Origin of the sequence: Erwinia oleae (assembly GCF_000770305.1) — a bacterium.
Lineage (GTDB): Bacteria > Pseudomonadota > Gammaproteobacteria > Enterobacterales > Enterobacteriaceae > Erwinia > Erwinia oleae.
In genome coordinates this window covers 1-57,671 of record NZ_JNVB01000006.1, presented here as the reverse complement: position 1 = coordinate 57,671, position 57,671 = coordinate 1, and the positions used below count along the sequence as shown (strand labels likewise).

General features: G+C 54.0%; 51 protein-coding genes and 1 pseudogene (1 of these 52 running past the window's edge). 29 read left to right on the top strand and 23 right to left on the bottom strand.

The features are described 5' to 3' along the window. The 4 genes from GS12_RS03400 to GS12_RS24220 all read left to right on the top strand — a co-directional run. Window positions 1-392, top strand: the 3' portion of a protein-coding gene (locus tag GS12_RS03400; RefSeq protein WP_034943888.1) for a peptidoglycan recognition protein family protein. The gene continues 220 nt to the left of window position 1, outside the view; 392 of the gene's 612 nt are visible here — the last part of the coding sequence; its start codon lies off the left edge, out of view; its stop codon occupies window positions 390-392. Continuing rightward, complete coding sequence (locus tag GS12_RS03395) at window positions 386-811, top strand: hypothetical protein (protein WP_034943885.1); 426 nt, start codon at window positions 386-388, stop codon at window positions 809-811. The genes GS12_RS03400 and GS12_RS03395 overlap by 7 nt, the downstream gene beginning before the upstream one ends. A 118-nt stretch (window positions 812-929) precedes the next feature. Then, window positions 930-1,079 carry a hypothetical protein gene (locus GS12_RS24575; RefSeq protein ID WP_160279902.1) on the top strand — a complete coding sequence of 50 codons (150 nt, stop codon included), beginning with the start codon at window positions 930-932 and terminating at the stop codon, window positions 1,077-1,079. 103 nt (window positions 1,080-1,182) lie between these two features. Then, a complete protein-coding gene (locus GS12_RS24220; RefSeq protein ID WP_152601342.1) occupies window positions 1,183-1,617 on the top strand; it encodes a hypothetical protein in 435 nt (144 codons plus the stop codon). Window positions 1,618-1,823: 206 nt separating this feature from the next. Here the strand turns inward: GS12_RS24220 and ypfM are convergent, their stop codons facing one another. From ypfM to GS12_RS03385, 3 genes are all read right to left on the bottom strand, one after another. Continuing rightward, on the bottom strand, window positions 1,824-1,886 hold the full coding sequence (ypfM, locus tag GS12_RS24215) for a protein YpfM (RefSeq protein WP_152601344.1): 63 nt from the start codon (window positions 1,884-1,886) through the stop codon (window positions 1,824-1,826). Window positions 1,887-2,175: 289 nt separating this feature from the next. After that, complete coding sequence (locus GS12_RS03390) at window positions 2,176-2,370, bottom strand: hypothetical protein (RefSeq protein WP_034916306.1); 195 nt, start codon at window positions 2,368-2,370, stop codon at window positions 2,176-2,178. A gap of 132 nt (window positions 2,371-2,502) precedes the next feature. Further along, a complete protein-coding gene (locus GS12_RS03385) occupies window positions 2,503-3,390 on the bottom strand; it encodes a MurR/RpiR family transcriptional regulator (protein WP_034943882.1) in 888 nt (295 codons plus the stop codon). 358 nt (window positions 3,391-3,748) lie between these two features. On the opposite strand from GS12_RS03385, the gene GS12_RS03380 reads away from it, so the two are divergent. The 5 genes from GS12_RS03380 (at window position 3,749) to GS12_RS03360 (ending at window position 8,810) form a co-directional block, all read left to right on the top strand. Further along, window positions 3,749-5,875, top strand: coding sequence for a TonB-dependent siderophore receptor (locus GS12_RS03380; protein WP_034943983.1), 2,127 nt, complete (start codon window positions 3,749-3,751; stop codon window positions 5,873-5,875). Continuing rightward, window positions 5,862-6,986: an ABC transporter substrate-binding protein gene (locus tag GS12_RS03375; RefSeq protein ID WP_034943879.1), complete on the top strand. Its 1,125-nt coding sequence runs from the start codon at window positions 5,862-5,864 to the stop codon at window positions 6,984-6,986. The genes GS12_RS03380 and GS12_RS03375 overlap by 14 nt, the downstream gene beginning before the upstream one ends. Before the next feature lie 123 nt (window positions 6,987-7,109). Beyond that, window positions 7,110-7,481 (top strand): ArsC family reductase, encoded by a 372-nt coding sequence (locus tag GS12_RS03370; protein WP_034943876.1) that lies wholly within the window; start codon window positions 7,110-7,112, stop codon window positions 7,479-7,481. A gap of 2 nt (window positions 7,482-7,483) precedes the next feature. Further along, window positions 7,484-8,611 (top strand): succinyl-diaminopimelate desuccinylase, encoded by a 1,128-nt coding sequence (gene dapE / locus GS12_RS03365; protein ID WP_034943874.1) that lies wholly within the window; start codon window positions 7,484-7,486, stop codon window positions 8,609-8,611. A gap of 10 nt (window positions 8,612-8,621) precedes the next feature. Beyond that, window positions 8,622-8,810 (top strand): YpfN family protein, encoded by a 189-nt coding sequence (locus tag GS12_RS03360; RefSeq protein WP_034916313.1) that lies wholly within the window; start codon window positions 8,622-8,624, stop codon window positions 8,808-8,810. Window positions 8,811-8,836: 26 nt separating this feature from the next. Here the strand turns inward: GS12_RS03360 and GS12_RS03355 are convergent, their stop codons facing one another. The 5 genes from GS12_RS03355 to dapA form a co-directional block, all read right to left on the bottom strand. Beyond that, window positions 8,837-10,864, bottom strand: coding sequence for a tRNA(Met) cytidine acetyltransferase TmcA (locus tag GS12_RS03355; RefSeq protein WP_235421052.1), 2,028 nt, complete (start codon window positions 10,862-10,864; stop codon window positions 8,837-8,839). A 3-nt stretch (window positions 10,865-10,867) separates the two neighbouring features. Continuing rightward, window positions 10,868-11,725 carry a KPN_02809 family neutral zinc metallopeptidase gene (ypfJ, locus tag GS12_RS03350; protein ID WP_034916315.1) on the bottom strand — a complete coding sequence of 286 codons (858 nt, stop codon included), beginning with the start codon at window positions 11,723-11,725 and terminating at the stop codon, window positions 10,868-10,870. A gap of 143 nt (window positions 11,726-11,868) precedes the next feature. Then, on the bottom strand, window positions 11,869-12,582 hold the full coding sequence (purC, locus tag GS12_RS03345; protein ID WP_034943872.1) for a phosphoribosylaminoimidazolesuccinocarboxamide synthase: 714 nt from the start codon (window positions 12,580-12,582) through the stop codon (window positions 11,869-11,871). A 166-nt stretch (window positions 12,583-12,748) separates the two neighbouring features. Continuing rightward, window positions 12,749-13,783, bottom strand: coding sequence for an outer membrane protein assembly factor BamC (gene bamC, locus GS12_RS03340; protein WP_034943869.1), 1,035 nt, complete (start codon window positions 13,781-13,783; stop codon window positions 12,749-12,751). A gap of 15 nt (window positions 13,784-13,798) precedes the next feature. Beyond that, window positions 13,799-14,677 (bottom strand): 4-hydroxy-tetrahydrodipicolinate synthase, encoded by an 879-nt coding sequence (gene dapA, locus GS12_RS03335; protein WP_034943866.1) that lies wholly within the window; start codon window positions 14,675-14,677, stop codon window positions 13,799-13,801. A gap of 158 nt (window positions 14,678-14,835) precedes the next feature. On the opposite strand from dapA, the gene GS12_RS03330 reads away from it, so the two are divergent. The 7 genes from GS12_RS03330 (at window position 14,836) to GS12_RS03300 (ending at window position 22,441) form a co-directional block, all read left to right on the top strand. Next, window positions 14,836-15,426 carry a glycine cleavage system transcriptional repressor gene (locus tag GS12_RS03330; protein ID WP_034916322.1) on the top strand — a complete coding sequence of 197 codons (591 nt, stop codon included), beginning with the start codon at window positions 14,836-14,838 and terminating at the stop codon, window positions 15,424-15,426. Beyond that, window positions 15,404-15,871: a thioredoxin-dependent thiol peroxidase gene (gene bcp / locus GS12_RS03325; RefSeq protein ID WP_034916324.1), complete on the top strand. Its 468-nt coding sequence runs from the start codon at window positions 15,404-15,406 to the stop codon at window positions 15,869-15,871. Before GS12_RS03330 ends, bcp begins: the two co-directional genes overlap by 23 nt. Before the next feature lie 401 nt (window positions 15,872-16,272). After that, window positions 16,273-16,857, top strand: a complete 585-nt coding sequence (ecpA, locus tag GS12_RS03320; protein WP_034916326.1) for a common pilus major fimbrillin subunit EcpA — start codon at window positions 16,273-16,275, stop codon at window positions 16,855-16,857. A gap of 56 nt (window positions 16,858-16,913) precedes the next feature. Continuing rightward, complete coding sequence (locus GS12_RS03315) at window positions 16,914-17,582, top strand: EcpB family pilus assembly chaperone (RefSeq protein WP_034943862.1); 669 nt, start codon at window positions 16,914-16,916, stop codon at window positions 17,580-17,582. Window positions 17,583-17,620: 38 nt separating this feature from the next. Further along, window positions 17,621-20,110, top strand: a complete 2,490-nt coding sequence (locus GS12_RS03310; RefSeq protein WP_084089557.1) for a CS1-pili formation C-terminal domain-containing protein — start codon at window positions 17,621-17,623, stop codon at window positions 20,108-20,110. Between the two features lie 202 nt (window positions 20,111-20,312). Then, complete coding sequence (locus tag GS12_RS03305) at window positions 20,313-21,764, top strand: hypothetical protein (RefSeq protein WP_052118344.1); 1,452 nt, start codon at window positions 20,313-20,315, stop codon at window positions 21,762-21,764. Next, window positions 21,761-22,441 (top strand): fimbria/pilus periplasmic chaperone, encoded by a 681-nt coding sequence (locus tag GS12_RS03300; RefSeq protein ID WP_051937162.1) that lies wholly within the window; start codon window positions 21,761-21,763, stop codon window positions 22,439-22,441. The genes GS12_RS03305 and GS12_RS03300 overlap by 4 nt, the downstream gene beginning before the upstream one ends. Here GS12_RS03300 and GS12_RS03295 read toward each other — a convergent pair whose 3' ends face one another. Further along, on the bottom strand, window positions 22,442-24,034 hold the full coding sequence (locus GS12_RS03295) for a sensor domain-containing diguanylate cyclase (protein ID WP_034943859.1): 1,593 nt from the start codon (window positions 24,032-24,034) through the stop codon (window positions 22,442-22,444). Between the two features lie 202 nt (window positions 24,035-24,236). Continuing rightward, the gene (locus GS12_RS03290) at window positions 24,237-24,845 is read right to left on the bottom strand and encodes a DsrE family protein (RefSeq protein ID WP_034943856.1); all 609 of its coding nucleotides are present in this window, start codon (window positions 24,843-24,845) and stop codon (window positions 24,237-24,239) included. Between the two features lie 728 nt (window positions 24,846-25,573). Here GS12_RS03290 and bepA point away from each other — a divergent pair. After that, window positions 25,574-27,028 carry a beta-barrel assembly-enhancing protease gene (bepA, locus tag GS12_RS03285; protein WP_034916333.1) on the top strand — a complete coding sequence of 485 codons (1,455 nt, stop codon included), beginning with the start codon at window positions 25,574-25,576 and terminating at the stop codon, window positions 27,026-27,028. 56 nt (window positions 27,029-27,084) lie between these two features. Here bepA and hda read toward each other — a convergent pair whose 3' ends face one another. The 3 genes from hda to upp all read right to left on the bottom strand — a co-directional run bounded on the left by hda (window position 27,085) and on the right by upp (window position 29,833). Then, complete coding sequence (gene hda, locus GS12_RS03280) at window positions 27,085-27,792, bottom strand: DnaA inactivator Hda (RefSeq protein ID WP_034916335.1); 708 nt, start codon at window positions 27,790-27,792, stop codon at window positions 27,085-27,087. Window positions 27,793-27,862: 70 nt separating this feature from the next. Next, a complete protein-coding gene (uraA, locus tag GS12_RS03275; RefSeq protein ID WP_034916336.1) occupies window positions 27,863-29,140 on the bottom strand; it encodes a uracil permease in 1,278 nt (425 codons plus the stop codon). A gap of 66 nt (window positions 29,141-29,206) precedes the next feature. After that, complete coding sequence (gene upp / locus GS12_RS03270) at window positions 29,207-29,833, bottom strand: uracil phosphoribosyltransferase (protein ID WP_034916338.1); 627 nt, start codon at window positions 29,831-29,833, stop codon at window positions 29,207-29,209. A 236-nt stretch (window positions 29,834-30,069) separates the two neighbouring features. On the opposite strand from upp, the gene purM reads away from it, so the two are divergent. Both purM and purN read left to right on the top strand, forming a co-directional pair. Continuing rightward, window positions 30,070-31,110, top strand: coding sequence for a phosphoribosylformylglycinamidine cyclo-ligase (gene purM / locus GS12_RS03265; protein WP_034943854.1), 1,041 nt, complete (start codon window positions 30,070-30,072; stop codon window positions 31,108-31,110). Continuing rightward, on the top strand, window positions 31,107-31,745 hold the full coding sequence (purN, locus tag GS12_RS03260) for a phosphoribosylglycinamide formyltransferase (RefSeq protein ID WP_034916340.1): 639 nt from the start codon (window positions 31,107-31,109) through the stop codon (window positions 31,743-31,745). The genes purM and purN overlap by 4 nt, the downstream gene beginning before the upstream one ends. A 35-nt stretch (window positions 31,746-31,780) precedes the next feature. Here purN and pstB read toward each other — a convergent pair whose 3' ends face one another. The 3 genes from pstB to GS12_RS03245 are packed head-to-tail and all read right to left on the bottom strand — an operon-like array spanning window position 31,781 to window position 36,267. Further along, window positions 31,781-32,545, bottom strand: a complete 765-nt coding sequence (pstB, locus tag GS12_RS03255; RefSeq protein ID WP_034916341.1) for a phosphate ABC transporter ATP-binding protein PstB — start codon at window positions 32,543-32,545, stop codon at window positions 31,781-31,783. A 12-nt stretch (window positions 32,546-32,557) separates the two neighbouring features. Continuing rightward, a complete protein-coding gene (gene pstA, locus GS12_RS03250) occupies window positions 32,558-34,156 on the bottom strand; it encodes a phosphate ABC transporter permease PstA (RefSeq protein WP_034943851.1) in 1,599 nt (532 codons plus the stop codon). Then, complete coding sequence (locus tag GS12_RS03245) at window positions 34,153-36,267, bottom strand: ABC transporter permease subunit (RefSeq protein WP_034943848.1); 2,115 nt, start codon at window positions 36,265-36,267, stop codon at window positions 34,153-34,155. The genes pstA and GS12_RS03245 overlap by 4 nt, the downstream gene beginning before the upstream one ends. A gap of 161 nt (window positions 36,268-36,428) precedes the next feature. On the opposite strand from GS12_RS03245, the gene ppk1 reads away from it, so the two are divergent. Genes ppk1 through tehB form a run of 3 tightly spaced genes read left to right on the top strand, consistent with a single transcriptional unit; the run spans window position 36,429 to window position 40,631 of the window. Next, entirely contained in the window at window positions 36,429-38,489 is a 2,061-nt protein-coding gene (gene ppk1, locus GS12_RS03240; RefSeq protein ID WP_034943845.1) for a polyphosphate kinase 1, read from the top strand. Between the two features lie 4 nt (window positions 38,490-38,493). Beyond that, complete coding sequence (gene ppx / locus GS12_RS03235) at window positions 38,494-40,023, top strand: exopolyphosphatase (protein ID WP_034916349.1); 1,530 nt, start codon at window positions 38,494-38,496, stop codon at window positions 40,021-40,023. Continuing rightward, entirely contained in the window at window positions 40,023-40,631 is a 609-nt protein-coding gene (gene tehB / locus GS12_RS03230) for a tellurite resistance methyltransferase TehB (RefSeq protein ID WP_034943841.1), read from the top strand. The genes ppx and tehB overlap by 1 nt, the downstream gene beginning before the upstream one ends. Here tehB and GS12_RS03225 read toward each other — a convergent pair. Then, on the bottom strand, window positions 40,621-42,873 hold the full coding sequence (locus GS12_RS03225; protein ID WP_052118343.1) for a sensor domain-containing phosphodiesterase: 2,253 nt from the start codon (window positions 42,871-42,873) through the stop codon (window positions 40,621-40,623). The two genes, tehB and GS12_RS03225, sit on opposite strands and share 11 nt — an antisense overlap. 287 nt (window positions 42,874-43,160) lie before the next feature. Here GS12_RS03225 and GS12_RS23185 point away from each other — a divergent pair, with 287 nt between their 5' ends. Continuing rightward, window positions 43,161-43,331, top strand: coding sequence for a YfgG family protein (locus GS12_RS23185; RefSeq protein ID WP_072016837.1), 171 nt, complete (start codon window positions 43,161-43,163; stop codon window positions 43,329-43,331). Between the two features lie 109 nt (window positions 43,332-43,440). Continuing rightward, on the top strand, window positions 43,441-44,877 hold the full coding sequence (gene mgtE / locus GS12_RS03220) for a magnesium transporter (RefSeq protein WP_034943838.1): 1,437 nt from the start codon (window positions 43,441-43,443) through the stop codon (window positions 44,875-44,877). A gap of 304 nt (window positions 44,878-45,181) precedes the next feature. On the opposite strand, the gene GS12_RS03210 is transcribed toward mgtE, so the two are convergent. After that, window positions 45,182-46,081, bottom strand: coding sequence for a LysR family transcriptional regulator (locus tag GS12_RS03210; RefSeq protein ID WP_034943832.1), 900 nt, complete (start codon window positions 46,079-46,081; stop codon window positions 45,182-45,184). A 94-nt stretch (window positions 46,082-46,175) separates the two neighbouring features. Here GS12_RS03210 and GS12_RS03205 point away from each other — a divergent pair, with 94 nt between their 5' ends. After that, a complete protein-coding gene (locus tag GS12_RS03205; protein ID WP_034916358.1) occupies window positions 46,176-47,132 on the top strand; it encodes an NmrA/HSCARG family protein in 957 nt (318 codons plus the stop codon). Between the two features lie 520 nt (window positions 47,133-47,652). On the opposite strand, the gene GS12_RS03200 is transcribed toward GS12_RS03205, so the two are convergent. Further along, the gene (locus tag GS12_RS03200; RefSeq protein ID WP_034943829.1) at window positions 47,653-48,927 is read right to left on the bottom strand and encodes a type II toxin-antitoxin system HipA family toxin; all 1,275 of its coding nucleotides are present in this window, start codon (window positions 48,925-48,927) and stop codon (window positions 47,653-47,655) included. 13 nt (window positions 48,928-48,940) lie between these two features. Continuing rightward, complete coding sequence (locus GS12_RS22900) at window positions 48,941-49,474, bottom strand: helix-turn-helix domain-containing protein (RefSeq protein ID WP_052118342.1); 534 nt, start codon at window positions 49,472-49,474, stop codon at window positions 48,941-48,943. Window positions 49,475-49,822: 348 nt separating this feature from the next. Between GS12_RS22900 and GS12_RS03190 the strand changes: the two genes are divergently transcribed. Continuing rightward, window positions 49,823-50,995, top strand: a complete 1,173-nt coding sequence (locus tag GS12_RS03190) for a hypothetical protein (RefSeq protein ID WP_034943827.1) — start codon at window positions 49,823-49,825, stop codon at window positions 50,993-50,995. 201 nt (window positions 50,996-51,196) lie between these two features. Here GS12_RS03190 and guaA read toward each other — a convergent pair whose 3' ends face one another. Further along, the gene (gene guaA / locus GS12_RS03185; RefSeq protein ID WP_034943823.1) at window positions 51,197-52,777 is read right to left on the bottom strand and encodes a glutamine-hydrolyzing GMP synthase; all 1,581 of its coding nucleotides are present in this window, start codon (window positions 52,775-52,777) and stop codon (window positions 51,197-51,199) included. 69 nt (window positions 52,778-52,846) lie between these two features. Further along, window positions 52,847-54,313, bottom strand: a complete 1,467-nt coding sequence (gene guaB / locus GS12_RS03180) for an IMP dehydrogenase (protein WP_034916361.1) — start codon at window positions 54,311-54,313, stop codon at window positions 52,847-52,849. 170 nt (window positions 54,314-54,483) lie between these two features. Here guaB and xseA point away from each other — a divergent pair, with 170 nt between their 5' ends. From xseA to GS12_RS03165, 3 genes are all read left to right on the top strand, one after another. Then, complete coding sequence (xseA, locus tag GS12_RS03175) at window positions 54,484-55,854, top strand: exodeoxyribonuclease VII large subunit (RefSeq protein ID WP_034916362.1); 1,371 nt, start codon at window positions 54,484-54,486, stop codon at window positions 55,852-55,854. 86 nt (window positions 55,855-55,940) lie between these two features. After that, a complete protein-coding gene (locus GS12_RS03170; protein ID WP_034943820.1) occupies window positions 55,941-56,957 on the top strand; it encodes a M4 family metallopeptidase in 1,017 nt (338 codons plus the stop codon). Further along, window positions 56,954-57,283, top strand: a complete 330-nt coding sequence (locus GS12_RS03165) for a protealysin inhibitor emfourin (protein WP_034943817.1) — start codon at window positions 56,954-56,956, stop codon at window positions 57,281-57,283. The genes GS12_RS03170 and GS12_RS03165 overlap by 4 nt, the downstream gene beginning before the upstream one ends. A 44-nt stretch (window positions 57,284-57,327) precedes the next feature. On the opposite strand, the pseudogene GS12_RS03160 reads toward GS12_RS03165, so the two are convergent. Further along, window positions 57,328-57,671: pseudogene (locus tag GS12_RS03160) on the bottom strand (membrane-bound PQQ-dependent dehydrogenase, glucose/quinate/shikimate family); the annotation flags it as partial.

Genomic DNA, 57,671 nt, shown 5'->3' with positions numbered 1-57,671 from the left:
CCCTGTTCCGGATTACCTGGCATGTGGGAAGGAGTCGATCCCGGTGTTTTTTGACAAAAAAATGTACGCCAGCTGAATTCAAAAAAGTAGCAGACCTTGAGAAAAGAGGAGGGAACAATGGCGTAATTTCGAAAATGGAAAAAATTAAAAAATTCCCTCACCGTTTCCCAATTAACAGTGACAGCATTGGGATTGAGATCGTCGGGCAATCCAGGAAAATCCAAAATAAAAAGGAAACAGTTTATGAACCAGTTAACAGTCAACAAAATGACTCATTAAAATGGTTAATTAGCGAACTGACAGTTACATTGAAAGTTCCAATGGATGAAATATATCGCCACCCAGAAATTGCCAGAAAAAATGAAACGGAGGCTGGAACAGCATTATGGTAAAACTATCTTTCTTTCTCACATTCTACTTAATCACCTTTTCGACTGAAGCTCAATCAAGAATGGTGAGCCATATGGAGATTGATAATATCGGACAATATTTTGAAAGTCAAAATGACTTAAATGAAAAAAGAGCATGTGAAGAATTTCAACCAACTGAGAAACAACTAATACAATTTTTTAACAGCGCTAAAGAATCAGAAGAAAGCAATGGACTTCTTCACGACTATTACTCCCCTTGTTATTCGGAAGGAAAAATTAAGTTCAGCGATGGCTCCACAGGACAATGGATCTTACAATCAAGTGGACTTGCGTATGTTACCTTCAGTGACAACAATACCACGTATTTCTTTTATAAAGACAATAATTGGTATGACCCTTTTGAGTGTAGCTATGGATCAGACGATGAAGCCGAATGTTAATCCTCCCCGGCTTATGGCTCTGCATTTTATCAGACCAGGAAGTTTATACTTACCTGGAAAAAATAATACTAAGTCATTAAAAATGATGTAGAACCCATTACTATAAAAAAGGAAAATCATGTTACATGTTGATAAAAATAGTCATGTTGATGCTGGATATTGCATTGTCAAAATATTTAAAAAAATAAAACAAGGAATATTGCGAAAAAAAATTCAACGTAAAGCTTGTTTTGAACACATGAATACTCAACAAGTTAAAAATTTGTAAATGTAAATTAATGAACCAGCTGCACCTTACAAGTGCCTTTAAAAGAAATCTACCGACACCCTGAAATAGCCAGAAAAAATATCACAGAGGCGAGCACAGCAAAATGGTAAAATTAAAAAAATCGCCGCCTACTTTTTTTCTTTTTTTATGTTTAATGTCAGGATTTATACATGCAAAAAATGTAAGACACATTGATATAGCGCAGGACGAAATACATAATAAAGGACGAGATTATGATAATGAGGAAATAATTTGCAAATTGTTCAAACCAAATATAGAACAAATATCACGTTTTTTCAGACTGGCAAAACAATCACAAGACTTTGGCCCACTTGAAGTTAAGTACTCCTCACCTTGCATAGCAACAGGTGCTGTTGTTTTTCAGGATGGATCAGCGGGGGAGTGGATGATATATTCCAGCGGCTTAGGATATGTTTTTTTCAAAAGTAAAGAATTAACCGTTTTTTTCCACAAACATAACCCCTGGATCGATCCTTTTGCCTGCACGTACGGATTAGGCGATGAACCTGAATGCTAAAAGATAATTCATAAGTCAACGCGTTGATGCTGCCGCCTCAGGCGTAAACGTAACCGAAACGTGCAGACGCAATTAAAAAGGGCCGCAACGTTGTTCGCTGCGGCCCTCTTAAAAACGTTATCCGGTTTTGCGAACCGGACGCGTTGTCTGTTCTGCGTTGGAAAGGTCGGTCGGTGGGTTCTCCGCCATTTTCCTTTATGAGGATGTTACTTACGAGTCAACATCGCTTCGATAAAGTCTTTCCAGTTCCCCAGTTCTAAGTCGATCATAGGCACCTCTCTGTTATAGTGGGTTCATTATAAGATTATTCTTAATGCATGAAAAGCGATCTTACCCATCTATACTATCGGCAAAGCCTCTTAAAACTGTAATTTGTGGTAAATCTCACAGTTCTTGCGTGATGATTTCTAAGGAAATTAGTAGCGGGATCAGGGTGAGGAAACAATGAAATGATGAAGTTTTTCGTGGTACTGCCAGCGGCTGTCTCTGAACCCGTTCATTTAGCAGGGATTTTATCAGGACGTACTGCCGGGGGCAGGAAGCGCCCCCGTACAGACGTTATTTAAGCACGATGACTTTATCGTAACCGCCGCTTTCGCTGTCAATGTGCGTTACGGCTTCCGGGTGATCGGCCAGAACCGCCTCAACAACCTGTTTAAAGTCTTCACAGCGGCTTTTTTTCTTCCGCATGATAATTACCATCGACTGAGTTTCCTCGACCGTGTGTGCGGAAGACGCTTTCATATAATTCATGCTCTGCCTCCTGACCCTCAGTGAATGCCATTACTCCCTGCTACCCCTCAGGCGCCTCCTCCAATGTCTGTTCGCCTGAACAGTATCGAATATAGCTGAAACCCATAAAAAATGAAGGGGGAACAGTTAACGCTACTTTCTGCCCACGGGTTTGAGCGTCCGGTAGAGACCCTGAACGCGTTTCAGTGACTTAACCGTGCGCGCTGAGGTGGCCGATGCGACCGAAAGAATAAGCATCTCGAGGCAGACCAGAACCGTACCGTGTAATGGCATACGGCCATTCTCTTCCCCGCGCGGCACATTAATGACCACGTCTGCCTCACGAGCGAAAAAAGAGTCGGTCGCATTAGTCAGCAGGACCACCGGCATACCCAGTCGCTTTGCCTCTCGCAGCGTAGCGGTGCCCTCGCGATGCGCTGACTTTTGCGCCATCATGATCAGCACGTCTCCGCGTTGAAGAGCGAGCAGCTGTTCTGCCAGAGACGCACCGGTTCGGTTAAGCGCCACGGCAGGCAATCCGATGCGGTTAAACAATCGCGCGCTGTACTGCGCTAACACACCGGAGGCGTTGATGCCAAACAGCGCCACCTGGCGCGCCTCAAGCAGCAGGGTGACCGCAGTGGTAATAGCGGCGCGATTGGCCGGCGCGGAGAGCGCATCGCAGGCGCGTCGGTGCCCCTGCAAAACAAAATCGATGCCCAGGTTAGTATCGCTGGTCAACTCTTTCACCGTTGTGGTCATCTTGTCTTCGGAGGTCAACACCAGCCCAAACCAGGCATCAAGCGTTTTTTTTAAATCACGCAGTCCGGCGAATCCCAATGCCTGCACGGCGCGAATCACGGTGGCGTCAGATGTCTGCGTCGCGGCGGCGATTTCCATTGCGGTGCTCTCTATGACCAGCCGGCGATTTTCATGGATATAGCGCACAACTGACTGTAAACGCGGTGAAAGTGACGATGCGCGAACGCGATAACGCTCGCCTAAGATATCCACACGATTTTTGCTTTTACTGTCTGTCACGACGTTAACATCTCCTCTGGCTTACCACTTTCACGATGCAGGCTTGTAGCGTTTCGGCCAGCCTGACGTTGCTACCCATGAACGATACGGTGAAGTAAAAATCAGCAAACCTCCTCTTTCCCTTTGATTTATAACTTAAAATCTTGCAATAAAATCTCATATGATTTTTTTATCGTGAACCAAATTCTGTAGTGTAAGCATCATCTTTCATGTTTACTACTACATTCTGACATGTTTGAATGATTCTCAATTCCATCTGCTGCAACGTATCTTGCCGCCGCTGTGATGCGACGACACGGCTTTCGTCGTGCGTAAAAAAGAGAAAACAGAAAAATATTTGCTCCGGGAATTTTTCAACATGAACAACAACAGGCAGTCCCGTTTTAAAAAAAAATGTCATCCGGCGCTGCTGGTCGCGATTTACGGCCTGAGTGTCGTTGCACAAAAAGCCAGCTTCGCCGCGGAAGACGATACCCTCACGGTAACGGCAAGTGAAAGTGATACGCAGGGCTACAGTGAGCCAACCCGTAGCGTCGCCAGCAAAAAGCCGACGTCGCCGTTAAATGAGGCGCAATCGGTCAGCGTAGTAACACAAAAGCAGCTGGAAGATTTTCAGATCGACAGCCTGGCCGACGCCATGCGCTTTGTCAGCGGCGTAAGCGAAAGCAATACGTTGGCAGGAATGGAAGATGGCTTTACCCGCCGCGGCTTTGGGGGGAGCGCCGATGGATCAATCTATCGGGATGGCGTGCGCAGCAGTCAGGGGCTCAATCTGAATGCGGCCACCGAGCGGGTTGAGGTACTGAAAGGCTCCGCTTCCCTGCTTTATGGTATTCAGAATCCCGGCGGCGTGATTAATGTTGTCAGCAAAAAACCGCAATATGAATGGCACTCGCGAATGAGCGGGCGCTATGCCAGCGAAGGCGGCGGTGCCGGAACCGTTGACGTGACCGGCCCACTGGGCAACGGTTTTGCTTTTCGTATGATTGCTGAAAAGCAACATCAGGATTACTGGCGTAACTTTGGTAGCAACAGCCACACGCTGATTGCGCCGTCACTGCAATGGTTTGGTGAAAAAGCCAGTTTTTTAGTCAGTTATGAAGATTATCGCTACGATATCCCTTACGATCGCGGCACCGCTTTTATCAACGGTAAGCCCGTGGATATCGACTACAAAAAACGGCTGGACGATACCGCGAACCATGCCTGGGGCCATACAAAAACGCTGAACGCCTACTACGACTGGCAATTCAACGAAGCGTGGCGAACCCGATTTACCGTCGGGTGGAATCAACGTCTTTATGATAACAATGAAGTCAGGGTCACCGCCATTGACCCGTCCAGCGGCGTGGTGACCCGCCGAGCCGATGCGAACCGTGGCTTCAACCACAAAACCAAATATGTTTCCTGGGACGTACTCGGTTCGCAACAGCTGTTTGGCATGACGCACGATCTGGTGCTGGGAACGGATTATGAGATGAACCAGACCTACCGTGCCCGTCAGTATCAGGGTAAAGCGGACAAAAACTTTACCCTCAGCGATCCCGGCTACGACATGCTGACGCCAACCACCGATGATTCGACGGAAAACAGCGCCAATGCCAACAACCTCAACCGCATTCACAGCCGGTCACTTTATGCTAAAGACAGTATCTCACTGACCTCAGACTGGCTTGCCATCGTGGGCGGTCGCTATCAGCATTACGAGCAGCGCGCGTCGAAAGGCGTTAATCCCATCGTGCAGGCGCTGGACAGCGAAGGCAATAAATTCCTGCCGCAGGCCGGACTGATTTATAAACTGACGCCGGATGTGTCGTTCTACAGCAGCGTCAGCAAGTCCTTTACGCCTTCAACTGACGTTGATGATGATGGCAGCGTCGGCAAACCAGAACAGGGAACCACCTGGGAAGTCGGCAGCAAGTGGCAGATGACACCGCGTCTGTTCGCAACCGTGGCGCTGTACCGTATTGATGAAAAAGATATGTCGCTGAGCATCAATGGCACAACGCGAGCCATTAACAAGGCGCGCTCCAGCGGCGCTGAAGTCGAGGTGAACGGTGAAATTCTGCCTGAATGGGATCTCAGCGCCAACTACAGCTATGACAAAGCGGAGATCGTTGACGACGGCGTCAACGCCGACAACAACGGTAACCGGCTGCAAAATGCACCCCGCCATTCAGGCGCGCTCTATCTCAGCCACACTATCAACGTGCTTTCGCTGCCGGGCGAGTTCCGCCTCGGCGGCGGCGCCCGCTACGTCGGTACGCGCACGGGCGACCCGGAGAATAGCTTCACACTGCCGGATTACGTGGTGGCGGACAGTTTTATCGCCTGGAATCATCGACTGTTTGGCCAGAAAACCCAGCTTCGGCTGAACCTGAATAATATGTTTAATAAACACTACTACAGCTCCAGCGGCGGCAACCTGCGCGTGCGCGAGGGCGAAACCCGTAACGTGATGGTGCAGGCAAATGTTGAATTTTAAACGCGGGCGCATTGCGCAGGCAGCGCTCTTACTGATGCTGGCCTTCAGCCCGCTGCTGTCGGCAAAAACAATCACGGATATCGACGGTAACCACATTGCTATTCCGGATCGGCCGCAGCGGATTGTGCTCGGAGAGAGCCGCATGCTGTATACGCTGGCGATGCTTGAACCCGGCGATCCCTTTAAACGGATCGTTGGCTGGCCGCTGGATCTGAAAAAATACGACAGTCAGACATGGGCTGTTTTTGCCCGGCGCTTTCCGCAGATGCTGAAGATCACCCCAACAGGCCTGGGTGGCACCAACGATTTAAATCCGGAAAAAGTGCTGGCGCTGAAGCCTGACGTGGTTATTCTGCCGAGCCTCGCGCGCTATGACGACGCAGATCAACAGCTTCAGCTCATTCTGAAGGCGGCGAAAATACCCGTTGTCAGGGTCGATTTACGCGTACATTTACTCAAAAATACCACGCGAAGCGTGGAGATTTTGGGCGAGGTACTCAATCAGCAGCAGCGTGCCGCCGCGTTTACGCAGTTCTATGACGAGCATATGCATCGTATCCGCGATCGACTTGCCGCCCACGCAGGGCCAAAACCGACGGTGTTGCTCCATTTGCACCTGGGTCGCCGCAACGAGTGCTGCGTAACGGCGGTGAACGGCAGTCTGGGCGAACTGCTCGCGTTTGCCGGCGGCGATAATATTGCCGGAGGTAAAGTAAAGGGCGTATTTGGCCGACTCAGTGAAGAAACCGTGATTGCCTCGCAGCCCGATTACTACTTCGCTACCGGCATGGGTGATGCCAGCGAGCGCAGCGCGTTGAAAATGGGGCCGGAGGTTTCGCCCGCCGTTGCGCAACGCAGCCTGAAGGAACTCACGGCGAAGCAGAACGGCCTGCGTGAACTGAAAGCACTGCGGAACGGTCATTCGGCCGCTATATGGCACAACTTTTATCTCAGTCCGTGGCACGTTGCCGCCACGGAGTTTATGGCGAAAACGCTCTATCCCGACCTGTTCAGCGACGTGAACCCGGAACAAACGCTTCAGCAGTTCTTCCATCAGTTCCTGCCAGTCCCGTTCAGCGGCAGCTATTTTCTGCACGATCCCGGTTCCTGAAATCACCTTTCGCCGCCCCGACTGGATCGAAAGCGTCGGCTGGGGCATTATCTTCAAACGGGTTGATAATTCACACATTTGAAGCGTGCCGACGCAGGTGGTACGTAAAAGGGATACGGGTTAATGAAAGAGAGTTCGCTCACGCTCTACGGCATCAAAAACTGCGACACGGTTAAAAAGGCACGCAAATTTCTGCAAACAAACGGCGTGGCCTGCACGTTTCACGATTATCGCGTCGATGGTCTGGACGCGCTGATGCTGCAACGCTTTATCGATAAACTGGGCTGGGAGACTTTGCTCAATACGCGCGGCACCACATGGCGTAAGCTCAGTGAAACGCAGCGCGCTGCGGTCACCGACGCTGACAGCGCGCGCGATCTGATGCTGGCGCACCCGGCAATCATCAAACGCCCATTGCTCTGCGGTGCAGACGGTTCTATGCTTCCAGGCTTCAGCGAAAGCGCCTATACGCAGTTTATTCAGGAGCAGCCGTAACTATGTTTTGTCCCGTCATTGAGCTGACACAGCAGCTCATCCGCCGTCCTTCTCTCAGCCCTGATGACGCCGGCTGCCAGGCAATTATCATTGCCCGACTGGAAGCGCTGGGGTTCACCATTGAACCTATGCCGTTTGGCGATACGCTGAACTTCTGGGCCTGGCGCGGCCAGGGCGAGACGCTGGCGTTCGCCGGTCATACCGACGTGGTACCCGCAGGTGACGCCAGCCGCTGGATCAATCCACCGTTTGAGCCATCCATCCGCGACGGCATGCTGTTCGGACGCGGCGCGGCAGACATGAAAGGCTCGCTGGCCGCGATGGTGGTCGCCGCCGAACGCTTTGTGAAAACCTGCCCGAACCATCGTGGTCGACTGGCCTTTTTGATCACCTCCGATGAGGAAGCCAGCGCCACTAACGGCACGGTAAAAGTGGTCGAGACGCTGATGGCGCGCAATGAGCGCCTGGATTACTGTCTGGTGGGCGAACCGTCCAGCACCGAAACCGTCGGCGACGTGGTGAAAAACGGGCGTCGCGGATCGATGACCGCGAACCTGACGATCCACGGCGTGCAAGGACACGTCGCCTATCCGCACCTGGCGGACAATCCCGTGCATCGTGCGCTGCCCGCGCTGAACGAACTGGTGGAGATTGAATGGGATCGCGGCAACGAATTTTTCCCGCCGACCAGCATGCAGATAGCCAATATGCAGGCGGGCACCGGCAGCAATAACGTCATTCCTGGCGACTTTTTTGTGCAGTTCAATTTCCGCTTCAGTACCGAACTGAGCGACGAGATGATTAAACAGCGGGTTCAGGCGCTGTTGGATAAGCATCAACTGCGCTATACGCTGACATGGAACGTTTCCGGCCAGCCCTTCCTGACCGCCTCCGGAAACCTGGTGAATGCGGTAGTGAAAGCCGTTGCGCACTATAATGAAATCAGGCCAGCTTTGCAGACCACTGGCGGCACCTCCGACGGACGCTTTATCGCACGTATGGGCGCGCAGGTGGTTGAGCTGGGGCCGGTGAACGCCACCATTCATAAAATCAATGAGTGCGTGAAGGCCGCCGACCTGCAACTGCTGAGCCGGATGTACCAGCGGATTATGGAACAGTTGATCGCATAAGGGTAACTATATGGAATGGCTTAAAGAGTACTGGTGGATAATCGTTATTGTGTTGATGGTTGGCGTGCTGATGAACGTGTATAAAGATCTGAAGCGCATCGATCACAAGAAGTTCATGGCCAACAAGCCGGATTTGCCGCCGCATCGTGATTTCAACGACAAGTGGGACGACGACGACGACTGGCCGAAAAAGAAATAGTCAGCCGGGGCGCCTGCCGCCCCGCATTATTCTGCCGCATTGCTTTTCTCCCTCAGCGTCGCAATACGCAAGCGCCACTGCTCACTGCGCGCGCCGTCCAGGGTTTCCAGCGCGCGCTGCGCCTCCTGTCGGCATCCCGCCAGCAACACCTTACGTCCGCTCATGCCAAACTGCCTGGCAAGCGAAGCACCGTCAGCGCCTTCCGCCACGGAACCGGACAGCAGCGGCAGCGGCTGAGGAAAAACGCTGACCAGGCGCCCCAGCGCGCCAACGCCGGCCTCCAGCGGCCGCTGTGCCCAGGCGAACCCCGCCAGTTCCCGCCAGTCGTCGTCGTCGAGCGCCTCGTCATGCGCCGGAAACGTGAGACCGTCAATCTGCACAAAGCGACGCAGCCACGGCCAGTCTCGCGCCAGACGCTGACTGGCGCGCGCGCAAAGCTGGCTGCCCTGCTCGCTTATCGGCAGAACAGCCATCGCCGCATAGCAGCCGCTGCTGGCTTCCTGCCGGGTGCCGATTCGTACCAGTTGAAACCCGCACGCGCGCCAGAATGCCCACAGCGCATCGGTGTAGCCAAAACTGACCGAGAGGAAATCCAGCCCGTGCGCGCGCGTCATGCTGTGACGCACCATGTTACGCCCGATGCCGCACCGCCGCAGCGCAGGCGCTATCGCAATACGGCTGATACGACGTGAATGAAGCTGCGCCGCCTCGGGAAAGCTGGCGTGTGCCGCAAGCGACTGCGCGACAAGGTTTCCGCGCGGACGGCGAAAACCGGCCCAGACCGCTTCGGCCAGCGACGCCGAAAGCCCCCCCTCGTCGACCAGCCACGCGGCGCCGTTCACCTGGTCACCCTGCAAGGCAGCGCTGAAGTGCATACCCGGCGCATCCATCATCCGTCTTAAATCAAGCGGCGAGGTGCGATAGTGAGCGCTGGCAAGAAGCTGATAAAGGGCGCAGAGCTGTGCGGGATGGGTTTGCCAGTCTGCCTGCTCAGGAAAAACATAGCGGACGTCCGCCTCGCTGCGCTCAGGCTGCGCCTCTTCAAACAGCAGCGCTCCATCGACAAAGCGCTCAAGCGGATCGTTTTTCGCCCAGCGCAGCGGTTCGTCAAGGCTCAGCAGCGTGGCATTTGGCAGCCCGGCGCAAAACTTCAGCAGGAAGCCGCGCCCCGTTCCCTCAAAGCCCTGAAGCGTGGTGGTCAACAGAACACGAGGAAAAAGCGTGACCAGTTTTTCCAGCAGCGGCGTGGGAATAGCCGCCGCTTCATCAATAATCAGCCAGTCGATTTTCTGCGCCTGGTAGTCAGCCTGTTCCGCCAGCAGGCGATCCGGGGCGATAAAACGGAATTTCTCGCCCGCAAAACGTGCCAGCACCTCGGTAGACACCTTCGCCGGGGCGGTGATGAGGCATTCGCCAGGCCACTCTGCCGCCAACTGCCCGGCCAGCGCCGATTTACCTCTGCCGCGCGGCGCAATCAGCGCGTGGATCCCCGGTTCGCAGGCGAGCAGACGCGCAAGCAGTTGCCGCTGCGCGGTGTTATCGGGCTGCCACGCGGGCCCGTCGGGCTGCGGCGGCAGGCGCAACGGATAGTGCTGGCGCAGCAGCGCGGCATTGCTGTCGGTCAGCACCCGTTGGCGGAATCGATGAAGGAAATTGGGCGTGGGGATGGCGGAAGGTTGTTCGCTCCAGCGCAGTGAATCGGTATCCGGCTGTGCCAGCCAGCGTTCCCACGCCGGCGCCAGAACCAGCAGCCAGCTGCCGGGTTTAAGCGTACCGGAGAGCGCGGCCAGCGCCTCTGCATTGAAGCCGTGTCGGGCGTCAAAAACCGCATGAAGAAATTCGCGGCCCAGTAGCGTGCGGGCCGCCGTTGCGGCGCAGGAGAGCGGGCTTTGCGGCGCATCGCCGAGCCACAGCCAGTCGCCGGGAAGCGCCGCCATCCACCGGGCGGCCTGCTGCTGGCACCACTCCCCCTCGCCGCTGATCACCAACAGGCGGCGCCTGCCCTGCTGCTTCAGCGCCTCTGTATGTGTGATCAGGTCGCCGGGTTCAGCCACCGCTTAGCCTGCAAAGGTGTTGCACTGGCCAGGATTCCCGCTGTCGTAACCTTTTTTGAACCAGTCATAACGCTGTTGCGACGTGCCGTGCGTAAAGCTGTCCGGCACCACGCGGCCCTGACTTTGCTGTTGCAGGCGATCGTCACCGATCGCTTCGGCGGCGTTTAACGCCTCGTTCAGATCGCCCGGTTCCAGCACTTTTTCTTGCTGCATATAGTGGCCCCAGACGCCGGCAAAGCAGTCGGCCTGAAGCTCCATTTTCACCGAAAGCTGATTAACCTGCGTCTGGCTGGCGCCCTGCTGCATCTGGCGAACCTTCGATTCAATGCCCATCAGCCGCTGCACGTGGTGTCCAACTTCATGAGCAATCACGTAACCCTGCGCAAAATCGCCGTCGGCGCCGAGCTTGTTTTTCATCTCATCATAGAACGAGAGGTCGATATAAACCGTGCTGTCGGACGGACAATAGAACGGCCCCATCACCGACTGGCCGGTGCCGCAACCGGTTCGCGTGGCACCGCGATACATCACCAGTTTCGGCGCGGTATAGGTTTTGCCCATCTGCTGGAAAATTTTCTGCCAGGTGTCTTCCGTCGTCGCCAGGATCACTTTAGTAAATTTCGCCGCCTCGTCGTCCTGCTGCGGATCAACGCGCTGTTGCTGGACGGATTGCGATCCCCCCGTCTCGCCGGTTAACAGCGGCGTCAGGTCGTATCCATAGTAGCCCGCCACCATCACCACGATCAGCAGCACGATGCCGCCTTTACCGCGCGGAATACGCATCCGACCACCGCCGACGGTGCCCGGTTCATTTCGACGATCTTCGACATTGTCGCTTTCGCGGCGCCCTTGCCAACGCATACATTACTCCTTGTTGAGACCGCAAAGCGGCAGATGGGGTAATTTTAGACGTCGCGGGGTCACTGCACCAGCCCCGGCATGATAAAGGGGGGATTTGAACAGGCAGGAAAAGGCGCTACGACCGCGAGCCGTAGCGCAGAGAGTCAGTCCAGCTTCACGCCAAGACGAGTTGCTACTTCCTCATAGGCCTCGATCAGGCCGCCAAGGCTTTGGCGGTAGCGATCCTTATCCATCTTATTGAGCGTTGCTTTGTCCCAGAGACGCGCGCCATCCGGCGAGAACTCGTCACCCAGCACCACTTCGCCATTGAACAGGCCAAACTCCAGCTTGAAGTCGACGAGGATCAGACCGGCGTCATCAAAAAGCGCGCTTAAAACCTCGTTGGCTTTGTAGGTCAGTTCGCGCATGCGCGTCAGGTTCTCTTTACTCACCCAGCCGAAGGTCTCGCAATAGGAGTCGTTGACCATCGGATCGTGTTTGGCATCGTCTTTCAGGAACAGATCGAACAGCGGCGGATTGAGCACCATGCCCTCTTCAACGCCCAGGCGCTTCACCAGCGAGCCTGCCGCGCGATTGCGCACCACACACTCCACCGGCACCATATCCAGCTTTTTCACCAGCGCTTCGTTATCAGAAAGCAGCGCTTCCATCTGCGTGGGGATGCCCGCTTCCTGAAGTCTGGTCATAATAAAATAATTAAATTTATTATTAATCATTCCCTTGCGATCAAACTGTTCGATACGCTCACCGTCCAGCGCTGACGTATCGTTACGGAATTCGAGAACCAGCAGATCCGGGTTATCGGTGCTGTAAACGGTTTTCGCTTTACCGCGATACAACTCAGCTTGTTTTTTCATCTTCTTAAACTCCAAACATAAAATATTCTGCGTATTTCGCTTCGCCATCACGGCAACAAGAAGCAATCTGTCGAGGCGAATAGTCTATAATCTGCGGCGAAAAAACCGAAGCAATCGTTTACGCGTCAGAGAATAAAAAAGGCCGGAGATGCTCCGGCCTCTGATATTACTTACTGAAGGCGGCCTGGAATACGGCCACCAGCGCGTCGTTTTGCGACTGCGTAAGCGTATGACCTTTCGGGTCAAGGAATTGCAGGCTGCTGCGGTTATCCAGATCGCCGACCTGAAGTTTGTAGTCACCGTTGACCAGCTCAGGATCTTTCGCGCCCAGCTCGTCCCAGGTATCGCTACCCGGCGCTTTATAGGTCACGTTCAGGCTGCCCTGAGAACGGTTGCTGTCGGTCACCTCCATCCCCACGCGCGGCAGCGCCTGCGGCAGACGTTCCCAAACGGTGTTGAACGGCGCCCGCACGATCAGCGCAGGCAGACCGGTTTCATCAGCACCGCTCTGCACGTCAATCTGCGTGGCGCTGCGGTGTGCTGCGGCGTTTTCACGACTGGTCTCAATCTTATCCAGGCCGCTGCTTAGTTCATTCAACATCTGCGCGGTGTAGCGCTGAAGCTGAACCGGCGAAGTTACCGCACTGTTTTCCTGTTGCAGTTCCAGCAGCTTGACGCTCAGCGCCTGCTGATAACCCTGCTGCTGCACGTTGATTTGATAGCGTCCGCGATACTGATGATCTTCATCGGCGCGATTCCACTGCACCCAGTCCGTGGTCAGCGTCTGGCTGGCGTCAGTGCGGCTGGCAATGGGGTAGTTTCGTTGCTGTACCACATCAACTACCTGCGGCCACAAAGTGCCATTGCGAGCGTTATCCAGCAGCAGCACGCCTGAGTTACCGGCAAACTGAGTGCGCGCGCCGTTCATCAGCGCCAGCGGCTGAGCGGGCGGACGAATGTCTAACTGCTTGCCAACCGCGCCTTTGCTGTTAACGTCAGGAACGTCATATTCACCATTTTGCAGCGGAAGTACCATGCCCGCAGGGGCGTGTAGATCGCTAACGTCTGCGGCCTGAAGGTAGGATTCGTCACCGCTGACCTGGCGCTTATAGCGCTGGTCGCTGGAACATGCCGCCAGCAGCATCACAACGGAAAGCCCTACCACCTTTGCGACAGCGGACTTTTGTACTGAGTAAGCCATTACTTCTCCCTAAATTTAAAGCAGGCCAGCTTTTTGGAGCGCCTGCTCAACAACCGGACGTCCCGCTGCTGTCAGCGGCGTCATAGGTAAACGCATCGTATCGGTTGCAATTAATCCTAACTGTTTAGCCGCCCATTTGACCGGTACAGGATTAGGCTCGATAAACAGCTTCTGATGGAGGTGCATCAGGCGCTGGTTCAGGCGACGTGCTTCCACAAAATTACGCTGTTGTGCCAGTTCGCAGAGCTGCGCCATCTCGCGTGCGGCAACGTTTGCCGTCACGGAGATAACGCCATGACCGCCTAACTGCATAAAGTCGAGGGCGGAGGCGTCGTCGCCGCTGACAAGAACGAATGTCTCATCAACCAGCTCTTGGATCTGACTAACCCGCGATAAGTTCCCGGTTGCCTCTTTAATACCGATAATATTTTTGATTTTTGACAGACGGCCAACGGTTTCCGGCAGCATGTCGCAGCCGGTGCGGGACGGCACATTATACAGCATCTGCGGCAGGTCGGTACTTTCGGCAATGGCTTTGAAGTGCTGATACAGCCCTTCCTGCGTGGGACGATTGTAGTACGGCGTGACGGTCAGACAACCCACCACGCCGCTGTTTTCGAATCGTCTGGTCAGCGAGATGCCCTCGGCGGTGGCATTTGCACCGGTTCCGGCAATGACCGGGATGCGGCCATCGGCCAGCTCCAGCGTCAGCATCACCACATCGCCATGTTCATCATGGCTTAACGTAGCGGATTCACCCGTTGTTCCTACCGAGACAATTGCTGCCGTTCCGCTGGCAACATGATAATCGATCAGTTTTTTTAAGCTCGCCCGGCAGACATACCCTTTCTCATCCATCGGCGTAACGAGTGCAACAATACTTCCCGTGAACATTAGCCATCCCCTCCACAAACAAGTGCTTCATGGTACGTTTGACGGCTATTGAAAAGCAAGCGGACAAGGCCGCGCGGCCCCTTGGCACAGGGTATTTTTTATGTTTACCTTAGCGTTATCATATTTGCTAATCATCATGACGGACAGGAAGCATCATTTTGCCGCAGTCAGAGCAACATCATTTGGTTATCACCGCGCTCGGCGTTGATCGTCCGGGTATTGTTAATACCATTACCCGTCATGTCAGCAGCTGCGGTTGTAATATTGAAGACAGCCGCCTCGCCATGCTCGGCGACGAATTCACCTTTATTATGCTGCTTTCCGGCAGTTGGAACGCCATCACGCTGATTGAATCAACGCTGCCGCTCAAGGGCGCCGAGCTGGAACTGCTGATTGTAATGAAGCGCACCGCCTTTCGCGAACGGCCGCCGATGCCCGCCACGGTGTGGGTGCAGGTTGAGGTAACCGACTCGCCACACATTATTGAACGCTTTACCGATCTGTTCGATTCGCACCAAATGAACGTTGCGGAACTGGTTTCTCGCACGCAACCGGCTGAAAATCAGCCTGCCTTGCTCTATATTCAAATAACGGCCCATAGCCCGGCTCGCCAGGATGCATCATTTATTGAGCAGGCGTTTAACGAGCTATGTACAGAACTGCATGCGCAAGGCACTATCAGCGTCGTTACGTATCCACAGCATGATGAAAAAATGGAGAGTTGTGATGAATCCACTGAAAGCCGGTGATGTTGCACCGAAATTTAGCTTGCCCGATCAGGATGGCGAACAGGTAAATTTAACCGACTTCCAGGGACAGCGCGTTTTGGTCTATTTCTATCCAAAAGCGATGACGCCGGGGTGCACCGTACAGGCGTGCGGCCTGCGCGACAGCATGGACGAGCTGAAAAAAGCAGGTGTTGAGGTGCTGGGCATCAGCACGGACAAGCCTGAAAAGCTTTCGCGCTTCGTTGAGAAAGAGCTGCTGAATTTCACCCTGCTCTCTGATGAAGATCATCAGGTCTGCGAGCAGTTTGGCATCTGGGGCGAAAAAACCTTTATGGGGAAAACCTACGATGGCATCCACCGTATCAGCTTTCTGATTGGCACGGATGGTAAAGTCGAGAAGGTGTTTGATGAATTCAAAACCAGCGATCACCACGATATCGTTATGGCCTGGCTACAGCAGGCATAATTCAGGAAGAAAGCGGGTTTAAAAAACCGCATAACGCTGCAATGGGCTTAACGGAGTAATCTGTTAAGCCTTTTTACGGACAACAACTTTTTAACGATACGTTTTTTGTTGCGGTATTTCTGGATAAATTTATATATAAAGCGGCCAGACAATCAAAATATTAAACACCTGATGGTTATTATATTATTTTTTTTAATAAAAACCTGGCCTAACATAGTCATTAGTTCAAAAAAACTCCCCAACGCCATTGAATTTACACAAGAAATACACTCATCGGGTAAATAACAAAAAAATATGGCGTAACGTATTGCTATTAGATAGTACTGATTTATAATACTTGAAAATATCGAGAAAAAGATTTTTTTCCTCACAACTGGACTGTTATTCAAAAGGATTTAAAAATGAAAAGAACCTCTCTTTTATTGTCTGTCGTTGCATTAACTTTTAGTACTTTCACCTATGCAGCCGAACATACTGCGATTTCCGTGGCAACCTGGTCTGCAACGGCCAAAAAAGATACTACCAGTAAACTGGTTGTTACGCCGGTGGGAAGCCTGACATTTGACTATGCGGCCGGCCTGGCAGGCTTTAACACGCAAAAAGGATTATTTGACGTTACTATTGAAGGCAATGCTGACGCGAAGGATTTTTCTCTTGAATCAAAAGTACTTTCCAGCACGTTAAGCTTTCTTGGTTCAGATCCCTCCACGCTGGAAGTTGGCGTTATGTGGAATGGTATAGCCCTTGATAAGGCGTCCTATACCACCATTCTTGATACAAAGAAGAATATCAACGGCGGCAACCTGTTTAATCTTGCCAGTATTTACAAAACGACTGGTCGCAGCAGCGCACAGGAAAATTTCACGTTCAATATTACCAGCGCCTCTGATGGTACGGCGCCCTTGACCAACATGGAAGAGTTACCTGATGGTGTATGGACCGGTGATGTTAAGGTAGAATTCCTGGCCACCTGGACCACCGCATAATTAATCATGGATACAGCGCTGCCTGACGACGGCAGCGTTTCCAAAGGAATGACATCGTGCTTCGCTATTTTTTTGTATTTTTTTTCTTTGTTATACCTTTCCCTTTAAAAGCAATAGACGTTGGAGAGGTAACCTCATTTATTTTTCCAACAACCCACGCGGTTGCCAAAGAGATAAAAAATACCGCGCATTCGGCACGTATGGTCAGCGTAGAAGTTGCACGACTCAGCTCCCCGCAAAAGGGAGGTAATATAATTCAAACAGAAACACCTGATGAATTATTAATGACGCCTTCGCGAATCTTATTGCAACCACAGTCAAGCGACATCGTTCGTTTTTATTATAACGGTCCAAATGATGACAAAGAGCGCTATTATAGAATTTACTGGACCGAGCAAGCTTTAACGGATGACAGTGTTTCATCTTCTCAAAAAAACGCAATTGCGACCACTTCGGTGCGAATTGGCACAATTCTGGTTGTTACGCCACGACAAGAAAATTTCTCCTGGAAATTCACCGGTGAAAAAGTTATCAATAACGGGAATGTCTCTTTCCGGTTAATTGCTTACGGCCCTTGCCTGCATCCAAAAAATGGACAGCCTGAATGCAGAGAGAAACACAACATAATGCCTGGCGACAATCGTGCTTTCACTCGTGTTGATGTAAAAAGAAAACAATCGCGAATTGCTATATGGCACGGTAACGAGTTTATTTCTGTAAAGTAAATGTTACCTAAGTCATCACTTGCTAAGGGAATGCGGGTATGCTCAGGAATCAGTTTAATGTCTCTTATTTCCACTTAGTGATGGTGAGCTTGTCTGCCTGTATTCCCCTTAAGGGTAATACGGCGGCAAATAATGCTGCGATCGATCCGGTACGTATTAAAAATATTCTTATTCCCGGTGCGTTCCGACAGGCTTTACAGGAAGGGGTGGCGATCCCGGTGATGCTGTCTCTTGAAGGCAATCAAACAGAGAATAATCAGAAAGTCGCCAACGTCATGTTGGTGCTTCATAACGCTCAGTTTCGCATTGCACAGGTAGAAACCATTGAGAATCCGCAGGGTGCAAAGCTGACAGAGGAGATCACCACGCAGCTCGCCGCGCTGAAGAGCGTTGAATTTAACAACGATCTCAATATTGCCGTCGCCCCGGGCGCAACGCTTCATCTCGATCTGAAAAGTCTGACGATACGGCTTATTGTTCAAAAAAATGCCTTGAGCAGGCGGGAGCGCCCGCGTCACACTCTGCTTAATGCTGCTACCGTGCAAGATTTTACCGGTACAATCGCCTGGGACACGGGCCTGTACAATTCATGGCACAGCCATCAGCAATCAAATACCAATGGCTACCTTTCACTCAACAGCCTGCTAAGTAAGGGCGAAGATCATTTTAATGTGAATGGTTCGGTCTACGGCACGGATGATAAAAATTACGACGCCTTCCTTTCTCGCGCCATCTATGAACGCGACGTGGGTGGCTATCGCTTCGCAACCGGCATGGCCGATAGCTGGGATCTCCAGTCGCTGGGCAACGTATCGGGCATCAACGGCGGTAAGGTTCTTGGTGTCTCAATGGGTAATCACGCCGCGTCGCGTAACAGGATTGAAGGACAATCCCTGATACCGATTGAGGTTTTCCTGCCCGCTGCCGGCGAAGTGCATATTAAACGCGACGGAAAACTCCTCTCAATCCAGAATTTCCCGATGGGCAGTTTTGAGGTGGATACCCGTGCTCTGCCGTGGGGCGACTATGCCGTTGATGTTGAGATCATCGTTGACGGCAAACGGGTTTCCACCACCAGGCAGCAGCTCAAGAAACATTTTCTACGTCGCGGGATCGGCACACCTAAACTCCTGTGGCAAACCTGGGGCGGGCTGCTCAAGCGTGAAGGCTGGCAGGACAGCAGCAGCAAAACCGACGACAAGACATGGATAGCCGGTGCTTCCGCCTCATCGCAATTGTCGCTGTGGCAGGTTATTGACTGGACGTTCAGCGCCTGGGGGTTTGCAAACGTCGGCGTAGCGGAAAGCACCCTTACGATGCCGCTGTATGAAAACGCCAGCATTACCATGCAAACGCTGAGCGCAACTGACCGCTCAACGCGCGCCATGCTTAGCGGTAATGTGTCCATTAACAGCCAGTTCAGCGTCTGGGCCAGCCATGAAAAAAGCACGCAGGGCAAATCGTTATCATTTGATGCCAGTAATGAGTTCGCCGTAGGCGGCACGCTGAATCTGCGCAGGCTGCTGCCGAAAGCAGGCGTTGTTAACGTCAGTTATCACCGCGACCGAAAGCATAACAATGCCTGGCATAATCTGGACTATAGCCAGTCTCTTTTCTCAGGCCGGTATGGCAACCTTTCAATGCGTATGGGAATGCAACGCTATCGTTACCAAAACAGTGACAGTAGCGGGAAATACCTTGCCTTTGATTTCTCAATGCCGCTCGGTAAAGCCCTTGGCGTGGGCATGTCGCATCAAAACGGCTATACAACGGCCAATGTCAGCGCCAGCCAGACGCATAAAGAAGGCATTATTAACGCAACGGGTGTCAATATTGCCAGAGCGATCGGCGGTGATACCGGCCTCGATAAAACGCTGAGCGGCAGCGCCTATGCCAACTTTCAGGCGAAACAGGCCAGCGGCTCGCTGAACGTGAATAGTTCGGCGCGAGGTTATGTTAATACTAACCTTGTGGCCCACGGCGAAACGGCGTTCAGCGGCAAAAATTTTGCCATGAGCGGCGCCAACAGCGGGAGCGGTTCCGGCGTTATTGTCGAAACAGCTCTAACGGACGGTTCATTAACCGCACGCGTCAACGGACAACGTTTCAAAATCGACGGCGTTAATAATTACATTCCGCTGTCGCCCTATCAGCATTATCAGGTTGAGTTGATGAACGATCGCAACTCAATGGCAAGTTATGACATCCTGAAGGGTCGCCAGCAGAGTTTTACGCTCTATCCCGGCAACGTAGTGGTGATGACCCCAGAGGTTAAACAGCGCGTGACGGTATTCGGTCGGCTGCGTTCGGCACAGGGGCAGTTGCTTGCCAACACGTCTGTCCATAATCACATCGGCAAAACCGTCACCGATGAACAGGGCGAGTTCAGTATTGATGTGGACAAACTTCACCCGTCAATTTTTATTTCAGATGCTTCAGAACGGCTTTGCGAATCGACATTAGATTTATCAGGCGCACAGGGCGTTAAGTGGATTGGGGAAATTATTTGTGAAAATAAGGCAAGCTAATATTAGACGGTTGGGTTTGATCGTTTTCACCCTGTTGCTGTCATTGTGCAGGGTATCGCCCGTATGGTCATTGACACCGGTTATTACCGCAGCCACCCATTCAAATTCATTTTTATTTGTCGAAAATAACCTCGACGACGACTACTTCATTACACCGATGAAAAGCCTTGACCCTCGCATGACCGGCTCAAGCAGTTGGACAATGTCGAAATGGCAGAGTGGTTCAATTGTTAACAAACAGCGGAGCCTTGGCTACATCAACAGCTATACGCACTACACGATCCCCAACAACCGAAACGTTGATATCTGGTTCGAGCAACCACCGGTCAACCGCGCCATTACCGGGCTGCGCTGCCTGATCGATTATGCAGGATGTCCGCCTGACAGCGGCGTAATTCCTGCGGCGTTGGTCGATAATGACGGTTTTTACAAAGCCAGAACCCCTTCCAGCGGTACGCGGTGGAATCACGGATTGATAAGCATGGCTTTTTATCAATTCCTGCGTGTTTTGCCCACCGGGGACACGTTCGAAATGATTATTAACAACTGCTGGACGGAAGAGGATTACGACGTTCATAACGGCGGCAGATGCAAAGACGCCACGCGGGGCTCCTGGTATCAGCAAAAGGTACAACACACGAAAAGCGCGCACCTGATTCTTAAGCCGACCAATTCGCTTTCAGAAGTGTTTATCGACTCTGAGGGTAACCCGACTATCGGCGAGGGCGGCGTGGAGTGTTTTAAGTACCGACAGTCGGGCGGCACGGCCTCAACGCGCGACGGCGTGGTATGCAAAATGCTGGATCTGTCCCTCACGATGGCAAACGGCAGCAGCAGCAGTTCCATTGCGTTTAGCCTCTCCGCAGAAGGATTAAGTTTCACCCCCAATAACGCTGCACTGCGACTGAGCTTCGACGGCAACAACTGGACGAACCTCAAAGCCGATTTCAGCTTTTCGAAGCTGGCGTCATCAGGCAGTAACGCGCTGTATATTTTCTTCTCAAACGCCTTTTTTAAAGAGCTGGCCGCAAGTGGTCTGAACTATATGGACAGCAGCCAGTTTCTTAAAATAAATATCACTAACAGCCTGACGCCTGAATCGGGTTTTTATGAGTTTCGACCATCGAATAAGATCCTTATTAAACCGAGAAACTTTGGCATCAGCATTATTTCCGATGCGTTCGCCATCTCTCCTCATAAAGATGGCCGCGTGGAATCAGGTGAGCCGCCGCTTGAGTTTGGCTACATCCTCACCACTAGCGGCAGAACGGAGGCGGACAAGGTTTCCGTGCAGGTCACCGGGCCTACCGGACGGGTTCTCAACAGCGATTACTGCCTGTTCAGCGCCAGGGACAATACCTTCCGCGTACCTTTCCCCGGCTTCCTGATCTTTACCCGTTCCGACGGTGCCGTTGAACGGCTGGCGCACAACTGCACCGAAAAATGGTTCGATATTACTCATGCGCTGTGGTCGCAAACCCCCTGGGATGACGCCAGCGGCGACACGGGTGTGATGAATAAAACCAGGCTGAAGCTGCAATTTCCAATGGATAATAGCGTTTCACAACGCACTACAGAGCTCGAATTTTGGGAAGGGATTGTTTCTGCATCGGGAGAAATTCGCGTTTCAGCCACCTGGCGGAATATAGAATGATGAGAAGGCTCAGCGCGACACTGCTGTTTCTCTGGCTCCCGGCGGAGGCCATCGCGATTGATATCGGCACGCTGACTTTTTCCATGCCGCCTGAAAAAAAATTCATCAGCAAACAGGTACATAATAATAATCACGCCTCGCGCGTTTATGCCATTTCCGTTACCGGCATTGACAGGCCGGGTAATAATGAAGTTAAAGTCCGGCCTGTCGATGGCGAGATAATGTATACGCCGCGCCGGCTGACGCTGGAAGCGGGACGAAGTGATAACGTGAGGTTTATTTACTCCGGCCCGCAGGATGATAAAGAGCGCTACTATCGCGTGACTTTCCGCGAAATACCGCTCGGCGTACTGATGACTGAACAGGTTACCCGTGGCGCAACGCTGGAACCGGTGGTGGCGCTGGAAGCGATTCTGGTTGTTCGCCCGCGCCAGATGCGCCTTAACTGGACCTACTCCGTTAGCGAAGGAACGTTGCTCAACAGCGGCAATACCTGGTTCAGGCTGATGGTGAAAAATGGCTGTAGCGGCAGCGATCAACTCGCTAAAAGCGTCTACCTGCGTCCGGGAGAAACTTTTCGCTCACCGTTGCTCAAGGGTAATAATAAAAAATTTATCGTCACTGAATCGCGCTTTATTCCGCTTGGCGCCGCCTGTTTTGATCAGGCGGCTCGCTGATTAATGCTGAACCGCTAAACGCGCTTCTGGCTGGCTGGTCACCACGCAGTTGCGACCGGCATTTTTGGCCTGATAAAGGGCATCATCAGCCAGTTTAAAGGCGCGCTCCAGAGGCATCTCATCCGCTGACCAGAACGCCACGCCAATTGAAATGGAAATATGCCCAATGGTTTCGAGCGTTAACTGCGCTATGTTTTCCCGCACGCGCTCGGCGATGTCCACCGCTTTGGTGCGATCGGCGCCGGGTAAAATGATTAAAAACTCTTCGCCGCCGTTGCGGCATACAACGTCAGTCTGACGCGAACTTTTTGCAAGCTGCTGCGCCACGCTTTTGATCACGCTGTCGCCAATATCATGGCCCCAGGTGTCGTTGACCCGTTTGAAATGGTCGATATCCAGCGCCAGCACTGCAAAAGGCTGTCGCGTGGCGTTAAAGTACTCCAGCACCGTGTTCAGCCCGCGCCGGTTCAGCAGCGAGGTCATCGGGTCGGTTTGTACTTCAAATTTCAGGCGGCCAATTTTGTCCTGAAGCATGCCGATGCCGGTTAGCATCGTGCGCTTAATTTGTGACGCCTCATAGTACCAGGCGCGAATGCCGTTAATCTCTTTCGAGACGCCAGGCGCATCCATATTGCTGGCTTTGCGTGCCAGCTGCCACAGCGGCAGCGCAATCAGGCGCGCCAGAATCCATGCGCTCAGCAGCGTCAGCAGCGCAAAGGGAATCGAATGTTGGAGCACCTTCAACAGCAGGCTGCTGAGCGGTGCCAGCGTGGTCTGCGTCGGCTTGATCGCAACGATAGTCCAACCCGGCGTCGGCACCGTGGCATAACCGACCAGCGTCGATTCGCCGTCTGCCTGATCAATCTCACGTGAACCGTTGAGATCGCCAGGGCCAATACGATCGCCAATTATCGACGGAAGCTTTTCGCCGATCAGCTTGCCGTTCTGATGGTAGAGGACGCGATCGTTATCATCGACCACATAAAGCGAGGAACCATCGCGATAGAACTGCTCGCCGAGCATTTCATTGACGATACTTTTTTTCTTTAAATAGATCGTGCCGCCAACGAACCCCAGATAGCTGCCGGTTTTTGACCAGACGGGCGTAGAAACGAGCACCACCAGATTTTTTGCCGCTGAGATATTGGGACGGCTGATAAGCGGTTTACGCTGTGACAATGCCTGTTCGGACATGGGCGTACTTAACTGGATACCTTTCAGCCTCAGCGATTCAGGAGAGATTGCCCTGACCCAGCCGCTCGCATCGGCCACCACCACTGAATTGAAGCTGTTGGTTTGCAGACGCAGACGATCCACCTCTGCCTGAAGCGCCTGTTCATTATCCATTTCGCCGCTCAGCATTTTTGCGCTATAGCCCAACTGAGACTGGGCGAGCTGAAAAAACATTTCGGTGGTGGAGGCCAGCTTGGTGGCATAGACGCGATTGGACTCAAGCGTATTGGCAATCAGCACGTCGCGCTGTACCCGCCAGCTTGCATACAGCGAATTGGCCAGCGTAATTACAATGCTGGCAATGGCTAACAGCGTTATAAGCGCGCGCAAGTCCATTTTCAGGCGTTTATGCCTTAACATAGACTTACCTTATTTTGAAATATCATCATTCAGCGCCTTGCTATTGTTTGTGCGCGTTTACTTTAAACTGTCATGCCCTGGTAAAACACTTCCCGATTGTACACGTCTCGATAATTTTGGGAATATTCGGTCCGGTTTTGATCGCTAATAATTCGGCCCGCAGAGGCGGGCCGAAGAATTTATTGCCAGAAGCAGAAAAGCGTTACATCGCGAGGAAGGCGTAACCTTTATTTTCAAGCGTTGCAACAGTCGTCGGGCTGGAGAGTGCATGCGTGACGGATGTATCAATCCAGTCATGCTGAAAATGGTGAAAAGCAACGGACTGGTCGCAGACCGATACGTCCACGCCTTTCTCACGCAGTTCGCCAATCAGCTTAAGATTGGGGTTATCAATACCGTAAATGCGTTTGTACTGCACGTTATTGAGCATGGCAGGCGTGCCGTCTGCGGTCACTGAAACCACGAACTTGAGCTGGTCCACCGGCACGCCGGATGCCACATAGAGGTTAACCACGCGCGCAACACGCTCCAGACCCAGGTTGGGATCTTTCGGACTGTTTTCTGCGCGGGTCACCTGAAAAACAATCTTGTTGCTGTCGCCCACCGCCGGTTTATAAGCGGCATCCGCTTCGTAATGCGCTTTACCATAGCCTTCGATCGCTGGCGTGATCCAGAATTCCTTAGGTTCTTCTTCAGGCTGGCTGCCTAAATGGTTGCTGATTTTTGCGACGACTTCTGGTGCCTGAGTAAAGCTTGCGCCGATAAAACCGGCTACGACTGCGATAAGAACATAGGTGACAACGGGACGCATATAACACTCTCCAAACGGTAAGCTGATAAAGGATTGGCCACACGAAGCGGCGAGGAGAGGATCTATATCACAGCAACGCGCGGTTGTTTCGCCTCTATTTTGCGTCAGTCGCTTCGTTAATTTCATAACGAAATTATTGATCACAATTAATATGTAGCTGCCCTGAATGCTGATTCAAAAGATATTTTTTGGTCAGTGCCATTTAAAAAAAATCTGAAGGGGTCAGAAGAGAAATTTGCGTTAAGAAATAATGGGTAAACGGCCTGAACAGCAGAAATTATTTTATTCACACCCGGCCCTGTAACATTGGCAAAAATGATAAACCTGCCTGATGTAATTTACCCTTCGCAGCAGTACTTCATCCGGGGTCAATACGGCTTTTCAGACAATGCTTAATCAAAAAACATGCCAGAATCAATTTAATTGAATAAATTTACTAAACTTTAAAAAAATCTGTCGCTTATCCGGTTTTTATTTTTTCCAGAATGCCCGTCAACCGGTGCTTTACCCCACGTATATGCTAACGGGCGCCCTTTTTGTGGCCCCGTAAAACGTTCAGTTTTTTTAGCGTAAATCGCGTCGGCACGGCAATATCGCTCTTCACCCTCTTTCCCCTGGTGATTGCCCGCGGTTAAGATAAGGCGCGTCAACCGATCGACGCGGTTAAAACGCAGAACGTTATGGCCGGTTCCGGGTCAAAAGAGGAGTTGCTCACCGTGGGATCCCCGATGCTTAATCCATTAAAAAAAGGCGCCATCGCCTCACTGATCCTTTCTCTGCTGACCGCCTCGCTGCCGGTTTCTGCCGACCTGAGCGATAATCTGCCGGATATCGGCACGACGGCAGGCAATACGTTATCGGTTAATCAGGAACTGGCGATGGGCGATTTTTACGTTCGCCAACTACGCGGCAGCGCGCCGCTCATCAACGATCCTTTGCTGAATGATTACGTTAACCAGCTCGGCCAGCGCCTTGTCGCCCATGCCTGGTCGGTGAAGACGCCGTTTCACTTTTTCCTCATCAGTAATGATGAAATCAACGCCTTCGCCTTTTTCGGCGGCAACGTGGTGCTGCACTCCGCCCTGTTCCGCTATACCGAAAACGAAAGCCAGCTGGCATCGGTAATGGCGCATGAAATCTCTCACGTCACCCAACGCCATCTGGCGCGCGCAATGGAGGCTCAACAGCGTAATGCGCCGCTGACCTGGGTTGGCGCGCTGGGTTCAATCCTGCTGGCAATGGCCAGCCCGCAGGCCGGCATGGCCGCGCTGAGCGGCACGATAGCCGGTACACAGCAGGGGATCATCAGCTTTACGCAACAGAATGAGCAGGAGGCGGACCGCATCGGCATTCAGGTACTGCAACGCGCTGGTTTCGACCCGGAAGCGATGCCGAATTTCCTTCAGAAGCTGGCGGATCAGTCGCGCTTCTCCTCGAAGCCACCTGAAATGCTGCTTACCCACCCGCTGCCGGACAGTCGGCTTTCCGATGCGCGCAACCGCGCCAATCAGATGCCGCCCATCGTCGTGCAGTCCTCTCAGGATTTTTACATGGCGAAGGTGCGCATTCTCGGCATGTACGCCTCCGGCAGAAATCAACTTAGCGACGATCTGCTAGATACGCTGAGTAAAGGCAACAGCCGCGAGCAGACGGCGGCGCGCTACGGCAAGGCCGTGCAGTTTTTACAGGCCAAACGCTTTGACGAAGCAAAAAGAATTATCGCCCCGCTGCTGGCAAAACAGCCTGGCAACGTCTGGTATCTGGATCTGATGACCGATATCTGCATCGGCCTGAAGCAGCCGCGTGAAGCCATTACGCTATTGCAGGCGGCGGGCGGTTCAAATCCGGTGGTACAGCTAAACCTGGCTAACGCCATGGTGGAAGCAAAACAGCCTGCCAGCGCCAGCAAGATACTTTATCGCTACACCTGGGCGCACAAGGACGATCCTAACGGCTGGGATCTGCTGGCGCAGGCGTCGCACGATCAGGGTCTTGGCGACGAAGAGCAGGCGGCCAGAGCGGAAAGCCTGGCGCTGAGCGGGAAGTTGGATCAGGCGATCCGTAGCCTCAGCGAGGCGAGCGCCGCCGTGCCGTTGGGCAGCCTGAAACAGGCGCGCTACGATGCGCGTATCGATCAGCTACGGGATCTGCAAAAACGCTTCCGCCCGTATCAGCGCTCATAAACGTCAGTAGAAGGCGTGATTTACTGCCCGCCACGTTGCTTAAGCGCCACCAAACGCTAGAGCGCCAGCGCCTCTTTGACGAAGGGAATAGTCAGCTTGCGCTGTGCGCTAATCGAGGCGCGATCCAACTGATCGAGCGTAGCGAAAAGCTGACGCATCTCGCGATCCACTCTTTTCAGCAGAAAGCGGCCCACGTCTTCCGGCAACTCAAAACCGCGCAGCTTCGCACGTAGCTGAAGCGCCTGCACTTTGTCGTCGTCAGAGAGCGGATGAAGACGATAAATCTGTCCCCAGTCGAGCCGCGAGGCGAGATCCGCTAATGTAAGATTCAGCTGGCGCGGCGGACGATCGCCGGTGATCAGCAACCGCGTACGTCCACTTTCAAGAATGCGATTGTAGAGGTCGAAAATCGCCATTTCCCAGGGATCGTCACCGGCAATGCATTCAATATTATCAATGCAGACCAGCGCCAGCTGCTCCATACCGTCGAGCACTTCCGGCACAAACCAGGTGCGCTTATCCAGCGGCACATAGCCCACCGCTTCACCCCGCGCCGACAGCTCGGCGCAGGCAGCATGAAGCAGATGGCTACGCCCTCCGCCCTCTCGCGACCAGAAGTAAAGATAGCTGCCGTGCTGCTGGTGAAGCGCGCCCTGAAGCGCGGCAAGCAGGGATGGGTTTTCTCCCGGCCAGAAACTGGCGAAGGTTTCGTCATCGGGTAAGTAGAGTGGCAGCGATAGCTGAGCCGGCGTGTTCAGAAGCACCTCGGTGTCGATCGGGCAAAATCCGACAAAAGTTTACCACACCTTTGCCGGGAGATTAAACGACGTGTATTCAGCCGCGATCGTCAGGATCGAGCACGGTTTCTTCCGGCCTGAGCAGGCTGATAACCTTGAAAATCAGGCTCAGTGAAATACCGACAACGGTTGCCAGCGCCATGCCCTTCAGCTCGGCCGCACCAATATGTATGGTGGCACCACTGACGCCAATAATCAGGATCACCGAGGTCAGGATCAGGTTTTGCGCCTTGTTATAATCAACTTTGGATTCAATCAGGACGCGAATACCCGAGGCGGCAATGACGCCATACAACAGCAGTGAAACCCCGCCCATTACCGGCACCGGCACCGCCTGGATCGCCGCCGCCAGCTTGCCCACGCAGGAGAGCAGAATAGCCAGCACCGCCGCGCCGCCAATCACCCAGGTGCTGTAAACGCGGGTAATGGCCATCACGCCGATATTCTCTCCGTAGGTTGTGTTAGGCGTTGAGCCAAATAAACCGGAAAAAACCGTTGAAATGCCGTTGGCAAACATGGAGCGATGCAGGCCCGGATCTTTCAGCAGATCTTTTTTGACGATATTCGCGGTAACCACCAGATGCCCGATGTGTTCCGCAATTACCACCAGCGCGGCGGGCAGCACGGTAAGCATGGCGAACCACTCAAAGCGCGGCGTGTAGAAGGTGGGCAGCGCGAACCAGTGCGCGGCGGTAACCGGCGCCCAGTTCACCATGCCCATGAACCACGAAAGCGCATAGCCCGCCAGCACGCCGATCAGGATTGGGATGATAGCCAGAAAACCGCGAAACAGCACCGAGCCGAAAACCGTGACCGCCAGCGTTATCATTGAGATCAAAATGGTTTTGCCATCCGCTGGCGCGCCGTTAGCAGGCAGCAGCCCTGCCATATTGGCCGCCACGCCCGCCAGTTCAAGACCGATGACGGCAACGATGGCGCCCATCGCCGCCGGGGGAAACATCACGTCCAGCCAGCCCGTACCGGCCTTTTTCACAATCAGCGCCACCACGCAAAACAGCACGCCGCAAAGAATAAAGCCGCCCAGCGCCAGTTCATAGCCTAACGGCAGCAGCAGCAAAACCGGCGAAATAAAAGCGAAGCTCGAACCCAGATAGGCCGGGATTTTTCCCTTACAGATGAAGAGGTAGAGCAGTGTGCCAATGCCGTTAAACAGCAGCACCGTGGCCGGGTTGATATGAAATAAAATCGGCACCAGCACCGTTGCGCCAAACATCGCAAAAAGATGTTGAAAGCTGAGCGGAATCGTTTGCAGCAGCGGTGGTCTTTCGCTTACGCCAATTGCGCGACGCGTCATCGTATTCCCCTTATTGATTTACCCTGAACATTAAAAAGCCGACTCTTCGGTCGGCTTCCTTTTATTTTATTTCGTCCCGAAAATCTTATCGCCCGCGTCGCCCAGGCCGGGAATGATATAGCCTTTCTCGTTGAGGCCTTTATCGACCGAAGCGGTATACAGCTCCACGTCCGGGTGCGCTTTCTCCAGCGCGGCGATGCCCTCCGGCGCCGCAACCAGCACCAGCACTTTAATGCTGACGCAACCGGCTTTTTTCAGCAGGTCGATGGTGGCGATCATTGAGCCGCCGGTTGCCAGCATCGGGTCAACCACCAGCGCCATGCGTTCTTCAATATTGGATACCAGCTTCTGAAAATAGGGCACCGGCTCCAGCGTTTCTTCATCGCGATAAACGCCCACGACGCTGATACGTGCGCTGGGTACGTGTTCCAGAACGCCCTCCATCATGCCGAGACCGGCGCGCAGAATCGGCACCACGGTAATTTTTTTACCTTTGATCTGCTCAATCTCCACCGGGCCATTCCAGCCTTCGATGGTGACTTTTTCAGTGGCTAAATCAGAAGTGGCTTCATAGGTCAGCAGGCTTCCCACTTCGGAGGCAAGTTCACGGAAACGCTTGGTGCTGACGTCATGTTCACGCATCAGGCCCAGTTTATGTTTGACCAGCGGGTGTTTGACTTCCACGATCTTCATTTTTTGTACTCCCCCGAGTAATAGGCTGCCAAAAAAAATCGCGAGATTATAGCGCCATTTTTCCGCTGCGCCCTATGACTTAATGTAAGTTATACGCGATCTTTTCCAAACTTCGCACGGTGATGGGGAAATTTTCATCGCCCAACGCAGGGGGACAGATGGCACTCGCAAACGTTTGCCTGCGCTGGTAGAATTGCCGCGCCTTATTTCTTTACCACCATCGCGGGGATTTCGCAGTGACCGACAACACCTCTCTCAGCTATAAAGACGCCGGCGTAGATATCGATGCGGGCAATGCGTTAGTCGATCGTATTAAAGGCGTGGTGAAAAAAACGCGCCGTCCGGAAGTGATGGGAGGGTTAGGCGGTTTTGGCGCACTTTGCGCGCTGCCGCAAAAATATCGCGAACCGATCCTGGTCTCCGGCACCGACGGCGTTGGCACCAAACTGCGCCTGGCGATGGATCTCAAACGTCACGACGCCATCGGGATCGATCTGGTCGCCATGTGCGTCAACGACCTGGTGGTACAGGGCGCCGAGCCGCTGTTTTTCCTGGATTACTACGCCACGGGCAAACTGGATGTTGATACCGCTGCCAGCGTGATTACCGGTATCGCCGAAGGCTGTTCGCAGTCCGGCTGTGCGCTGGTCGGCGGCGAAACGGCGGAAATGCCCGGCATGTATCACGGCGAAGACTACGACGTGGCGGGTTTTTGCGTCGGCGTGGTGGAAAAATCAGAAATTATCGACGGCAGCAAAGTGCAGGACGGCGATGTACTGATCGCGCTGGGCTCCAGCGGCCCGCACTCTAATGGCTATTCGCTGGTGCGTAAAATTCTTGAAGTCAGCAACACCGATCCTGAAACCACGCAGCTCGACGGTAAATCTCTGGCCGATCACCTGCTGGAGCCTACCCGTATTTATGTAAAAAACATCCTCAGCCTGATCGAGCAGGTGGACGTGCACGCCATTGCTCACCTGACCGGCGGCGGCTTCTGGGAGAATATTCCACGCGTGCTGCCGGACAACACCCAGGCAGTGCTGGAAGAGTCGAGCTGGCAGTGGCCGGCAGTGTTTAGCTGGATGCAGCAGGCGGGCAACGTCAGCCGCCATGAGATGTATCGCACCTTTAACTGCGGCGTCGGCATGCTGATCGCCCTCAGCCCTGACGAGGCGGATAACGCGGTCGCACTGATGACGCAGGCGGGTGAAAAGGCCTGGAAAATCGGCGTGATCAAGGCCTCTGATGCCGATGAGCGCGTGGTTATTAACGCATGATGCGGCTGGTCGTGCTGATTTCGGGCCAGGGCAGTAATCTTCAGGCTATTCTTGATGCGTGTCAGCAGGGTCGGGTGGCTGGCCGCGTGGCCGCCGTGTTCAGCAACAAAGCCGACGCCTTCGGTCTTGAGCGCGCGCGCGCGGCGGGCGTTGCGGCGCACGCGCTGTCCGCTGCGGAGTTCGCCGATCGCGAAGCCTTTGACCGGCAGCTGATGCAGGAGATCGACGCTTACGCGCCCGATTTGGTGGTACTGGCGGGCTACATGCGTATCCTCAGCCCGGCATTTGTTCAGCGCTATGCCGGGCGCATGCTCAACATCCACCCTTCCCTGCTGCCGAAATATCCGGGTCTGCACACTCACCGCCAGGCCATCGCCAACGGCGATGATGAGCACGGCACCTCGGTACATTTTGTCACCGACCAGCTTGATGGCGGCCCGGTGATCCTTCAGGCGAAGGTGCCGGTCTACCCGGATGATACGGAAGACGAAGTGAACGCACGCGTTCAGCATCAGGAGCACGCCATCTATCCGCTGGTGGTGGGCTGGTTTACGGAAGGACGCCTGGCGATGCGGAACGACGCCGCCTGGCTTGATGATAAGCGCCTGCCGCCGGAAGGCTACGCGTGGGAGTGAACGCACTGAAAGCGAATCGTTGATTCGCTTTTTTTTCAGCCGTAGCGCCCGGAAATATAGTCTTCCGTCCGACGCTGCCGGGGTGCGGTGAACAGCACGTCGGTTTCGCCCGCTTCCACCACGCTTCCCTGATGCATAAAGACGGTATAATCCGAGACGCGCGCGGCCTGCTGCATATTGTGGGTGACCAGGATCAGCGTGAACTGCTCTTTCAGCGTCTGCATCAGTTCCTCAATCACCAGCGTGGTGATGGGATCAAGCGCCGAGGTGGGTTCGTCAAGCAGCAGCACCGCAGGCGCAATGGCAATAGCCCGCGCAATCACCAGCCGCTGCTGTTGCCCTGCCGACAGCGTCATCGCGTTTTGCCACAGCTTATCTTTTACCTCCGGCCACAGGGCGGCAGCGCGCAGCGCCCGCTCCACCGTCTCGTCGAGCACGCGGCGATCGCGCACGCCCTGAAGGCGCAACCCGTAGACCACGTTCTCATAAATTGTCTTCGGGAACGGATTCGGCCGCTGAAACACCATGCCAATCCGGCGGCGCAGGGCCGGAAGATCGAGGTTGTTTGCCATAATTGACTGCTGTTCGAGAAGGATATCCCCCTCAACGCGGCAGTCGACAATAGCGTCGTTCATACGGTTAAAACAGCGCAGCAGCGTGGATTTCCCGCAGCCGGAGGGGCCGATCAGTGCGGTAATGCGGTTCTTCGGTATCTGCAAGCTGATGGCGCTCAGCGCCTGCTTATCGCCATACCACAGCGACAGATTATCCAGCGTCAGGGCAATGTCCGGTTCGTTCAATCAGGCGCTCCTTCAGTTCATCAGCGTGCGGTAACGTTCGCGCAGACGGTGGCGCAGCACCATCGCCAGCAGATTCAGCGCAAGAATAATCACCACCAGCAACAGCGCGGTGGCGAAGACCAGCGGGCGATCTGCCTGCGCGTTGGGGCTTTGAAAAGCCAGATCGTAGATCTGAAAACCCAGATGCATAAACTTACGGTCCAGATGCAGCCACGGGAACACGGCGTCCACCGGCAGCTCCGGCACCATTTTCACCACGCCCACCAGCATCAGCGGTGCCGTTTCACCCGCCGCGCGCGCCACGGCGAGGATCAGGCCGGTCAGCATAGCCGGCACCGCCAGCGGCAGCGTCACTTTCCATAACGTCTCCGCCTGCGTCGCGCCCAGTGCCAGCGAGCCCTGCCGCAGGGAAACAGGAATACGCGACAATCCCTCTTCGGTGGCGACGATCACCACCGGCAATGTCAACAGCGCCAGCGTCAACGATGCCCAGAGCAGCCCCGGCGTGCCGAAGGTTGGCGCGGGCAACGTAGCGGAGAAGAACAACCGATCCAGACTCCCGCCCACCAGCCAGACAAAAAAGCCGAGGCCAAACACGCCGTAGACAATCGAGGGCACGCCGGCCAGATTGACGACGGCAATACGCACCAGCCGCGTCATCAGGCCGTTCCCGGCGTATTCATGCAGCCAGATGGCGGCCACCACGCCAAGCGGCATTACCATTACCGACATCAGCAGCACCATCAGTATGGTGCCGAAAATCGTCGGAAACACGCCGCCGTCGCCGAGACTGTCGCCGGGCGAGTCGCTGACGAAGTGCCAAATCTGCTGCCCGAAGTGCTGCCACTTTTCGCCATAGCTCATCGCGTTGGGATGCCAGGCCGCAAGAATTTGACTCAGCGGAATACGATGCTGTTGACCGTCGGCATCGCGCAGGATCAGCACGGTACTGTCGCTTTCGCGCTTGAGTTCCGCCAGCCGTTCGGCGCTGCGGGAAAACTGGCGCTTCAGCTCCGCGCTGTCGGCCTGATGAATCGACTCGTCCTGAGCCGTATACTGATTCGCTTTTTCCAGCCGCGCACGCGCCTCGGCAAGCTGTTCAAGCTGGTTATTCACCTGCGCCATGCCAACGCGCCGGATCGCCTCCGCGCGCGATTGCCGCTCACGCGTTTCTCTGATGCGCTGCTGAAGCTCTGCCATCATGTCGGTCGCCACCAGCGGCTGACCATTTTCCAACAGCGCATCCAGCCAGCCGTAAGCCATCCCGCCCGTCCGACGCTGCAATACGATGGCGCCGGCAGGCTGCGTCTGCCGCAGGATTTGGCTGCTGGTCACGTTATGAAAGTCGACGCCGTCGATATCGCGGTTGCCGGTTTTGAGCAGATAGCGGATTTCCTGATGATCGTTTTGCTCCTGCTGCGCAATCTCGCCAAGCATCTGTACAATCCCGGCGGGTTGCTGCACGGTAAAAAGCGTGACGGGATGCGGCCAGAAGTAGCGCAGCCCCTGCCAGCCAAGCAGAAAAACCAGCAGCATAAAGGCCAGCAGGCAGACGGCCACCGCGCCGCCGGTCAGCCAGCGCCAGCGATGGTTATTCGTCATCGCGCTCATCCCTGCACCTCATAGCGCTTTCGCAACCGCTGACGGACAAGCTCCGCCAGCGTGTTCACAATCAGCGTAAACACCAGCAGCACCAGCGCGCTTAAAAACAGTACCCGGTAGTGGGCGCCGCCCGCCGCCGCCTCCGGCATCTCTATCGCCACGTTCGCCGCGAGGCTGCGCACGCCTTCGAGAATGCCGCCGTCGGTCACCGGCGTATTACCGGTTGCCATCAGCACGATCATCGTTTCGCCCATCGCGCGGCCAAAGCCAATCATCAGCGCGGCGAAGATCCCTGCCGCCGCGCCCGGCAGCACCACGCGCGTCAGCGTCTGCCACTGCGTCGCGCCAAGCGCCAGCGAACCCTGCCCCAGCGAGGCCGGCACGCTGAAAATGGCATCTTCCGCCAGGGTGAACACGATCGGCACCAGCGCAAATCCCATCGCCACGCCAGCCACCAGGACGTTGCGCTGCGGATAGTCGCCGCCGATGACGCTCGCGCCAAACAGCTGCTGCTCCAGCCACGGCACGGCAATCAGACAAAACAGCGCGGTAACCAACAGCACCGGCAGCAATATCCACACTTCACGGCCTTCCGCGCAAAACCGCGCTCGCCAGCGCGGCGGCAGGCGTACCGAAAGCCAACTGCACGCCAACAGTACGCCCGCCAGCAGCAGCGGCAGCAGCAAAACGCCGGAGAGCCTGTTCGCCAACTGCGGCGCCAGCCAGATGCCGGCCACCAGGCCAATCACCACGCCCGGCAGCGCGCCCATCATCTCAATGGCGGGTTTGACCCAGCGACGCAGCCCCGGCGCCATAAACCAGGCGGTGTACATGGCCGCCGCCAGCGCCAGCGGCGTGGCAAACAGCATCGCCAGCCCCGCCGCCTTCAGCGTGCCGGTGACCAGCGGCACCAGACTGTATTTACCCTGATAGTTATCATCAGCGGATGTGGACTGCCAGACGTAATCCGGCGAGGGATAGTGTTCGTACCATACTTTCTGCCACAGGCTGCGCAGGCTGATATCCGGCCAGGGATTTGACAGGCTCAGATGCTGCCAGCGGCCCTGACGCTCAATAAGCATGCCGTCGCCGCGCGGGGCAAAAACCGCGCTCAGAATACCGGGCGTCAGCTGACGGGAGAAAATCACGCCAGCCTGTTTGCTGGCGAACAGGGAAAGCTCGCCATTCTGACCGAGCGTGGCGAAAACGCGCCGTTGTGATTCGCTGAACAGCAACGGCTGCGCTTTGCTACCGTCAAAATAGCGAATTTTGTGCAGGCGCGGCCCGTTTTCGCCCGCGATATCAAACCACTGCGCCACGCCCTTATCGTCCGTCACCAGCAGGGAGCTGCCGCCGCTCAGCAGGCTGATGCGCTGCGGCGCGGGCGACAGCGTATGCGCCTCGCGCAGCAGGATAGCCGACGTACCGATCTGCCAGACGCGCAGTATGTTGCCGGAGAGCGTAAACAGCTGTCGTCCGTCCGGCGTCAGTAAAAGCTGGCGGGTGTCGGCGCTGTCCACGCGCCAGACGGTTGCGGGACGGTTGGGTTGAAACTGCTGAATAACCATGCGCTTGCTGTCCGCCTGCGCCACCAGCCAGCGCGCGGGTTCTGGATGCGCCACGTCGGTCAGCGCATCCGACGCCAGCGCCAGCGTAAGCGGTGTGTCGCCCAGCGGAAATTTCCAGCCAGGCTGGCGATCGTGGAAATCAGGCTCCACCACCACCATGCCGCGGGCATTTTGCAGCAGCACGCTCTGGTTATCGGCGGTGGTGACCGCGTGTTGTGCGTCGGGCAGCAGCGTGATCGGCGGCGCGGGCGGCTGCGCATCCAGCGGGATAAAGCGCCCCTGCCCCTGATTATCAATGCGCCATCCCCATTTCTGCTGTGCATCCATGCCCAGCGCCACAACGGGCCGCGCCTGCCAGAGCGCGATTTCGCCGCGACTGTAAAGCGTCGTCGAGGAGAACAGCGGCACAACCACCCACACCAGCCAGACAAACAGCAGCAGCATCACCGCCAGTACCAGCAACCCGCAGGCCATCACGCAGCGGCGCGTCAGGCGGTCTGCCCATTGACGGCGGCGATCGTTAAACTGAGCGGGAATGGGGGTTGGGTTCATGCTTATTGTCGCTTTCCTGTGCGCTTTTAGGCGCTATGTTGCCCGTATGTGGTTAATAAGACAATCCATAATGTCCATTGGACATTGTTGCCATACTCTCGCCATAATTGAGCGAGACAATGGGCGGTCTTAAGCGCGTTGCATCTGCGAATGGAGTAAAAATGGGTCAGGAAAAGCTGTATATCGAAAAAGAGTTGAGCTGGTTATCCTTTAATGAACGCGTGTTGCAGGAAGCCGCTGATAAAACCAATCCGCTGATTGAACGCATGCGTTTTCTCGGCATTTATTCCAATAATCTGGAAGAGTTTTATAAGGTTCGCTTCGCCGATTTAAAACGCCGTATCCTGATTGGCGAAGAACAGGGTACGCCTAACCCACCGCGTCATTTGCTCAAAAAGATTCAGGCGCGGGTGCTGAAGGCCGACCAGGAGTTCGACGGGCTGTATAACGATCTGCTGCTGGAGATGGCGCGTAATCAGATCTTCCTGATCAACGAACGGCAGCTCTCGCCCAATCAGCAAAGCTGGCTGCGACACTATTTCAAACATCACCTGCGCCAGCATGTCACGCCCATTTTAGTGAATCACGACACGGACCTGATTGAATTCCTGAAGGATGACTACACCTATCTTGCCGTCGAAATTATCAGCGCTGATACCATTAGCTACGCGCTACTGGAAATTCCGTCCGATAAGGTGCCGCGCTTCGTCAATTTGCCGCCGGAAACGCCGCGCCGCCGCAAACCGATGATCCTGCTAGATAATATCCTTCGCTACTGCCTCGGCGACATTTTCCGCGGCTTCTTCGATTACGACGCGTTGAATGCCTATTCAATGAAGATGACCCGCGATGCAGAATACGATCTGGTGACCGAGATGGAATCCAGCCTGCTTGAGCTGATGTCGTCCAGCCTGAAACAGCGCCTGACCGCCGAGCCGGTGCGCTTTGTTTACCAGCGCGATATGCCGGATGCGATGGTGGAAATGTTGCGTAAAAAGCTGAACATTTCTAACTATGATTCCATTGTTTCAGGCGGCCGCTATCACAATTTCAAAGACTTCATCACCTTTCCGAACGTCGGCAAAGCTAACCTGGTAAATAAACCGCTGCCGCAGCTGCGCCACATCTGGTTTGACCGCTTCCGCAACGGCTTTGACGCCATTCGCAACCGCGACGTGCTGCTCTACTATCCTTATCACACCTTTGAACACGTGCTGGAACTGCTGCGTCAGGCGTCATTCGATCCCGCCGTACTGGCGATAAAAATCAATATCTACCGCGTGGCGAAAAACTCACGCATTATCGATGCGATGATCCACGCCGCCTATAATGGCAAAAAAGTGACGGTGGTGGTCGAGCTTCAGGCCCGGTTCGATGAAGAAGCAAATATTCACTGGGCCAAGCGGCTGACCGAAGCGGGCGTGCACGTCATTTTCTCTGCGCCGGGCCTGAAGATCCACGCCAAGCTGTTCTTAATTTCACGTCGTGAAAACGGTGAAATCAATCGCTATGCGCACATTGGCACCGGCAATTTCAATGAGAAAACCGCCCGCCTCTATACCGACTATTCACTGCTGACCGCCGACGCGCGCATCACCAACGAGGTGCGGCGCGTGTTTAACTTTATTGAAAACCCGTATCGCCCGGTTTCTTTTGAGCACCTGATGGTGTCGCCGCAAAACTCGCGGCAGATGCTTTATCAACTAATCGATAATGAGATCGCTAACGTGCAGCAGGGCATTCCGGCGGGCATTACGTTGAAGATCAATAACCTGGTGGATAAAGGCCTGGTGGATCGTCTTTATGCCGCGTCAAGCGTGGGCGTGAAGGTGAATTTGCTGGTGCGCGGAATGTGTTCGCTGATCCCCAATCTTGAAGGCATCAGCGACAACATTCGCGTGATCAGCATCGTGGATCGCTATCTCGAACACGACCGCGTTTACATTTTCGATAACGGCGGCGACAAAAAAGTCTTCCTCTCTTCCGCCGACTGGATGACCCGCAACATCGATTACCGCATTGAAGTGGCGGTGTCCATCCTCGACCCGATTCTGAAACAGCGGGGGCTGGATATCATTGCGATCCTGTTCAGTGATACGATCAAGTCGCGCTTTATTGATAAAGAGTTGAGCAATCGTTACGTTCCGCGCGGCAACCGCCGCAAGGTGCGCGCCCAAATGGCTATCTACGATTACGTTAAAACGCTGGAACAACCTGAATAATATTATGCCAATATCCCAAAAGAGTTCGCCGAAACCCCAGGAGTTTGCGGCCATTGATTTAGGCTCCAACAGCTTCCATATGGTGATTGCCCGCGTGGTGGACGGCGCCATGCAGGTGCTCGGCAGGTTGAAACAGCGCGTACATCTGGCCGACGGGCTGGATCACAATAATATCCTTAGCGAAGAGGCGATTCAGCGCGGGCTGAACTGTCTGGCGATGTTTGCCGAACGCCTTCAGGGCTTCAGTCCGGCCAACGTGACCATCGTCGGCACCCATACGCTGCGCCAGGCGATTAATGCTGAGGATTTTCTCCAGCGCGCCGCCGACGTCATCCCCTACCCGATTGAGGTGATCTCCGGTAACGAAGAGGCCCGCCTGATTTTTATGGGCGTTGAGCACACGCAGCCGGAGAAAGGCCGCAAGCTGGTAATTGATATCGGCGGCGGTTCAACGGAGCTGGTGATTGGCGAAGACTTTGAGCCAAAGCTGGTTGAAAGTCGGCGGATGGGTTGCGTCAGCTTTGCCAATCTCTACTTTCCCGGCGGCGTTATCAGCGCGGAAAATTTCCGCCGCGCGCGTCTGGCGGCGGTGCAAAAACTGGAAACGCTGGCATGGCAGTATCGGCTGGCGGGCTGGCAGTTCGCGCTGGGCGCGTCCGGTACGATTAAGGCCGCCTGCGAAGTGCTGCTGGCCATGGGCGAAAAAGAGAAGTTCATCAACCCGGAGCGCCTGGAGATGCTGTATCAGGAGGTGATTCGCTATAAATCCTTTGATGCGCTGACGCTGCCCGGCCTTTCTGATGAGCGAAAAGCCGTATTCGTGCCCGGCCTGGCCATTCTTTGCGGCGTGTTCGATGCGCTTGCGATTCGCGAACTCCGCCTGTCGGACGGGGCGCTGCGTGAAGGCGTGCTGTATGAAATGGAAGGACGCTTTCGCCATCAGGATATTCGCAGCCGTACCGCGCAAAGCCTGGCGAACCACTACGCTATCGACAGCGATCAGGCAAAGCGCGTGCTTGAGACCACCGAGCGGCTTTATGAGCAGTGGCGTGAACAAAACCAAAAACAGGCCAATCCGCAGCTCGCCGCGCTGCTGAAATGGGCGGCCATGCTGCATGAAGTGGGACTGAGCATTAATCACAGCGGGCTTCAGCGCCACTCCTCCTACATCCTGCAAAACACCAACCTGCCCGGTTTTAATCAGGATCAACAAACGCTGCTGGCCACGCTGGTACGCTTTCACCGTAAAGCGGTAAAGGTGGAAGAGATGCCGCGCCTGACGCTGTTCAAGAAAAAGCAGTTCCTGCCGCTGGTTTTTTTATTGCGGCTTGGCGCGCTGCTGAACAATCAGCGCCAGGCCACCTCAAGACCGGATACGCTGAAACTGGACACTGACGACGGTCACTGGACGCTGACGTTCCCGCATGACTATTTCAGTCAGAACACGCTGGCGCAGCTCGATCTGGAGCGCGAACAGATCTACTGGAAAGACGTTACCGGCTGGCAGCTCACTATTGAAGAAGCAGTAAATTAATGGCTATTTTACGACCCGATAATTATTACACCGAACGGTATCAGCTCACCGCCACCCATTCCGAGGTAGTGGAAGCGGTACAAAAAATCGCGCCGGGACGCGCGCTGGATTTGGGCTGCGGCAACGGCCGTAACGCGCTCTATCTCAATCTGAAGGGCTTTAACGTGACCGCGTGGGATCGTAACGCGGCCAGCCTGGCGCGGCTCAATCAGATTATTCATGAGGAAGGTCTTACGGGCATTCAAACCGCGGAGAAGGATCTCAACACCCTGCGCTTTATCGGCGAATACGATTTTGTGCTCTCCACCGTGGTTATGATGTTTCTTCAGCCGGAGGCTGTGCCGCAGCTGATCGCCGATATGCAGGCCAGTACGGTGAAAAACGGCTTCAACCTGATTGTGGCGGCCATGGATACGGAAGATTACCCGTGCAATGCAGGTTTTCCGTTTGCGTTTAAATCCGGCGAGCTGAGCGCTTACTACCGTAAATGGCACATCATTAAATACAACGAAAACGTGGGCGAACTGCACCGTACCGATGAGCATGGCAAACGCATTTCGCTGCGTTTTGCCACGCTTCTGGCGCAAAAATCGCAGGTTAAAGCGTGATGCTCTCCGCTGCCTGATTATCGGCAAAGGGCAGCGTAGCGAGATGACAGGGCTGGCTGATGAACTCTCCCTGAAGAAAATCCACGCCAAGTCGGCGCAGCAGCTGCGCCGTTTCTTCAGACTCAACGCCCTCAGCAATAATCTGCATACGTTTGAGTCTGGCTACAGCGCAAATGGATTCAATAATCTGATAGTCCAGGCTGCTTTTATGCATGTTATCGACAAATTGTCTGTCGATTTTAAGCATGTCGGCCTGCACCTCTTTCAGCCGCGTATAGCTGGACCACGCGCTGCCGAAATCATTAATCGCGACGCGAAGTCCGAGTTGTCGAAGCTGCGCAACAGAGCGATTTCCACCGCTGTAGTCTCTCAGCAACGATGACTCATCCACCTGAAGAATCAACTGCCACGGTTCAACATGATAACGGCTGAGGTACTCACCAAGCTCTTTCGCCAGACGCGGTCGCGCAAGGCTGGTGGTGAACAGACTGATGGCAAATCTAGCGGCGGGCAGGGTCTCACGATTCTCACAAACGAACGCCAGCGTTCTGACAATCACCAGCCGATCCACTTCCCAGGCCAGGCCAAACTCGTTGACGATGGCGGAAAACCGCTCAAACGGCACAAGTTCGCCGTCTCTGTCGCTCATTTGCAGAGAGATTGCGTAATACGCGTCGCCGCGAATGCCGCAGATTTTTTGCGCTATCAGCGTGATGTCGCCCGTTTCCAGTAACGCCTGTACATCTTCCAACAGCGCGATTTTTTCTGTCAGGCTGCGCTGGATTGTCTTGCCTCGGTTGTGATGAAGATTTTCCGCCACGCCGCTGCGCAGTGAAACCTCAGCCTGCGCGCTCATCTCACCCAATAGTTGGTACAGATGCGTGACCGGCGGTCGCACGGTGCAGTAGCTGAGGCCGACGGCCGTATAAACGGGCATTCCTTCCCACATCAGATGGTAATCTTTCAGACGTGCTTCGATATTTTCAATGCGTTCCAGATGGCTGACATAGTCGAGCCGCATGACCAGATCGAACCCCGGCAGTTGATAAACGTACTCGCCGGCGAGCAGTTCCGACATCAGATGATTCGCCAGGCTTCGCTTGTACTGAATTCGCATTTGCAGCCCGTAAATGCGGCTTAACTTGTCCAGATCGGGGATGCGCAGAAAGCAGAGCGTTGAGCGTGGCTGAGCGGCCAGATCGTCAACCAGCGCGCGCAGATTCGGCAATCCGACGATCGGGTCACTCAACGCGGCCAGTTTGATCCTCTCCATCGCAAATCGCTGTCGCGTGGTGATGGCAGCCATTAACAGGATAGTCAGCGTAAAAACCAGCAGATTCGCTGACATCACGGCCAGATGATAAGGCTCTGTCGCCGCCCCCAGGAAACGATCGCGTAGCTGGTACAGCGCCAGCAGCAGCACCGCCCAGCTTAAAGAAGTAAAAATATAGCCAAAGCGCACGGCAGACCACAGCATCAGCGGCAGCAGCAGTGGCAGACCATAATCGGTGGTGAGCAGGTTGTACTTCCCTTTCTGGAAAATCAGCAGCATGGCCATTAAAAAAATTAACAGACTGCTCCAGGTGAAGAACTCAGTCTTTTTTACCTCATGTGCCGCCTGGCGCCTGGCGCGTCGGTAAATCAGACGTATGAACGTCGGATTACGCAGTGAGCGAATCGCTAAATAGCTGATGGGCATCATCGCCATACAGGAAAGCAGCACAGACTGATAATTGAGCAGCGTATGGAGCGAAAACATTTCCCGGGAAAAAATGGAGCGCTGAGCGGGCACAAAACCCACAGCCAACATCAGTTGCATACCCACGCTAAACAGCGTGGGCACCATAAAGGCCAGCCAGAAAAGCCTGATTGGCATCAGTCGCAGTTCGCTGAAATCGACGCTCCAGCGTTTACGCGCATGGAGCTTATAGCCTGTCCAGCAAATGACTAACGTTGCCAAAAAAATGCCGGTCACCACCCAGGCTGCCAATAACTGATGCTGATAGCGCTGAAAATAGTAGACGATCAGCGACAGCGCGATACCCGGAAACGCGGCCCAGTCATAGACCATCAGCATAGCGACCATCACCGCCAGCGGCAGATAGATCAGATAGACGTAGCCCTGCGGCAGGAACAGCCGAACCGACAGCTGCGTACTTAACGGCATCAGGATCACAGGCAGCAGCAAGGGTAAGCCCCACATGCTTTTGTTGAAGTTTTTAAAAATATTATTAATTATCATTGTGATACTTTTGACGCCTGGTGCTAAATATGACAAATAAGGAGGATCTAAAAAAATGGCATTCTGTGCGCTATTTCAATTAAAAACAACTTAATAAATTGACTTTTATCAACCTATTGCTTTTTTCAGGCGGTTCTTTTTCTTATCTAAAAGAGATCCAAAAATTAATGTAAAAAAATTTAAGTTTCAGTCTGGCTGGTCGTTATTGCAGCATAGTGCATTGCTATTCTCCTCTTCCTGTGACTAAATAACAGCATCGCCTACGGGCTTAACTCAGGACAACGTGCGTGAACAGCGCTATCCCTTTTCATCGTCGTAAAAAATCCAGCCGAATGACCCGCATCGTCTTATTCGTCAGCTTCTTCCTTCTTGCGGGCAGATTAATCTATGTGCTTCCCGGCGCAATCGAACACAGCCAGCAAAAGAAACAGGATGTCTCAACGTCTGTCGCAAAATAGCGCAACCGATCGTTTTTCCTGTCAGTTCGCCTGAAAGAGCGCGGCTTTTCCCCTGATTTGAGCAATACTTACCTCTTTGTTGCCTTTTATCAGACACAAGGGAATTTTTATGTCTGTCGCCTTATCCCATGCTCAACAACTTTCTGAAATACGTAGCCGCATTCTCACCCTTCTCCTTAACGATCGCGGCCTGGTGGAAGCACTTCTTGAACGCCCCGTAAAGAAAAATGCAGACGACACCCGCGTTCATCAGGAACAGACACGTGAGATTGAGCACTATATTCCACTGCTGCATGCGGCAGATATAGCCGATTTACTTGAAGCCCTGCCGGAAGATGAGCGACTGGCGCTGTGGCGACTGATCGGCACCGAGCGGCGCGGCAGAGTGCTGGTTGAAGCGTCTGAAAGCGTATGGGAAAGCCTGATTGAGGAGATGAGCGATCGCGACCTGCTGCGCGCTATCGAACCGCTGGATATTGATGACCAGGCTTACCTCGCCAGGTATCTTTCACGTGATTTAACCGGCCGTCTGCTCACCTCGCTGGAGCCTGAACTGCGTTCGCGCGTGTTATCGGTGATGGATTTTGATCGCGACCGCGTCGGCCGCATTATGGACTTTAAGCTGATCACCGTTACGGCGGATGTCACGCTGGCCACGGTGCAGCGTTTTTTGCGACGCAAGAAAATCATTCCCGATGGCACCGATAAACTGTTTATTACGGACGAAAAAAATACGCTGCTGGGCGAACTGGCCCTGACGGATATCCTGCTCAACAAGCCTGATAAGCAGGTTTTTGAGGTGATGAACGCCAGCCCGACCACGTTTCTTATCAACGATAAAGCAGGCGATGCGGCAGGCGCGTTTGAACGTTACAACCTCATTTCCGCGGCGGTTATTGATACCAAAGGCAAGCTGATGGGGCGCGTCACCGTTGAGGATGTTATTGACCTGGTCAATGAGGAAAACGACAGCCATATCCGCAAGATGGGCGGCGTTAACCCGGATGAGGACGTTTTCGCGCCGGTGCGAAAGGCCGTGCGTACCCGCTGGGCGTGGCTGGCCATTAACCTTTGTACCGCCTTTATCGCCTCGCGGGTGATTGGCCTGTTTGAACAGACGATTTCACAGCTGGTCGCGCTGGCGGCGCTGATGCCTGTCGTTGCCGGTATTGGCGGCAATACCGGCAATCAAACCATTACCATGATCGTCAGAGCGCTGGCGCTGCATCAGGTTGAACCGGGTAACTTTACCTTTTTGATTGGACGCGAGCTTGGCGTGGCGCTGATAAACGGCCTGTGCTGGGGCGGCATTATGGGCGGCGTGACCTGGGCGATGTACGGCAATCCGGCGCTCGGCGGCGTCATGATGCTGGCGATGACGCTGAACCTGTTGCTGGCGGCGTTGATGGGCGTGCTGATCCCGCTGGTGATGATCAAGATGAAGCGCGATCCCGCCGTGGGCTCCAGCGTGTTGATCACCGCCCTGACCGACACCGGCGGATTTTTTATATTTCTGGGGCTGGCGACGCTGTTTTTACTGCCCTGATCGTTTGCCGTTGATGCTCCCGCCCGACGCAAAAAATAACCCCCCGGCAGTTCTTCATGATACCGGGCCGTTTATGGGACGAAAGGCTGGCTTCAACGCTGCGCCGTCGAGTGGCGGAGTTCGGAGGGCTGAACGGCTTCTCCTGGAGGAGCGGCTTATACGGATGGCTTCAGCTGAAAATGACAAACGTGCCATTACGCGGAATTAACAGCGGCATGCCGGGAATGACAGTAGAGATATCTTATGGCAACCGACGTACGCTGGATGCGCCCCTTACGCCCGGCACCCTGGTTATCCGGCGCTGTTAAGCGCCATTTAGCCTGATAATTAACTCTCTGAGCCAGCGGTGGCCCGCATGTCCGTGGCTGCGCTCATGCCAGATAAGACTTACCTCAAAATGCTCCCTGAGCCAGGGTAGCTCCAGAACCGTGAGTTGATGAAAGGGTTCCTGTATCATTCTTCGCGGGACGAGCGCGACCAAATCACTCATTGCCACCATCCCCGGCACGAACAGGAATGAAGCCGCAGACATCACGACCTGCCGTCGCAGCCCGGATGCGGCCAGAACGCTGTCAACGGGCGTGGTGAATTCCCCACCGGCAGGTGAAACGATAATATGTTTCTGCTTTGAAAACTCATCCATGGTCAGTGAGCTTGATAATTCAGGATGGCCTGCGCGTCCGACCAGCACATAGGTTTCATTAAACAAATGATGAACTTTCAGGTTCGTTTGCGCCGCGTCCGGCGTGGCAATGACCGCATCGATTTGGCCCGTCCTCAACTGATGCTCTGACTGATTCGGATCGTAGTGACGGACAGCAATGCGCACGCCTGGCGCGAGTTTTTGCAGGGCCACTACCAGCGGCATGATAACCGCAGCCTGTATGTAATCCGTACAGGCAATCGTTACGGTCAACGACGCGCTTTGCGGATCAAAACGCTCATGAGACTGCACGGTTTGACGGAGTATTGCCAGGGCGTTACTGAGCGGCGTCATCAGCTCAAGCGCTTTCGCCGTTGGCGTCATGCCCCGCCGTCCGGGTATGAGCAGAGGATCGTGAAAGATCTCCCGCAGTCGGTTGAGCTGTGCGCTCACGGCGGGCTGGCTGAGATGAAGCTGCATGGCAGCTTTTGTGACGTTCTGTTCAGTCAGCAGGGTTTCCAGCGTCAGAAGCAGGTTCAGGTCAATTTTTCTGGTATCCATTCAGTGGATTCCTTGATATAAAAAAATCGATTTCACTTATCCCTCATCCGTTCTGATAATGCAACCACGTCTTATCTGAGGAAGGAAAGTGAAAATGATATCGTCCAGACCGCTAATAGTCGTTTTCGGCGCCATGAGTAAACAGGGACGTAGCGTGACCCGGACGCTCCTGGAAAGTCAGCGCTACCGCGTGCGAGCGTTAACCCGCGATACCACTTCTTCAACGGCACAGGAACTGGCACGCCTCGGGGCAGAACTGAAAGACGTGTCCCTGGCGCCCGATAAAGAACATTGCCTGGTTGAGGCATTCAGGGATGCTTTCGGCGTGTTTTTAATGACGCCCGGCATTGCCCCCGCATCACGTCTGGCCGACACGCACGAGACAGCCCTGGGCCGCCAGCTCGCGGATGCTGCCGTAACGGCGGGCGCGGAACATATTGTTTTCAGCAGTCTGGAAAACGTTGAGAAAATCTCTGAAGGGCAATTGTGGGTTCCACATTTCACTGATAAAGCGAAGATTGAGGACTATATCCGTACGTTGCCGGTTACCTGCTCGTTTATTCAGATGGCATTTTTCTATACCAACCTGGCCGAGTACTACCCGCCGCGCAGAGAAGGCGACCAGCTGATTTTCCCCGTTTATCTGCCGGAGGATTTTCGCGCGCCTTTTGTCGATCCGCTTACCGCCACCGGGCCGGCAGTGCTGGAGATATTGGATCACCGCGAACAGTATGCAGGACGCACGCTCCCGGTGATCGGAGAGTTTCTTTCGCCCCGTGAGATGGTAGAAACCTTCACGCGCATAACGGGTAAAAAAGCGGTTTACCGCTCAGCCTTCACACGGGAAGAATTATTGCACCATTTCCCTTCGTTTTCCGGGCAAGACGGCGTGGTTGATGAGATTACCGGCATGACTGAATACGCGGTGAAATACGGTTATTTCACGCCAGATCGTGATGTACTGTGGAGCAGGAGAATTGATCCGTCCAGCCTGACATGGGAAGCGTTTCTGAGAAATACCGGCTGGCAGGGAGACGAACACACTTTCTGAGTGTGCTGCCAGGGGTGAACGGATGAGCTGGAGGCATTACTTGTAATTGCACTAGTGTCCGCATGTTGAGCATCAGTCTAACCGGCGCGGCATTCAGGCGCTCTCACCCAGAAAGCCCGCAGTTACGCGGGCTTCGTTGTGACCTGATGCTTTACCTGTTGGCGGGTGCCAGACGCGAAATCATTCCCACTCTATTATATTTAAAAAAAAAGTCATTTTAAATCAAAAAAATACAGGGATTTCATCTCAGCATGCCATAACTTATACCATGTTGTGATAGGTGTTTCTGCTTGGTGGTGACAGCAGAGAGGTTACAAGTAGTTAGTCATTGCAATCTGTCTCGTCCGACGCAAAATGTTGCAGTCATTAAGCTCAATGCAGGCAAGCGCACTTTTGCTACACATGATATATGATCTGTAGTGAATCAATAAAAAGCGGCTGTAGATTTTTGATGTAGACACTGCAATCTAACGATAGCCGGATATTGCCGAAACTGAATATAGCTGCAAAAATTCGGTCATCATAGACTCAATGCTTCCTTCACCTGCGGGCTTTCAAAGGCTGGTGCAAGCGCCTTAATGTCTTTCGAAGTCATTCCCAACTCTGAGGCAAGAGGGCGCCATTTGTCTCTAATAATTTCCGCCATTACCCTGAGAGCCTCGCGAGCTTCATCTGTGTTGATATTGAAGAGCTGCGCCGCGTCCAACACCTCCAAAATTTTGAGTTCGTTTCCATGGATCTCGCTTATCGCGGTCTTGAGGGTGCCACCAATTGACGGGTCGGGATTAATATCATAGGCGGGGGAAAGAGCCCAGCGATTGGCCGTTCGTATGAAACCGTGATTACGCAGATGGTCGTCTGTATTCTGAATCAGCACAGAATAAGCCATTCGTGTCCAAAGTTCGACCAAATCGTCACCTGCACCATGTATAATCATCTGCTCTGCTAGAGAGGCATAGTTTGATGGCTCGGTCCCCGCTAACCCCATAAAAGTCTGTGCCGTAATAAAATGGATACGACGAGGGTTTTTAGCATCTTCATAAGACCGATCAAAACGCTTAATTAAAGCCACCGGAAATTGGCTGGCTACGACAAGTAGCTTGGCTTCAGAAACCGTCATTCCTATTTCCCCTGCGAGACGAAGCGTGAGTACTTCTGCACGAGCCATATCGTATTCATCGCCCATCTTAGGCAACTTCGCTATCCAGATAGTCTGGTCCTCTTCACGAACATTTACTTTTGGTCGCGCGCCACCTAACGAACCTGCAGCATCAAGCAGTATTTGTCCGGCAAGCAACTTTGCCCGGTTTTCACGATAATGAGCCGGATCTGCTTCTAAAGCGCGAGCCTCATGAATCATAGTCTCAAGTTCAATGAGCCGTGGTATGGAATAGGCCTTTTCCCCAGTCCGGGGTTGAGCCAAAGGAAGCGTATTCGGCGCATCGCTCTCATAAAAGCGAAGCGCCCCCGAACGTAGGAAATCATCGACCCCAATTAGGTACTCGAAATCATTCATTGTACGACCGCCATTCGCTGCACGCATAATAGCGCGCCCCCAAGAATCAGGCGTACTATCGGCGATCGGCATCACAAGGGGAGATGAATTTCCTTGTAGGCTGGCCGACGCGACTATCTGGCTGCGAGGCATGAAGGGAGAGAGATCATAGCTCTCCGGATTATCGATCCAATTCTGCGAATAGGTGAAAACGGAGTTCTGTCGCATTCCGTCTACATTGAAATCCAACTGTCCGACCAGATCTTGATCATCCATCCAGACATAAAGTCTTTGCTTCATATAAATTCTCTAATCACGAGCCGGAAGAGTCTCGCGTAGCTTTTAAGCGAGAGAGCAGCGATGATGTACGTCCTGACGGGCTGACTACCAACGTCCCCTGATTGCCCTGCGCCTTTGCTCCAACACCAGATTTTGTCGATTTGTTAACGGTCGCTGTACCTGCCGCTCGTTGCATCGTCTTGACCCCGGACCGGATCACGACATTCGCCTTAGTATCTTTACGGGGCGGCTTTGCGCCTTGCATAACATTTTCACGTAGCATAGACAGTCCGATGTCATCATTGCGCATGTCGATCAAATTACTCAAGAGGTCAAGTTTCCCAAGAATGGTGAGCACCATCGCAAGCGTGTTGAGTGAAATACCGGCACCATCACCACTCTCAAGCCTATGCAAAGTAGAGCGCGAGATTCCCGCGGATTTTGCAAACGAATCAGCAGGGATGCCTCTTACTCTACGTGCGAATTCGATGTCTTTGCCTAATTTGACCAAAGCTGCTTCGGTTGAGGGTCGTACAACCGAGCCTTTTGTCCGACGAAGTTTACTCATGTTTTTTTCTTCGGGCATCCTAACCTCACTCAGTTATGTCTCATCTGTGATACAAATGACTATAACATCGAATGAGTAACCCTTGCAAAATAAGGCTAACCTGTTCTTCATCCGTCTCACTTGTGAGTCTGTGGTTACCATGCCGCCGTACCAAACTGAAAACATCCCTGAATATGTGGGGTCAAATTCTATTCGAGAGAAACTCATTGTGAGTAACTGTTATATCAACTCCGTAGGGGTATACTATCCTATTGAATCGATGAGGTTTAAACGTATCAGTGATGCAGCAACAAACTGCTCCAGTTACCATTCCACTTTTTAACGATAAAGTTTGAGGACTAAACCCCAGTGAGAATTCGTTACTTCGTCCCATTCAAACGCAAAATCATCATTGACGATCATTGGGAAATCCCAATGCAAGGTGGGAAGCTTCGCATCATTGAAGAGAGTGGTTACGCCAAAGCTATTGAACTTACTTTCGAGAAGCAGCCTATGGAATACGCACCGAGCTTTCAGAAACGTACACCTTACGAGGCTATGACAACGATAACCGGGCACGATGAACGTATGGCATTCGTGAAGCGTCAACTCGATGACGCGGCCACATTTCTCGAATGCTTCCATGATATTGAACTCATAACAGAGGAAATTGAGGCCAAATATGAAGGAGAAACCCCGGAAGAAGAAACTCGGCTATCCATAAAGAGTATATCATTGGGCTGGCATGATTCTGCATTGCCTCTCAGTTTCGATATGCTTACACGGGCGCTTATGGCTGCTGAGAAATATGATGGGCCGAGATTTGAAGTTGCCTTTGTAAAAAGCGCTCGCAAGATGCTTAAAAATCAGGAATTCATAAATTCCTTCCGCTACTCATTCCTGTTAATCGAATCTCTCTATGGGAATGGTCAATTTAAAACACAAAGCTTGCAAGCTGCGCTAAAATCAAACCAAGAATTTCGTAATATTGTTGAGCTTGCCATCAAAGATATAATTCCAGCAAAGAACGATCGTAACTCGGATACGGCGAAGCTCTTTTTGACGAAACCAGAAGCAGATGACGTTATTAATCATCTAGTCGAAAAACGGGGTTTCTATTTTCATGGGAACGTCAAACGGAGGGATGCCTGGAAACCAGATGAACAAGACGCAGCAGAATCTCTGGCGCTTCTCGCAATAGGTATTATCACAAAAATCACTATGAATGCGGCGGAGCCGATGTTCGTCGCAGAACTAGAGAAACGCCACTTTGAAGACGCAATGCATGTAGGAGCCAAAATCGTGTTTGAAATAAAATTCAGACTCCGTGAACCCGAAGAAAATTTCGATAGGCAACATCATCTCAACATCACTATGCCAGGAACTAAAGTCATCCCTCGTACAGCTTTCGCTGTCGCTCAGCATTTTCTACACGTATTCCAGCATAATCATCCTGTATCGGCTCTATGTGAAGCCGAATGCAAAATACAGGAAACCGGGGAAAAGGTATTTAACCTCACATTTCATGCCAAAGTAGATTGAACTGAAAAGTCTGCGCTAAAAATATAACCGCGGACGCTATGAATAACACTATATCAAAAACATATACAAATTATTCTTCCGAAAATGACATCAGTTTTTTTCCCATCGCATGCCTTCAATCTGCCAAAAAATGCCATTAATGATGGAGAAATCATTAATGGCATGATTTTATCAAAGAAAATCAATTTTTTATAAAAAAACCTATTCCCACTCAATCGTCGCCGGTGGCTTACCGGAAATATCGTAAACCACGCGGGAAATACCGTCGATCTCGTTGATAATGCGGTTTGAGACGCGGCCCAGGAACTCGTAAGGCAGATGTGCCCAGTGCGCGGTCATAAAGTCGATGGTTTCCACCGCGCGCAGTGAAACAACCCAGTCGTACTTGCGACCGTCGCCCATTACGCCGACCGAACGAACCGGCAGGAATACGGTAAAGGCCTGGCTCACCTTGTTATAGAGATCGGCTTTACGCAGTTCGTCGATAAAGATCGCATCGGCGCGACGCAGCAGATCGCAATACTCTTTTTTCACTTCGCCAAGCACACGCACGCCAAGGCCCGGACCAGGGAACGGATGGCGGTAAAGCATGTCATACGGCAGTCCCAGTTCCAGACCGATTTTGCGCACTTCGTCTTTGAACAGCTCTTTCAGCGGCTCAACCAGCCCCAGCTTCATCTCTTTTGGCAGGCCGCCAACGTTGTGGTGAGATTTGATGACGTGCGCTTTGCCGGTGGCGGACGCAGCGGACTCAATCACATCAGGGTAGATGGTGCCCTGCGCCAGCCACGAGACGTCGGTGACGCGGGTTGCCTGTTCGTCAAACACCTCGACGAAAACGCGACCGATGGTTTTACGCTTCGCTTCCGGCTCGTCGATGCCGGCCAGCGCGGTGAGAAAGCGATCCTCGGCGGCCACGTGAACAATATTCAGGCCGAAGTGGTCGCCGAACATCTCCAGCACCTGCTCGGCCTCATTCAGGCGCAGCAGGCCGTTATCGACAAATACGCAGGTCAGACGATCGCCGATGGCACGATGCAGCAACATCGCCGTCACCGATGAATCGACGCCGCCGGAAAGGCCCAGGATCACCTTATCGTTACCTATCTGGGTGCGCAGGCGCTCAACGGCGTCTTCAATAATTTTTGCCGGTGTCCACAGCGCTTCGCACTGGCAGATCTCCAGCACAAAGCGCTCAAGCAGGCGCAGACCCTGGCGAGTGTGGGTCACTTCCGGGTGGAACTGTACGCCGTACAGACGTTTTTCTTCGTTCGCAATGATGGCGAACGGACAGGTTTCAGTGCTGGCTACGGTAGTAAAATCAGCCGGAATGGCGGTGACCTTGTCGCCGTGGCTCATCCAGACATCCAGCAGCGGCTTACCGGAAGCGCTGATGGCGTCTTCAATGCCGCGGATCAGGGCGCTTTCCACGCCCACTTCCACCTGCGCATAACCGAACTCGCGCTCGCTGGAACCCTCTACGTTGCCGCCGAGCTGTAGCGCCATGGTCTGCATGCCGTAGCAGACGCCCAACACGGGAACGCCTGCGCTGAAGACGTATTCAGGCGCGCGCGGGCTGTTATGCCCGGTGGTGCTTTCCGGCCCGCCGGAGAGAATAATGCCGTTCGGATTGAACTGGCGGATCTGATCTTCGCTGACGTCCCAGGCCCAAAGTTCACAGTAGACGCCCAGCTCACGCACGCGGCGCGCAACCAGCTGTGTATACTGCGAGCCAAAATCAAGGATCAGTATGCGATGTTTATGGATATTTTCCGTCGTCATTTAAGGCGTTTTCCGGCAAAAGAAGTGAAAAAAAGCGTAAGGCGGGCCGCGCGTGGCGGCCCGTTGAAATCAGGAACCCATGCGGTAGTTCGGGGACTCTTTGGTAATAGTGACGTCGTGCACATGGCTTTCAGAAATCCCGGCGCCGCTGATGCGGACAAATTCCGCTTTGGTACGCAGGTCGTCGATAGTACCACAGCCGGTCAGGCCCATACAGGAACGCAGGCCGCCCATCTGCTGATGAACGATCTCTTTCAGGCGACCTTTGTAGGCCACGCGGCCTTCAATTCCTTCCGGCACCAGTTTGTCAGCCGCATTGTCGGTCTGGAAATAGCGATCGGAGGAGCCTTTCGACATCGCGCCCAGCGAACCCATTCCACGATAGGATTTGAACGAGCGCCCCTGGTAGAGTTCGATCTCGCCCGGCGACTCTTCCGTTCCGGCCAGCATTGAGCCGACCATCACCGCTGAGGCGCCTGCGGCAATGGCCTTGGCGATGTCGCCGGAGAAGCGGATACCGCCATCGGCGATAACAGGAATACCGGTGCCTTCCAGCGCCTCAACGGCGTCAGAAACGGCGGTGATCTGCGGTACGCCCACGCCGGTAACGATGCGGGTGGTACAGATTGAGCCAGGGCCGATGCCCACTTTCACCGCACTGACCCCTGCCTCCACCAGCGCCAGCGCGCCGGCGCCGGTCGCCACGTTGCCGCCAACGATCTGCAAATCAGGGTATTTTGCGCGGGTTTCACGAATGCGCTGAAGCACGCCTTCAGAATGGCCGTGGGAGGAGTCAATCAGCAGCACATCAACGCCTGCCGCCACCAGCGCGTCCACACGCTCTTCGTTGCCGGCGCCGGCGCCAACCGCCGCGCCAACGCGCAGACGGCCGTGCTCGTCTTTACAGGCATTAGGTTTACGTTCTGCTTTCTGGAAATCTTTTACGGTGATCATACCGAGCAGATGGAAGCTTTCGTCAACCACCAGCGCCTTTTCAACGCGTTTTTCGTGCATTTTTTGCAGCACCACGTCACGGGCTTCGCCTTCACGCACGGTAACCAGACGCTCTTTTGGCGTCATGACTGCGGTAACCGGCAGGTTCATATCGGTGACAAAACGTACGTCGCGACCGGTGATGATGCCGACCAGTTCGTTATCGTTATTCACCACCGGATAACCGGCAAAACCATTGCGTTCGGTAAGGATTTTCACGTCCTTAAGCGGCGTCGTCGGCAGCACGGTTTGCGGATCGGTGACCACGCCGCTTTCATGTTTTTTCACCCGGCGAACTTCTTCCGCCTGGCGCTCAATGGACATATTTTTATGAATAAAACCCAGACCGCCTTCCTGCGCCAGCGCAATCGCCAGGCCCGCTTCGGTCACGGTGTCCATCGCAGCGGAGAGCATCGGAATGTTTAAACGGATAGTTTTGGTGAGCTGGGTGCTGAGGTCGGCCGTATTCGGCAGTACAGACGAATGGGCAGGAACGAGCAGAACGTCGTCGAAAGTCAGGGCTTCTTTAGCAATTCTTAGCATGGCAATATCTCAACCTCAGGGTGAATGAGAACGTATAAAATATTGCCGCGGCATTATACAGGCCGTAATCGATTGCCTCCAGCATTTTTTCACTAAAGAGCTTGATCCGCTGAGCGAGGCATGTAGTATCGGTTGATTAACTTTCTGATTTAAAGTTTGATCTTCCTCACATGTCGCTACCGCCATCCGCCAATATTTTTACCGTCAGCCGTCTCAATACCACGGTGCGTCTGCTGCTGGAAAGAGAAATGGGGCAGATTTGGCTGAGCGCCGAAATCTCCAACTTCTCGCAGCCCTCTTCCGGCCACTGGTACTTCACGCTGAAGGATGACAGCGCTCAGGTACGCTGTGCGATGTTTCGTAACAGCAACCGCCGGGTAACTTTTCGTCCGCAAAACGGGCAACAGGTGCTGGTCAGGGCGAATATCACCCTGTATGAACCGCGCGGCGACTACCAGCTGATTGCAGAAAGCATGCAGCCCGCGGGCGATGGCCTGTTGCAGCAGCAGTTTGAGCAGCTTAAGCAGAAGCTGACCGGCGAAGGGCTTTTCGAACAGCGTCATAAACAGCCGTTGCCGGAACCGGCGCGTCAGGTTGGCGTCATTACCTCAGCAACCGGCGCGGCCCTGCATGATGTTTTACGCGTGCTGCATCGCCGCGATCCGTCGCTGCCGGTCATCATCTATCCAACGCCCGTGCAGGGCGTTGACGCGCCCGCGCGCATTGTGCGCGCAATCGAAATGGCCAACCAGCGCGGCGAGTGCGACGTGCTGATTGTCGGACGCGGCGGCGGTTCGCTGGAGGATTTATGGAGCTTTAACGATGAGCGTGTGGCGCGGGCGATTTTCGCCAGCCGCATTCCCATCGTCAGCGCGGTGGGCCATGAAACGGACGTCACTATCGCCGATTTCGTTGCCGATCTGCGCGCGCCAACGCCCTCTGCGGCGGCGGAACTGGTGAGCCGCAATCAGTTGGAACTGCTGCGCCAGTTACAAAATCAGCAGCAGCGGCTGGAAATGGCAATGGATTACTATCTTGCCCGGCAGAACCGCACTTTTACCCGTCTGCATCATCGACTCCAGCAGCAGCATCCGCAGCTGCGGCTGGCGCGTCAGCAGACCAGCCTGATGCAGCTCCGGCGTCGCCTGGACGATGCCATGCAGCTGCGTTTGCGCCAGGCGACGCGCCAGCAGGAGCGCGTCGGGCAGCGGCTGATCGCCTTTCAGCCGCAGAGCCGCCTCCACCGCGCGCAGCAGCAGGTGCAACAGGTGCACTATCGTCTGCAACGGGCGATGCTCGGGCAGTTAAACGGCGGCAAACAGCGCTTCGCCACCCTCGCCGCGCAGCTTGAAGGCGTCAGCCCGCTGGCCACGCTGGCGCGCGGCTTCAGCGTTACCACCTCTGCGCAGGGCGAAGTGATTAAAAAAATCACCCAGCTTCACCCCGGCGACCGCCTGAAAACCCGTCTGGACGACGGCTGGGTTGAAAGCGACGTTACCACCGTCACGCCCCAAAAGCCGCGCAAGCCGCGCGCCTCCTGAACGCTCGTTCTCTGAGCAAAACCGTCACGCCTCCGGGCATGGCGGCTATACTTTCCAGACAATCACAGTCGAACGGGGAGTCAGATATGCACTACGGGGTCATTCCTCCTTACATGCTTCGGAGAATTATCGATAACGGTTCCGGGACGCAGCAAAACTGCGCACGGCAAACGTTAGCCCATGTACAAACGCTGATGGCGGAAAGCTGGACGAAACCCGAGGAAGATGCGTCGCCGGTACAGGACAGCGTCCACCGTGAAATTTACGATACGGCAAATACTCAAACACTGCCCGGCAAGCTGGTGCGCGATGAAGGCCAGTCCGACAGCGGCGACGTTGCCGTGCGTGAAGCCTATGACTACCTTGGCGATACGTGGAACTTCTTTAAGACAGCGTATCAGCGCAACTCACTGGACAACAAAGGCCTGACCCTGAAGGGCACCGTGCACTATGGCCAGAACTACCAGAACGCCTTCTGGAACGGCCAGCAGATGGTGTTCGGCGATGGCGACGGTGAAATATTTAACCGCTTCACCATTGCGCTGGACGTGATAGGCCATGAATTAACGCACGGCGTGACGGAAACGGAAGCCGGACTGATCTACTTCGGCCAGGCGGGTGCGCTGAACGAATCGCTCTCGGACGTTTTTGGCTCGCTGGTGAAGCAGTTTCACCTGAAACAGACGGCGGATCAGGCGGACTGGATCATCGGCGAAGGGCTGCTGGCGAAAGGCATCAACGGCAAAGGGCTGCGTTCGATGTCTCAACCCGGAACGGCCTATGACGATCCGCTTCTGGGCAAAGATCCGCAGCCGGCCACTATGCAGGACTACGTGCAAACCCGCGATGATAACGGCGGCGTGCATCTCAACTCCGGTATTCCCAATCGTGCCTTTTATCTGGCCGCCAAAGCGCTGGGCGGCAACGCGTGGGAAAAGGCGGGCTATGCCTGGTACGATACGGTCTGTGACCGCACACTGCCGCAGGATGCCGATTTTGCCACCTTTGCGCGCTTTACCGTGCAGCACGGTCAGAAGCGCTTTGATCAATCGGTAAGTCAGGCTATTGAGTCAGCATGGAAAGAGGTTGGCATAGCGCTATGAACTCGCTGCCGGAACTGAATGACGATGCGATTATTGATGTTGCGCGCGAAGGCGGTTTGGCTTTCATTCCAAAACTCTCCGGCCCGCGACGGATCGCGCTGGCGCAGCTGGATGGCGTGGAGCGGGAACATGTCTGTAGCGTGCTGCGTCACGCGTTGCCGCTTGGCACGCCGCCGGAAGCCGGGCGCGTCGGGCAAGGCGATCGACGCTATTTTCGCGTTGAGATCAGCTATGCCACGCGGCAGGAAACAGGCAGCATTGTATTATTGATACCGGAAGAGCAGGCGCCGCCGGAGCTGGTACAGCTCTGGCAGGAGGGGCGTTAACAAAAAACCCTCCGTTTTCAGGCGGAGGGTTTTGCGGGCTTGCGCTAGTTATCCAGCGCGTAAGCGATAACGTAATCGCCGCGATCCGGCGACTGACGCGCGCCACCGGCCGAAATCAGGATGTACTGCTTGCCTGTTTTCGGCGATTTGTAACTGATGGGGCCGCCCTGGCTTCCTACAGGAAGACGCGCTTTCCACACTTCCTTACCGGTTGACGAATCAAACGCCCGCAGATAGTAATCCTGCGTTCCGGCAATAAACACCAGCCCGCCCTGCGTCGCCAGGGTGCCGCCAAGCGTTGGCATACCCACAGGCATCTGCGCATGCATTTTAATACCGAACGGCCCGGTATCCTGCACCGTCCCGACCGGCACCTGCCACACAATTT

What these genes read in the sequence shown, in the direction of transcription:
- GS12_RS03310 (WP_084089557.1), top strand. Translation starts at nt 17,621, where the DNA reads ATGCTCAGGAATCAGTTTAATGTCTCTTATTTCCACTTAGTGATGGTG.
- dapA (WP_034943866.1), bottom strand. Translation starts at nt 14,677, where the DNA reads ATGTTCACGGGAAGTATTGTTGCACTCGTTACGCCGATGGATGAGAAA.
- GS12_RS24575 (WP_160279902.1), top strand. Translation starts at nt 930, where the DNA reads ATGTTACATGTTGATAAAAATAGTCATGTTGATGCTGGATATTGCATT.
- tehB (WP_034943841.1), top strand. Translation starts at nt 40,023, where the DNA reads ATGGCTATTTTACGACCCGATAATTATTACACCGAACGGTATCAGCTC.
- guaB (WP_034916361.1), bottom strand. Translation starts at nt 54,313, where the DNA reads ATGCTAAGAATTGCTAAAGAAGCCCTGACTTTCGACGACGTTCTGCTC.
- dapE (WP_034943874.1), top strand. Translation starts at nt 7,484, where the DNA reads ATGTTTTGTCCCGTCATTGAGCTGACACAGCAGCTCATCCGCCGTCCT.
- GS12_RS03305 (WP_052118344.1), top strand. Translation starts at nt 20,313, where the DNA reads ATGTCGAAATGGCAGAGTGGTTCAATTGTTAACAAACAGCGGAGCCTT.
- GS12_RS22900 (WP_052118342.1), bottom strand. Translation starts at nt 49,474, where the DNA reads ATGAGTAAACTTCGTCGGACAAAAGGCTCGGTTGTACGACCCTCAACC.
- bamC (WP_034943869.1), bottom strand. Translation starts at nt 13,783, where the DNA reads ATGGCTTACTCAGTACAAAAGTCCGCTGTCGCAAAGGTGGTAGGGCTT.
- GS12_RS03225 (WP_052118343.1), bottom strand. Translation starts at nt 42,873, where the DNA reads ATGATAATTAATAATATTTTTAAAAACTTCAACAAAAGCATGTGGGGC.
- GS12_RS03380 (WP_034943983.1), top strand. Translation starts at nt 3,749, where the DNA reads ATGAACAACAACAGGCAGTCCCGTTTTAAAAAAAAATGTCATCCGGCG.
- bcp (WP_034916324.1), top strand. Translation starts at nt 15,404, where the DNA reads ATGAATCCACTGAAAGCCGGTGATGTTGCACCGAAATTTAGCTTGCCC.
- GS12_RS24220 (WP_152601342.1), top strand. Translation starts at nt 1,183, where the DNA reads ATGGTAAAATTAAAAAAATCGCCGCCTACTTTTTTTCTTTTTTTATGT.
- xseA (WP_034916362.1), top strand. Translation starts at nt 54,484, where the DNA reads ATGTCGCTACCGCCATCCGCCAATATTTTTACCGTCAGCCGTCTCAAT.
- GS12_RS03210 (WP_034943832.1), bottom strand. Translation starts at nt 46,081, where the DNA reads ATGGATACCAGAAAAATTGACCTGAACCTGCTTCTGACGCTGGAAACC.
- guaA (WP_034943823.1), bottom strand. Translation starts at nt 52,777, where the DNA reads ATGACGACGGAAAATATCCATAAACATCGCATACTGATCCTTGATTTT.
- bepA (WP_034916333.1), top strand. Translation starts at nt 25,574, where the DNA reads ATGCTTAATCCATTAAAAAAAGGCGCCATCGCCTCACTGATCCTTTCT.
- upp (WP_034916338.1), bottom strand. Translation starts at nt 29,833, where the DNA reads ATGAAGATCGTGGAAGTCAAACACCCGCTGGTCAAACATAAACTGGGC.
- mgtE (WP_034943838.1), top strand. Translation starts at nt 43,441, where the DNA reads ATGTCTGTCGCCTTATCCCATGCTCAACAACTTTCTGAAATACGTAGC.
- GS12_RS03205 (WP_034916358.1), top strand. Translation starts at nt 46,176, where the DNA reads ATGATATCGTCCAGACCGCTAATAGTCGTTTTCGGCGCCATGAGTAAA.
- GS12_RS03295 (WP_034943859.1), bottom strand. Translation starts at nt 24,034, where the DNA reads ATGTTAAGGCATAAACGCCTGAAAATGGACTTGCGCGCGCTTATAACG.
- ecpA (WP_034916326.1), top strand. Translation starts at nt 16,273, where the DNA reads ATGAAAAGAACCTCTCTTTTATTGTCTGTCGTTGCATTAACTTTTAGT.
- GS12_RS03290 (WP_034943856.1), bottom strand. Translation starts at nt 24,845, where the DNA reads ATGCGTCCCGTTGTCACCTATGTTCTTATCGCAGTCGTAGCCGGTTTT.
- GS12_RS03165 (WP_034943817.1), top strand. Translation starts at nt 56,954, where the DNA reads ATGAACTCGCTGCCGGAACTGAATGACGATGCGATTATTGATGTTGCG.
- GS12_RS03360 (WP_034916313.1), top strand. Translation starts at nt 8,622, where the DNA reads ATGGAATGGCTTAAAGAGTACTGGTGGATAATCGTTATTGTGTTGATG.
- GS12_RS03245 (WP_034943848.1), bottom strand. Translation starts at nt 36,267, where the DNA reads ATGAACCCAACCCCCATTCCCGCTCAGTTTAACGATCGCCGCCGTCAA.
- GS12_RS03300 (WP_051937162.1), top strand. Translation starts at nt 21,761, where the DNA reads ATGATGAGAAGGCTCAGCGCGACACTGCTGTTTCTCTGGCTCCCGGCG.
- GS12_RS03200 (WP_034943829.1), bottom strand. Translation starts at nt 48,927, where the DNA reads ATGAAGCAAAGACTTTATGTCTGGATGGATGATCAAGATCTGGTCGGA.
- GS12_RS03375 (WP_034943879.1), top strand. Translation starts at nt 5,862, where the DNA reads ATGTTGAATTTTAAACGCGGGCGCATTGCGCAGGCAGCGCTCTTACTG.
- purN (WP_034916340.1), top strand. Translation starts at nt 31,107, where the DNA reads ATGATGCGGCTGGTCGTGCTGATTTCGGGCCAGGGCAGTAATCTTCAG.
- pstA (WP_034943851.1), bottom strand. Translation starts at nt 34,156, where the DNA reads ATGAGCGCGATGACGAATAACCATCGCTGGCGCTGGCTGACCGGCGGC.
- GS12_RS03395 (WP_034943885.1), top strand. Translation starts at nt 386, where the DNA reads ATGGTAAAACTATCTTTCTTTCTCACATTCTACTTAATCACCTTTTCG.
- GS12_RS03370 (WP_034943876.1), top strand. Translation starts at nt 7,110, where the DNA reads ATGAAAGAGAGTTCGCTCACGCTCTACGGCATCAAAAACTGCGACACG.
- GS12_RS03170 (WP_034943820.1), top strand. Translation starts at nt 55,941, where the DNA reads ATGCACTACGGGGTCATTCCTCCTTACATGCTTCGGAGAATTATCGAT.
- uraA (WP_034916336.1), bottom strand. Translation starts at nt 29,140, where the DNA reads ATGACGCGTCGCGCAATTGGCGTAAGCGAAAGACCACCGCTGCTGCAA.
- GS12_RS03390 (WP_034916306.1), bottom strand. Translation starts at nt 2,370, where the DNA reads ATGAATTATATGAAAGCGTCTTCCGCACACACGGTCGAGGAAACTCAG.
- purC (WP_034943872.1), bottom strand. Translation starts at nt 12,582, where the DNA reads ATGAAAAAACAAGCTGAGTTGTATCGCGGTAAAGCGAAAACCGTTTAC.
- ppk1 (WP_034943845.1), top strand. Translation starts at nt 36,429, where the DNA reads ATGGGTCAGGAAAAGCTGTATATCGAAAAAGAGTTGAGCTGGTTATCC.
- ppx (WP_034916349.1), top strand. Translation starts at nt 38,494, where the DNA reads ATGCCAATATCCCAAAAGAGTTCGCCGAAACCCCAGGAGTTTGCGGCC.
- ypfJ (WP_034916315.1), bottom strand. Translation starts at nt 11,725, where the DNA reads ATGCGTTGGCAAGGGCGCCGCGAAAGCGACAATGTCGAAGATCGTCGA.